The sequence below is a fragment of the Pseudomonas sp. NPDC085632 genome, from assembly GCF_044541255.1.
Taxonomy (GTDB): Bacteria; Pseudomonadota; Gammaproteobacteria; order Pseudomonadales; family Pseudomonadaceae; genus Aquipseudomonas.
This window is the reverse complement of record NZ_JBITSX010000056.1, coordinates 1-43839: the sequence shown is the minus strand read 5'-3', so window position 1 is coordinate 43839 and position 43839 is coordinate 1. Positions and strand designations below refer to the sequence as shown.

Sequence of the window (43839 nt, the reverse complement as noted above, 5' to 3'; positions counted from 1 at the left end):
GTCGGTTAGAATACCGGCCTGTCACGCCGGGGGTCGCGGGTTCGAGTCCCGTCCGCTGCGCCATATTCGGTAACCTGGACCACTGAACGCCAGGTCACCACGGAAAAACCCGCCAAGGCGGGTTTTTTTCTGCTCCAAGGTTGTACCCGCGGGATGTGTCGTTTTACCGGTTTTCGGATTTATTTGAAAAAAACTTCAATTAAATCAACACTTTACGAAAACTTGTGGCATAATGCGTCCCGTAACGAAGCGAAGGGTGATTAGCTCAGCTGGGAGAGCGTCTGCCTTACAAGCAGAATGTCGGCGGTTCGATCCCGTCATCACCCACCATTCGTTTCAAGCGTTTCGCGCAGCGGTAGTTCAGTCGGTTAGAATACCGGCCTGTCACGCCGGGGGTCGCGGGTTCGAGTCCCGTCCGCTGCGCCATATTCGGAATCTGGAACACTGAACGCCAGATTCCACAGAAAGCCCGCCCAGTGCGGGCTTTTTGCTGTCTGGCGTTTGAGTATTTTTTCGCTGCATATATCTATGTAGTGCCTGCCAGCCAAGTCGCTTTCGGAGAATAGCAACGTTGTTCATGACTCATTTCGCGTCATGAACCCGTTCAATTGCTTACCGAGAGACTGAATTCATGAGTGATTCCCTTCCAGCAAAACCTGCCGAAAACTCGGTGGACTTAGCGTTTCTGTCCCGTAAACCGCCATTCCTCGAATGTGATGACGCCGCCGCCTTTCTCCATGGCTTGAAGTTCGAGGCAAACACCGAGGTTCTCTGGTTTATCCTGAAAAATAGTCAGGGACGGTATGTTTGTGCCGAGTTCTTGAAATCAGACGCACCGCAATTGAGTAACGACAGCGCCTCACTCGAAGATTCACTCTTCGTGTCCAAGTGTGCGAGGGGGCAATTGTGCGTTCCTGTCGGATATACCGTCGCCGCGAGTTTCCATTTACATCCACGCGCAGAGGGGGGCATAAATGAAATCCCGGTGGAGTTGTCTTATCGCAATCGCTTTTTTTCGTGGGCCGATCTGTGGAGCGTAATGAATCCACGGCGCCAATACTCCAGGTGCTATCTGTCCACAGGTAAGGACGGTCTTGTTTCATACACTTCAAACGCATCAGACTTTGAATCTGAATTGGCCCGACAGATTGCGAAAAATACAGACAAAAGCGCCAGTTTGTTTCAGCGCTTGTATGAAAGAGGCGCTTTTCCGGCCAGCATCTGGATCCTGCTGGCTATCGGGGCCGGTGAACTCAAGATGGTGGTCAAAGGCGTTGTCGAAGATGCGATGTGGTCGCGCCGAGGCGCACTGAAAGCCAGTTGGAAATGGGATATTGACCCGAATAACAAGACAAGGAATACGTCGGTTGAACTGATGCCGGTTTTCAGTCCCGTTTTCCATGACGTTGCGAGCGTTGCGTCTTATTGGCGTATCAGGCAACGCAATTCACTGGCCGGGCAATATGTCGGCATTGTTCTCAAACATACAGCCCGTGATGAGTTTATTACCACTGCTGCCGAATACAGCGAGTACGTCAACTTTGACTTGCCTAAGGTGTTCCCCAAGGATCGGCATGGCAACCTCCAGTATCCCGAGGGGTTCCGGGTCTATGGTTTCTATCATTCGAGCAAGCCGTCGCTTCCAGACCTTTTGCCCGCCGCAGACGTCGAACGCTTCAAGAACTTTTTTTCCCCCGCCGATATGACGGTCGGTCTGAATCGGCTGGTCGCCGCCCCTCAGCACCACTTGTTCATGATCACACCTGATGGGGCAGTCTTGAGCTTTTCGCAACCCGATATTCCAGTCAGATCGTTGATTGTTGAGTTGACGACGGACTTTGAACGGAAGTTGGTCTCGGGTGAAATCACCACACAAATGTATGTCGACAAAGTAGCGGCCGCCGGAAACCTGAGCGTGATCGTGCCGAGCAAGACATGGCCGGATGCCGGCCGGTTCAGGCCGTCTACCGAGATAGTAGCGGTGATGGCCGATCCGGCGGAGTGATCATTCGTCATTACGCTGGTGACGATAATCACTGACAGCCTCGTACACCGCCTTGCGCAGTCGGTTGATCCCACCGATGGGGCGGTGGGCTTCAATGCCAAACCATGGGTTGAACGACAGGTTGTCGCATTGCAGATTCAACGCCGGGGTATCGAAATCCTGCGGCGGCAGGGTGATCCGCGCGACCGTTTCGAAGGGCGAGTCCTGCTCGCGCCATTCGATGCTGGTGTCCTCGATCGGCATGTATTTGTGGGCATCCTGGCGCTGGATCTGCAGCACGAAACAGGCCGGCACCCGATCCGTCGACAGCTGCTGGTTCAACGCGCTGCGCAGGAAATTTGGCAGGTCATGGTTCTGTTTAGGCAATGTGTATGCAGGGCAATTGTCCGGATCTGGTGCTACCCGGAACTTTGCATTGGTTTCACCGAATTTGTAGGGCGAAACCGAAAAGTATGTAGTCGTCGTCGGGCTATCCGGCGGCGGCGCCAAGGTTGCCAGCGCAATAAACAAATGGCGGATCTGCCAGCTGCGCGGATCCCAGCCGGGGAAAAACGCCATGACCTTTTTGCCGTCAGCCTGGGCTGCCACATTCTGACGGTATTCGGCGACATCGCTGACAAAGAAGTTCGGATGGCTGAACATCACGAAATCCTGTTCCTGCTGTGCCTGACGGTTGCCGAGCAGCTGTTTTCCCGAAACGTCCAGCAGTTTGATCGCCATGCCCCGGGCGTCGCGGATGCTGTCGAACTGTGGGTAGGCATTGCCGTTGGACAGGCGGATCATCGCTTGCCAGGTTTTGCCAGGCTCACTGAAAACGCCCTGTCGCAGCGACTGCGCGAGGTCCGGCAGAACCTGCACCTGCGCCTTCACGCAGCCATGGGCCTTGGCATGTGCGTCACGTAGATACCGTGTGCTTTCACGGTGTTGATCGACAATGCGTACGGCGGTCTGGATCACGTCTTGAGTCATCGCGGCTTCGCCGGGTGGAATCTGCTCCAGCGCTGACACCGGGCCACGGTGTTGCCAGGCAAACCACGCCGTGGATATGGCCCAGCCGAGCAGGCCGATGGCGAGCACTATCAGCACAGTCTTGCCAAACAAACGTCCAAGCCATAACCAGATTCTGGCCAACAACGACTGTTCTTTCTTGAAGGTCGAGATCATGGCAATTGCGCCTCCAGTGGGCCGCCGAGTACTTTCAGGTATTCCAGCAGTGCCCAGCGTTCTTCCGGCTGCAACAACCGGCCAATCACGCCGTTACCACGTTCACCGGCACGGAATTCATGGCCGCTGTTGTGGTTGCCGGTGATCCGCGTGTCGAACAGGAAGCCATTGGTAAACGCTTCGGTGCGATAACCCAGATGTCGCGGATCGTATTCAAAGGTGCCTTTGAAGAAGGTCGTGGCGCGCTCATCCTGCGGCGACAGCAACTGATAAATGCTCGGCACTGAACCGTTGTGCAAAAACGGCGCGGTGGCCCAGACACCGGTCAGCGGGCGGGCCTTGTAAGCGACTTTTTCGCGCACACCGATGGGTAGGCCGAAGCCGTCCAGGCGTGGTTTCTCTGGCGGGGTGACGTTGGCTTCGCGGTAGGCGCGGTCTTCGACGAAGGCGGTGACGTAAGCCAGGCCTTTGGCCACCGACAACTGGCTCAGATCCAGAGGTTCCTTGGGCGTCGGGTGCAGTTTGACGTCCATGGTTTCGAGTTCCTTCAGGTCCCATTGCAGGGCGGTCAGGTCGAAACGGTGGGTGGCGATATTGTTGGCGGCGGTCGGGTCGGTGCCGATGACATCGACTGGCAGCATATGCAAATGCTGCACCCAGCGCTCACCTTCTTGAGTTTGACGCGGGACGTGGCAACTGCCGCAATTCTCGGCAAACAGCGCGCGTCCCTTGGCTGCCAAGGGTTTGTCGATGGCGCCAAACAGCTCCTCTGGCCAAGCGGGCGGCTTGAGCTTTTGCAGGGTTTCTTCGATCTTGTTCAGATCACGCACGCGCACGCTGGAGGCATAGCGTGCTTCGCCTTGCAGCGGCTGCCCGTTGGTATCAAAAAAATTCAGGGTAGCGCCGACGCCCAATGCCTCGCCGATATTGCGCGCCATCGGCTGCTGCGCCGAGCCGTTCCACTGCACCCAATCGAACGTCCACATGTCCCAGAGCTGCGGGTAATCCACCGGAGCATTGGCCACGCGGTAGTTGGCGGAAGAAATCGCATCGCCAAACGTCGCATTGGCAATCCGGCCGAAAGCATCGGCGCGGCCGGGACCTTCCTCGGTCGGGTAGAGGCCGCGATGGGTATCGTTCCAGGCGACTTTGAGGAATGTGTTCAGTGACGTTTTGAAGTCTTTGCGCAGTTGCTCGTGGCGGGCGTCGTATTCGTCGCCAAGCACGGTTCTGGCAAAGCGTTCGAATTTCCATGGGTTGTAGTAAGTCGAGGTCAGACTTGCCACCAGAGCCTGTCCGAAACTGCCGCCGCGCAAAGTAGGAACACTTGAGGGCAGCACATGTTGCGCGGTACCGCCGTCAATCCGCACGGCCTGGCCTTTGAAGCGCAATTCGCCGGTGTGGCAAGCGGCGCAAGTGATGTCCAGATATTGCTCGGAGCTGCCGGGATTCTGATGTCGGGCAAACCCGACAGGGAGGTTGCCGGGGTTGTTCGCGGTGGCTTTCTGCTGCGGATCCATCAGAAAACCGAAGCGCGCGAGGTAATCGGAGGACGCAAAACGCTGCTCAGAAAAAGGCAGTTCCAGGGCCTGGAACCACTCATAGCGCAGGCCTTTGACCTGCGTGCCCTGAGGCGTGAAATAGTAGGTTTGCCGGTCTTCATCACTCCACTGATCGAGGTAATGCACCTGCTCGGCGGGGCTGTAGAAGGGCAATTTCGGGTTGGCGACGTAATACAGGACCACAGCAAGAACCAGTCCCAGCAGCACGACGATCAGGGTCAGCACACGGAATAAGAGGCGCAAGATAAACATCCTTGTCGATTTGTTCCGCTGTTATGCCTGAGCACGGCCCCATGCGGCAAGTGGCCATTACGCCAGATGATGCAAGAAGGAACGACGCTGATTGTCGGGACAAGATGACAGAAGCTTCATCGTCGCTTCGCCTCAATGCGTTTTAATCCCTGAACTTATCGGAAGATTCCTGCTCTCATGCCGGTAGCCATTGGTCGTGGCGGCCTGATAAGCTCGCGGCTTTACTCGATTGCCCTTTCGGCGCATGAACAAGGAAATAGCATGAAACAGCATCGGTTGGCGGCGGCGGTTGCCCTGGTTAGCCTGGTCCTCGCGGGTTGTGATTCGCAGACAGCGTAGAGCTGAAAACCCCGGCGCAAAAAGCTTCCTACGGTCTGGGCCTGAACCTGGGCCAGCGCCTGGCTCAGGAAGGCCTGGCTGATCTGGACTCCAAAGCGGTAGCCCAGGGCATCGAAGATGCCGGCGGCAAGAAAGAACAGAAGCTGAAAGACGAAGAACTGGTCGAAGCCTTCGCCGCGCTGCAAAAGCGTGCTGAAGAGCGCATGGCCAAGATGAGCGAAGAGTCGGCAGCCGCCGGCAAGAAATTCCTCGAAGAAAACGGCAAGAAGGCGGGTGTAACAACCACTGCTTCGGGCCTGCAGTACGAAGTGGTCAAGAAAGCCGACGGCCCACAGCCTAAGCCGACTGACGTAGTGACTGTTCACTACACCGGCAAGCTGACCAACGGCACCGTGTTCGACAGCTCCGTCGAGCGCGGCAGCCCGATCGATCTGCCAGTGAGCGGCGTGATTCCGGGTTGGGTTGAAGGTCTGCAACTGATGCACGTTGGCGAGAAGTACAAACTGTACATCCCTAGCGATCTGGCTTACGGCGCCCAGTCGCCAAGCCCGGCAATCCCGGCCAACTCGGTTCTGGTCTTCGACCTGGAACTGCTGGCCATCAAGGATCCAGCCAAAGAAGCTGCTGCTGCCAAGTAATCGGTAACGGCTCTGCCAACAACGCCTCGCTTATGCGGGGCGTTGTTGCATCTGGAGTCTGGCAAGGGTAAACAGAGCGAACCGATGGCGGTCGGGAGAGTCATACCCAGTGAGGCTGCCCGCGCTAGCCGCCCTGAGCAGCCAAGTCAATGAAATATTGGGCTTTTTTATGTGAGTAAAAAACGCCCGATCTGAGCGCAGCCCTTATGAAACGGGGCTTCCAGCGCCGAAATGCAGCTCTGTTCACAAGGTTATCCACAATTTGTGTGGATAACATTTCAATGGGAGGAATAGATGAAAGCTCCGTGGGATTTCGCTCGATTCCTGCCCTTGGCCGGCCGCCTGCTGGCGCGTGGACGTTTGCCGACCTTATTGTTTGCGGTCGCCAGCAAAGGCGCCGCGCAAGGCAATCGCCTTGGTAAACTCAAGGACGATTTACGTTTGCTCCAGGCACTGTGCCTGGCCTATTGGCGCGGCGAGTATCGGGCCATCAGCGGCAAGGCACTGGTTTCAGTCGTGGCGGGTTTGATGTACTTCCTCAGTCCGGTGGATGCGATTCCGGATTTTATTCCCGTGTTCGGCATGCTCGACGACATCGCGGTTCTCGCCTGGCTGATGAAAACCCTCGACGATGAGCTCAATGCTTTTCGCTTGTGGCGCAATCGTCAGCAGCCGGAAAAACTGGCAGTCGTCGAACGCCTGCCGGATACCCCCGAGCAACTGCAACTGCAGGGGCCGAAAAAGCCCTGATTCATTAAGTCTTCCTGTAGATAGATACCCCCCGCGACCTTGGCCGCTGTTAGGATTACACTTCTAGGGAAAAGTGCCGACTCGCTAAGTGTTGTTGTCCTACGGGGTAGTCATGGATATTCAGATAATTGCACGCGATGGCGAACCCGAATACGCGGTTCTGCCGTGGGCTCAGTATCAGGCTCTACTAAAAGCAGCAGGCATCAATGAAACACCGTCGCGTCCGGCACCTACGCTGCTCGCGGCCTCACCAGACACGATTCTTCCAGGTCTGGATCAACTACGCAGTTTGCGCGAAGGGAAGGGCATCGCCATTGAGGCGCTGGCCCGCACGGTAGGCATCAGCCCGTCATACTTGGCCATGATCGAAAGTGGCGAGCGTCAGCCCGACGCCGCGATTCGCCGCAGCCTGGCCTGGGAACTGACGGTGCCAGGGTGGAGGGATGAATCGTGAGCGTACGCATCAGTCGTCAACATTGGGACGGATTGCTGGGAGAACTGGATCAGGCGCGCCGGCAGCGCCATCTGCTGACTTATCGGGCTTTGCTCGAACGGTTGCAATTGCCGACACCGGCCATGCAAACCTTGACCGCCGCGCTTGAGCATCTGGCCGCGCTGGATGCCAAGGCCGAACAACCGTTGCGCAGTTCGCTGGTGATCAGCCAGGGGGCGAGTCGCCTGCCACGCACCGGTTTCTTTGAATGTGTTGAACGCCTGGGGCGTTTTTCCGGGCCGTCCGATGGCGTTGCTGCGGCCTCTTGGCATGCCTCGGAAGTCGTTCGTGTTTTTGAATACGAGTACCCGGAATCGGCGGAGGCCTGAGTGTTTTTACGACTCAAGGCGCGGGCCTGTTACTGGCTGGCCCGCAGGCTGTTTCACTGGTCATGGTTCGTTCGACAACCGCGTGGCTGGCGCTGGCTTGAAGGTCAGTTTGCGCGCATGGCCAACCTTGGCGATGTCGGTGCGCAGAGCTTCTATGGGCACATCCTGACCTTTCGCGGTGTCGGCCTGGGCGCGCGTGAAGAAGGTGTGCGCCTGTTGCGGTTGGCGGCACTTGCGGGTGATGGCAAAGCGGCTTATCAGGTCGGTGTGATCAGCCTGGCCGGGACTACGAGCAAACCGCCGGATCCTGGCGAAGCCGCGCGCTGGTGGGGGATGGCTGCCAAGGCCGGGCACCCGTTGGCTGAGCTCAAATTGCAAGAGCTGAGCGCTCGCGGCTCAACACTGTAAATCCATTTATGTCTGCTCATATAAACGCGGCGTGAGGTTTTCCTCATGCCGCGTTTGCTTTTCCGCGCACTCGTTTATCCGCCTGTTGTTTTTTGCAGACAAGTCCTACAGGCATCGCCTACTTGCCTGACTTCTTTCCTGATTGATACCCCGCACAGTTCCCGCGCCTAATTTTTTGCGCGAGGGAACGCTCATGTTTGATCCGCTTATTCAGTCCACTTCGCACACCCGCGTGCGCTGATGGAGGCCGTCACCCGTATCGAGCAAGCACTCGACAGCTTTCCCGCCACCCTCAGTATTTACCGCGAACAGCTCAGGCATTGGGCCAGTCGAGCGACGGATAAATTCAGTCACGCGGCGGATCTGCCTTCGTTGATGGGCATGGAGCGGATCATTCGCTTTGGCTCCGCTAGCACTGCCGTCAGTAGCAGCGACAGCGAATTTTTCTCCGGTGTCGTTCAGTGCCCGAAGGGCGGGTTGATGCAGATCGAGAGCAAGTTCGAGTCGGTCTACGATATTCCGCTGGGCAACATCGTGGTCGATGTGATCGCCATGGACGGTGGCGAAACCATCCCCATCACCCTTGATGCGCAAGGCAAGGGCTCATTCAAAGGAATACCAGGCAAGTTCTACCGGGTGCAGGTGCACAGCGATGTCACTGCGGATCAGGTCGAGGACCTGTTCAAAGCCTATGACGGCCTGACCACTGAGCTGGATGGCTGGCTGCGCAGTGAATGGAAGGGGTTCAAGCCGCAGTGGTCGCAGTCGGTGGCGACGGCGGCAGGCAACGGCATGCTCGCCGGGAGCTGGGCGGCGATCGAGGGCGTGTGGGACAGCATCGGCATGCTCTCGGACATTCTCAAGGATCCCGGGGCGTACGCCGAGCGGTTGGGGGAGGGGGCCACGCAGTTGATGGCGTTGGCGGCGACTGCCCCCGACGTCATGGAAAAGCTGCAACTGCTGGTCAGTGACGAAGCAGCACTGTGTTTATTGCTGCGCACTGCCAGCCTTTGGCTGGAGATGCTCCCGCCCAGTGAAATCGCCGGCAAAACCGCTGAAGCGGCGTCGATGATGATGGTGCAGTTGCTCATCGATGTGCTGATCAGCGTGGTTTTGACGTTCGTCAGTGGTGGTGCAGGCATCGCCTATTTGACCCTGCGCCTGGCGGATCGCGCCGTTCAATTGCTGTCGGCGGTGAAGCGTTTGGTGAAGGCGATGTTCGGCATCGTCGAGGGGTTCATCAAATACGTCGATCAATACAAAGCCGTTGCCGCCCGTGGCATCGCCGCCGGGGTGAAAAAGGGCCGGATGCAATTGCGCTGGAATGCGCAGCGCAACACGTTGCTGAAGAAAGACGAGCATCACGACGACTCGCCGGATCAGGCGAAAAATCCCAACGGCGACAGCGCTGATTGCGTGCCCTTCACCTGTACCAACGGTTGTCCGGTGTCGATGGTCACCGGTGAAGAACTGCTGACTCTGACCGATGCGGTGCTCGATGGCGTGTTGCCGTTTGAGTTCAGCCGGTTGTATCGCTCCAGTGCCGCCGAAATCGATGTTGGGTTGGGCTTTGGCTGGAGCCATTCGCTGGCGCATCGGCTGGAGTTTTTCGCTGATGAGGTTGTTTGGGTCGATCACGAAAACCGTCGAACACAGTTTCCGTTGCCGAGTAGCGAGCGACCGGCGATTCACAACAGCCTGTCGCGGGCGGCGATTTTTCTGGGTGATGAGCCGGAGGAACTGATCCTCGCGCTGGCCGGGGACACGGCGCGGTTTTATCACTTTCGTGCAGGACGGCTGACGGCAATCAGCGATGCCTACGGCAATCGTCTGACGGTGCAGCGCGATCGCTCTGACCGGGTGCAGCGCCTGGACAACGGCGCCGGGCGTTCGCTGCTGTTGCGCTATGACCGGGCGCAGTTGTTGGGTGTCGATTATCAGGTGTTTCGCGACGGTGCCTGGAGCACTGAACAGGCGCTGGTCAGCTATCGCTATGACGCCTATCAGCACCTGATCGAAGCCAGCAACGCCGTCGGCGACAGCGAGCGCTACGACTACGACGACGCCCACGTGATTCTGCAGCGGCAACTGGCGGGCGGCGCGAGTTTTTTCTGGGAGTGGGAGCGGTCGGGGAAAGCTGCCCGTTGCGTCAGGCACTGGGCTTCGTTTTCGCAGATGAACACGCGTTACGTCTGGGCGGACGACGGCAGTGTCGCGGTGCATTACGTCGATGGCACCGAAGAGACTTACGTGCACGACGAGCGTGCGCGGCTGGTGCGCAAGGTCGAGGCCGATGGCGGCGAACAGCTCAAGGCTTATGACTCATCGGGCCGTTTGATCGCCGAGCAGGATGCCTTGGGCACGGTCACCGAATACCGCTACGACGAGGTCGGACGGCTGATCGCGTTGATTCCGCCGGATGACGCGCCCACGTCCTACGAGTATCGCAACGGTTTCCTGCACAAACGCACTCGCGGCGACGCGGTGTGGATCTATCGGCGCAATGCCGAGGGCGATGTCACCGAAGCGGTCGATCCTGACGGTCAGGTCACCCATTACTACTACGACACCCGGGGTCAGTTGCTGTCGATTCGTTACCCGGACAGCAGCCGGCATCGGCTGGTCTGGAATGCCCTCGGCCAGTTGACCGAAGAAACGCTGCCCGATGGCGGCGTGCGGCGTTTTTCCTACGATGCGCTGGGGCGGCGGACCACCACCGCCGACGAACATGGCGCAGTCACCCGTCAGCATTGGGACGCCGTTGGCCGACTGATCCAGACGACGTTTCCTACCGGTAGCACCCGCGCCTACAGCTACGGCGCCTACGGTCAGGTCACCGCCGAGCGCGATGAACTCGGGCGCATTACCCGTTATGAATACGACGATGACCTGCACCTGGTTTCGCGGCGGATCAACCCCGACGGCACGCAGGTGCAGTACCGCTACGACCATGCGCAACTGCTGCTCACCGAGATTGAAAACGAGTCCGGGGAAAAATATCGGCTGGACTACACGCCGACCGGGCTGATTCGTCAGGAAAGCGGTTTTGACGGCCGCCGTACCGCGTACGCCTATGACCTCAACGGCCATCTGCTGGAGAAGACCGAGTTCGGGGATGACGGCTCGCAATTAGTCACTGCCTATGCACGCGATGCTGCCGGGCGCCTGTTAATCAAGACCCTGCCCGACGGCATCAAGGTCACTTACCAATACGACCGCCTAGGTCGTTTGATTGGGGTCGATGACGGCCAGCAACACCCGCTGGCCTTCGAGTACGACCGTCAGGACCGCTTGATCACCGAACATCAGGGCTGGGGCACCCTGCGTTACCGCTACGACGCCTGCGGTCAGCTCAAGCGCCTGCGTCTGCCGGACAACAGCGTGCTCGACTACCGCCACGCCAAGGGTGGCGCGCTGACCGACATCGACCTCAACGGCACGCCGCTGACCCGTCACGTCTACCAGTCCGGACGCGAACGGCAACGCCAGCAGGGCCTGCTGCTCAGCGAATATACCTACGACGATCAAGGACGATTACTCGCCCACGCCGTAGGCCATCAGCGCGATTCGCTGTACCGCCGCGATTATGCCTACAGCGCCAACGGCAATCTCGCCCACATCGCCGACAGCCGCCACGGCCAGCGCACCTACGGCTACGACACCCTCGACCGCCTCATTCGCGTACGCCATTCCCGCGACGAACTGCCGGAAAGCTTCGCCCACGACCCGGCCGGCAACCTGCTGATGCAGGACCGCCCCGGCCCCAGCCAGATAAAAGGCAATCGCCTGCTGATGCAAGGCGATCGCCACTACGACTACGACGCCTTCGGCAACCTGATCCGCGAACGCCGCGGCCGCGCGCAGACCCTCGTCACCGAATACCGCTACGACAGTCAGCACCGCCTGATCGGCTTGACCCGCCCGGACGGCCAAACCGCGTCCTACCAATACGACGCCTTTGGCCGGCGCATCCGCAAAACCGTCGGCGACGCCACCACCGAGTTCTTCTGGCAAGGCGACCACCTCGTCGCCGAAAGCAGCGAACACGAATACCGCAGCTACGTCTACGAACCCGGCACCTTCCGCCCCCTCGCGCTGCTCGACGGCAAAGGCCCGAAAAAAGCCTGCCCGTTCTACTACCAACTCGACCACCTCGGCACCCCGCAGGAACTCACCGACTACAGCGGCGACATCGTCTGGTCCGCGCAATACGACGCCTACGGCAAAGTCGCCGCGTTGACCCTGGCCGGCGACGACTACCTGAACCAGCCGCTGCGCTTTCAGGGGCAGTACTTCGACGGCGAAAGCGGCCTGCATTACAACCGCCACCGATACTACGACCCGAGGCTGGGGCGGTACCTGACGCCGGATCCGATCAAATTGGCCGGTGGCTTGAATCAGTATCAGTACGTGCCGAATCCAACGGGGTGGGTGGATCCGTTGGGGTTGAGCTCTAACTGCCCGCCGCCGAAGAAACCAGGATGTGAGGTGCCGGGTGGGATTGGTGGGGCTAAGGTTGATGAGGGGGAGCCAGCGCTGCCGAAGGTGACGGCGGAGCAGCGTAGGGCGAGGATTGATAAACTAGCCGAGGGAAATGCAAAGCGGCGTGTTAGTGAGTATGAAAAAATTTATGACATGCACACTGTGAAAAAACATAGTTCGGAAATTTCTGATCCTGCTCTAAAACAGCGAGCGATCAATGGAGCGGATCCTCATACCGGTGAGGTCCCGAAAGGTGCCAAAGGTAATCCAAGCTCTCAGTTTCATAGTTGGCGCATGCATTTGGGGGCATTGAATAAAGCGATGACGAAGGATACAAATGGATTGATTAGACATACAGGTCAGGATCAGAAGAAAAATCCAATAGTTAGATTGGAGCTTCCTGGAGCTGGGCGCGGTTACAGACCCAATAAAAAAGATGCACAAAACCCGGGGCTTAATGAGGATATGAATTGGTTTGAGGTTAAATTCGACAAAGTGAATACACAGGAGCCTTTCACGGGCTTCCCCGCGGAGGGAAAATGATGCTGAAAGACCCATTTTTAAATGAACGGTTTGAACCTGACTTAATGTGGTTCGTTGGGATATTTGATGTTTATGATAGAGAGGAGTCTAAGGGTGTAGAACTCGAGGCTTATGATCCGAATGATCAAGCTGATAGAAGTATGCTAATAAAGAAATATTGCTTGAATCAGCCTTATCTCTCATATAGGCATAAATTGGCTCTCGTTGAAAATCTCGAGGCGGTACTTAAGGATCCAAACTTCGATTTTCAAGCGATATTTGAAATAGATGAATGCGAGACAAACAGTTGGCCGCGTGAGGAGTGGTATTTGTTAGAAAGTCCACGTAGGTTTTTTCAAGATGTCTATCAACTAGCGACAGAAATCTGGAAAGAGGATCTGTTGGTGGCTGCTAGTGAGGATAAGTCGACTTGGTAAACTAAAAATCAAGTCAACGTTGTACGCTAAGCTGCAATCGATGTAGCTCGGCAGCGGCCAGACTATCAATCACATGCACGCTATACCCCGGAACACTCTTCGCATGATGCTTCGCCTGCGATGCCATCTCAGCAAGCCGACTGGCATCAAGCTGTGCGCAGGCTTCGGGATGTAGATGCACGACGCCGATGGACAGTGACAACAACGGAAACTCCTGTCGCACTCCTTGGCGATTCGGTGCGATGAAGCAGCCGGCGTCGAGGTGTTCAGTGCGATAGAAGCGTCGGCATTGGCTCTGGAAGTCATCAAGTAATTGATTAAGTCGTTTGCGCCAGTCTTCGGGGCCGAGGACCAGGAGAAAGTCGTCGCCACCAATGTGGCCAACGAAGTCGCGGGTAGGGTCGACGCGTTCGTTGAGGCATTGCGCCAGACACAGCAACACTTCGTCACCACGCCCGTAGCCGTAGATATCGTTGAAGGGTTTAAAGCTGTCGATGTCGACGTAGCAAATGACCGACTCGCGCCCCTGCTGCAGCAGCCGCGTCAGGCATTGCTGAATCGGCACATTACCCGGCAACAAAGTCAGCGGGTTGGCATAACGAGCCTGCTGGATCTTCAGCTCGGTGATCAGCTTGAGCACGTCGATCACCCGGCCAAGACCGAGGTAGCCGCTGTTAAGAGTAATGATGAAATCTTCTTCGATGCGTTGCCGGGCACGGCTGGTGATCAGGCGGCTGACCTGTTGCAGCGACTGACTCATTTCCACGGCGAGAAAATCATCGTTCATCAGGCGGCTGATCGGTTTGCGTGCGAACAGGTCGGTGGCGAACGGTTTCAGCAGGGCATCCGACAAGGAATGGCGGTGGACGATACCGCAGGGTTGGCCTTGTTCGTCGAGTACTGCCAGTGAGTTGAGGTTGGCCTGGCGGCGAAAGGCTTCCAGTACGGTGGCGGTCGGTGTGTCGCGATGCACGGCGGGTTGGTCGTTGAGCAGGGCGCTGAGGTCGCTGCCTTCGTCGTTCAGCGCAACGCTGCTGCTGTCGTGTTTGGGCATCAAGGCGCGGGCATCGCGCGGTGGGTGTTCCTGAGGACGACCGAGCAAATATCCCTGCACCAGATCGACGCCCATTTCAGTCAGCACCGCGAGTTCTTCCGGCAACTCGATGCCTTCGGCGATGACTTGCGCGCGAGAGGCTTTGGCGATTTGCAGGATCGAGCCGACGAACTCGCGCTTCAGCGCGTCCTGATGAATGCCATCGATGAAGTGCCGATCGATCTTCACGTAATCCGGACGCAGTTCCGACCATAGACGCAGGCTCGAATACCCGGCCCCGAGATCATCCAGTGCAATGGAAAATCCCATCGCCCGATAGTGATGCAAGGCCGTTTGCAGCAACTGAAAATCGTCGATGGGTGTCTGTTCGGTCAGCTCGATGACCACCTGACACGGAGGAATGCCGAAATCCTGCAGCAATTGCAACGTGCGCCCCGGTTGATGTGCGGCTTCAAGCAAGGATTCCGGCGAGACGTTGAGAAACAGTTTGCCCGGTAACTGCTGCTCGTTGAAACGGCGGCAAGCGCTTTGCCGGCAGGCGATTTCCAGTTCGCTCAAACGTCCCGCCTGACGTGCTACGGCGAAGAGTGCGATCGGCGAGTGAAGAGGGCTGTTGGACGGGCCACGGGTGAGGGCTTCGTAGCCGAGAATGCGGCGTTCCGAGAGAGAGATGATCGGTTGGAACAGGCTGTGTAAACCGCTTTGAGTCAGGATCGAGCTCAAGGCACTCAGCTGTTCGGTCGTGGTCATGGCAATCTCTGGCGATAAAAAAAGGACTGGGAGCGCTCTCGATGAAGAGAGTGGCTCCCAGTCCTTTATTGCACGACAGAATGATGACTGTTTGATGACGATCCGGGGATCGTCAGCACTAAATTGCCATCATCTTACTTCTTGGCCACCTGATTGCTCAGCTTCAGGTAATCCAGCAATACGCGCCCGGTTTCGCTCAGGTAGGCGTCGTCTTCTGGTTTGACCTTGTCCGGGTCGGCAGCCGCGAGGGCGTCGTCGTCTTCTTTCTTCAGCTCTTTGAGCGGTTCTTCGCCTTTGGCCTTGCGACGGATGTTTTCCATCGCCAGTTGCTTGGCGTCGATGTCGTTGTGCTGGGCACGGCGTTCGGCTTCGTTGAGGCTGACGGTTTTTTCTTCCATCAGTTTCTGCGCCAGGGCCAGTTTGTCCCGGATGAACACGAACTCGGCATCCTTGGCGGTGCGGGTGTCATGTTCGGACTTGAGCTGGGCCAGGAACGGCTTGAACGGATCGGCCGCCGGTTTGATGGCCGCGCGGATGGTGTCCCACGGCATGGCTTCCGGCAGGGCGCTCTCGCCGATTTCCTTGGTGTCGATCAGCGACGGGTAGTCGATGTCCGGCAACACGCCCTGATGCTGGGTGCTCTGACCGGAAACCCGGTAGAACTTGGCCAGAGTCAGTTTCAGTTCGCCATGGTTCAGCGGCTGGATGGTCTGCACGGTGCCTTTACCGAAGGTCTGGCCACCGATGATCAGCGCGCGGTGATAGTCCTGCATGGCGCCGGCGAAAATCTCCGAGGCCGAGGCGGACAAGCGGTTGACCAAGAGTGCCATCGGACCTTTGTAGAACGCGCCCGGGTTTTCATCTTCGAGCACGTCGACACGGCCATCGGCATTACGTACGAGTACGGTCGGGCCTTTGTCGATGAACAGGCTGGTCAGCTCGGTGGCTTCCTGCAGGGAACCGCCGCCGTTGTTGCGCAGGTCGATGACCACGCCATCAACTTTGTCTTTTTGCAGCTCGGTGAGCAGCTTCTTGACGTCGCGTGTGGTGCTCTTGTAGTCCGGATCACCGGCACGGAACGCCTTGAAGTCGAGGTAGAAGGCTGGAATCTCGATCACGCCGAGCTTGTAGTCCTTGCCGTCCTGTTTCAGGTTCAGGATGGATTTTTTCACGGCCTGATCTTCGAGCTTCACCGCTTCACGGGTGATCGGCACGATCTTGGTGGTCTGGTCGTTCGGGGCATTGCTGGCCGGAATCACTTCCAGACGCACCACGGTGCCCTTCGGACCACGGATCAGTTTGACCACTTCGTCCAGACGCCAGCCGACCACGTCGACCATCTCTTTATTGCCTTGGGCAACGCCGATGATCTTGTCAGCCGGGGCAACTTGTTTGGTCTTGTCGGCCGGGCCTGCCGGCACCAGACGCACGACTTTCACCTGGTCGTTGTCGCTCTGCAACACGGCACCGATGCCCTCGAGGGACAGGCTCATGTTGATGTCGAAGTTTTCCGCGTTATCCGGCGACAGGTAGTTGGTGTGCGGATCGTACGACATGGCGAAGGTGTTGATGTACGCCTGGAAGATGTCTTCCGGACGGGTCTGGTCCAGGCGCGCCAACTGGTTCTTGTAGCGCTTGGTCAGGGTTTCCTGGATCTGCTTCGGCTCTTTGCCGGCGATCTTCATCCGCAGCACTTCGTCCTTGACGCGTTTGCGCCACAGGTCGTCGAGTTCAGCAGTGGATTTGAGCCAAGGGGCGTCCTTGCGATCGATCAGCAAGGTTTCCTTGGTGGTGAAGTCCATCTTGTCGACGCCTTTGCTCAGCTCGGCAAGGGCGAAGTCCAGACGCGACTTGACGCGGTCCAGATAGCGCTTGTAGATGGTGAACCCGGCGTTGAGGTCGCCGCTTTTGAGGAAGTCGTCGAACTGGGTCTTCCACTTGTCGAATTCGGTGATGTCGCTGGCCATGAAGTAGCTGCGCGACGGATCCAGCAGCTTGAGATAGCTGTCGTAGATGATTACCGAGCGCGCATCGTCGAGCGGCGGCTTGCTGTAGTGGTGACGCTTGAGCAACTCGACGACGTTCAGGCTGGCGATGACTTCATCGCGATCAGGCTGCAATTTGTCCCAGCTGTTGGCTGCGAATGTATTGCCCGACACCGGCAACAAACCGATACCGATGAAAAGAGCGAGGGCGGTGCTGGGGAGCAAATGCTTCATGCTGATTCGACGCGGGGACAATTGATAACGCATATTAGGCCGTCTTTGAAGTCGCCGGTTCTACGAGAGCCGGTCGCATAATGCAAAAAGCCCGGCGCTACAGCTTCGGGCTCAGTCCAGACTCACTATGGAGGCACTGTGAAGGCATTGCAAGGCGTTGACGGTCAAGTGGCATGGGTTGAAGAGCCGAGTCCTACGTGCGATGTAGGACAAGTCCGCATCCGAGTGGCGGCGGCGGGCCTCAATCGCGCCGATTTATTACAGAAAGCAGGGCTCTATCCGCCACCGCCAGGGGCCAGCCAAGTGCTCGGTCTTGAGTGTTCCGGGGTGATCAGTGAGGTCGGCGCGGGCAGTGCGTGGCAGGTCGGCGATCGGGTTTGCGCCTTGCTGGCCGGGGGTGGCATGGCCGAAGAGGTGGTCGTCGACGGGCGGCACGTGCTGCCGGTTCCCGAAGGCGTCTCGCTGATTGAGGCCGCGGCATTGCCCGAGGTTTATGCAACAGTCTGGCTGAATGTGTTTCAACTTGCGGCGCTCAAACCGGGTGAGAAAGTTCTCTTGCACGCCGGCGCAAGTGGAATTGGTTCAGCCGCCATTCAGTTGTGCAAGGCGTTCGGCAATCCCTGCTGGGTCAGCGTCGGTTCGGCCGAGCGTTTGGCCTACTGTGAGGCGCTGGGCGCGCAGGGCGGGGTGGTGCGCACCGATGATCTGGAGAGCCTGCGCGATTTTGGGCCGTTCGATGTGATTCTCGACCCGGTCGGCGGCAATTATTCGGTGTTGAACCTCAAGCTGATGGCGCTGGACGGGCGTTGGGTGTTGATCGGTTTGATGGGGGGCCGTGAGGCGAAGCTGGATCTGGCGCAGGTGTTGGCCAAGCGTGTGCAGTTGCTCGGCTCGACGTTGCGCAGTCGTGACGATCAGTTCAAGGCCGATCTGTTGAGTGATCTGGGCCAGCAGGTGTGGCCGCTGTTTGCCGAGGGGCGGTTGAGTCCGCAGTTGGCCAAGGCGTTTGCGGTGAAGGATGCCGAGGCGGCGTTTGCGGAGCTGGCGAGTAATACGGTTTCCGGGAAACTGGTGTTGGTGATCGACGATAGCCTGAACTGACTTGTAGGCAGAAGAAGCCCCTCACCCTAACCCTCTCCCAAAGGGAGAGGGGACTGACGGAGTTGTTCTGTCGAGGTACATCGACCTGACACATGGTGTCGAACTCAGGTTCGGGATGTCAGCCTGCAACTCCAGATTAAATCTTTGTCATTTCCAGAGGTGGATTGGCCATCCGGACTTTTCGGCGTGCTCCAGTAGCACCGTGTCCGGGTTGACCACGTGCGGGAAATCCACCTTCAACAGCAATGGCAGATCATTGCGCGAGTCGGAATAAAAACTCGCGCCTTCGAGGTTTTCTTCTTCTGCATCCAACCACTCCAGCAAGCGAGTGATCTTGCCTTCGCGGTAGGTCAGGGTGCCGACGGTGTGGCCGCTGTAAACACCATGCGCGACTTCAAGTTCGATGCCGAGAATTTCATCGATGCCCAGTCGATCGGCAATCGGTTTGACCAGGTGCGTGCCTGACGCCGAGATCACCAGAATCCGGTCTCCCGCCTTGCGATGGGCTGCGATGGTCTTGGTGGCATCGCTGAAGATGATCGGTTCGATAAAGTCTTCCACCCACGGCCCGACCAAGTGCTCGACTTCTTCCGGCGTGCGGCCGATCAGCGGTTCGAGGCTGAACTCCATATACTCTTCCATGCGCAATTTGCCGTGGCTGTAGGCGTCCATCAGTTCGTTGTTCTTGCGCATGAACGACTCGGGATCGACCCAGCCGAGGCGCCCCATCTGCTCGCTCCAGAGGGTGGCGCAGTCGCCGTGGATCAAGGTTTCGTCCAGATCAAAAATTGCCAGGGCCATCAGTGCAGTTCTCTCTTCAACGTCAGCAAAGTCATCAGGCTACCTCACACAGGGCCGTCGGATCGATTGAAAGCGCCAGACGCTGACCGTCGGGATGCAGGTCGGCGGCCGAGCGGTTGAGCACATCCACCACCAGTTCCACGCCGCGCGCTTCGATCCGGTAGCGGATGACGTTGCCGAGCAGGCTGTGGCTGCGGATCTGCGCGTCGAGTTCGCCTTCCAGGCTCAGCTCGATGGCTTCCGGGCGAATGGCGATGCGGTGGTTGATCGGGCGCTGCAACAGCTTCGATGCGTCGTCGGCATCGAGCAGGTTGTAGTTGCCGATGAAGCCGGCGGCGAACACATCGACCGGCGCAGTGTAGAGGGTTTCGGCATCGCCGCTTTGTACGATCTTTCCCTGATTCATCAGGAAAATCCGGTCAGACATGGTCAGCGCTTCTTCCTGATCGTGGGTGACGAAAATCGTCGTCAGGCCAAGTTCGCGCTGAATCTGCCGAATCTGTTCGCGCAGGTGTTTACGAATCCGTGCATCAAGTGCCGACAGCGGTTCATCCAGCAGCAACAAGCGCGGGCGGGTCACCAGCGAACGGGCGAGGGCAACACGTTGGCATTGGCCACCAGAAAGCTGATGCGGATAGCGGCTGGCGAAGTCGTTCAGTTCAACCAGTTTCAACACTTGCGAAACGCGTTTGTGGCTGTCGTCGGCATTGACCTTTTGCATGCGCAAACCAAACGCGACGTTTTGCTCGACGGTCATGTTGGGGAACAGTGCATAGCTCTGAAACACCATGCCGATCCCGCGTTTTTGTGGACTCAGCGGCACGATATCGACGCCATCGAGCAGGATCTTGCCGCCATCCACCGGTGTCAGGCCGGCGATGCAACGCAACAGCGTGGATTTACCGCAACCGGACGGGCCGAGCAGGGTGACGAACTCGCCCTTGTTAATTTCGCAATCGATGTCGCTGAACACGGTCGTGCCGGCGTAGCTTTTCTGCAGGTGTTGGACGCTGACATAGCTCATTCGCTTTTGTCCTTGTTCAAAATGTTGGCGATCCAGGTCAGGACCAGCACAAAAAAGAAATACGAGATGACCAGCGCACTGGTGAAGTGGCCGCTGCTGTTGCGCATGTTGTTCAGGTACACCTGCAGGGTTTCGTAGCGTGTGCCGACGAGGATATTGGCGAACACGAACTCACCGAACAGGAACGAGAACGACAGCAGCAACGCGACCATCAGGCCTTTGCGCAGGTTGGGCAGCACCACCAGAAACGCTGCCTGAAAGGTGCTGGCGCCGAGCAGTTGCGCAGCGTCCATCAGGTCGCGCAGGTTGATCGCTTGCAGGTTGTTGGTGATCGCCCGGTACATGAACGGCAGCGCCACGGTGAAGTAGCAACCGATCAGGATCCACGGTGTGCCGACCATCGCCATCGGCCCGGAACCGTAGAGCTGCAACAGGCCCACCGAGGACACCACCGGCGGCACCGCGAAGGGCAGCAGGATCAGGATGTTCATCAGCGCATCGAGCTTCGGGAAGTGGTAATGCACCACGAACAGCAGCGGCAAAATCAGCACCACCGACAGCACCAGCGCACCGACGCACACCAGCAATGACTGACCAAAGGCGTGAAGGAAGCGCGGGTCGCTCCACAACTGGATGTACCACTTGAAGGTGAAACCGCTGGGCAGGATGGTCGCCGACCAACTGCTGGCGATCGAGTAGATCAGGGTGCCCGCCAACGGCAGCAAGAGGATCGCGAACAACAGGTAAACCACGACGCGGTGGTAGAGGCCGGCCGGGCCGGATTCAGCGCGAGACATGGTAGCTCCTCTTCAACAGCAGTTGATGCACGACGGTGACGATGGTCATCAGCGCCACCAGCACCACGGCAAGGGCGCTGGCCAGATTCGGGTCGAGGGAAATGTCGCCGGAGACCATTGCTGCAATACGGATCGGTAGCACGTTGAAATTGCCGGTGGTCAGCGCATAGACCGTGGCGTAGGCGCCTAGGGCGTTGGCCAGCAGAATCACGAACGTCCCTAGCAATGCAGGCGTCAACACTGGCAAACCAATATGCCGCCAGAACTGCCAGCCGTTGGCACCGAGCAGCGCGGCGGACTCGCGCCAGTCTTCACGCAACGCGTCGAAGGCTGGGTACAGCAGCAACACGCCAAGCGGAATCTGGAAGTAGGTGTAGAGGATAATCAGCCCGGTTTTCGAGTACAGGTTGAAGTCCTGAATGATCCCCGACTGTTTGAGCATGATGGTAATGCTGCCGTTGAAACCGAGCAGGATGATGAACGCGAAGGCCAGAGGCACACCGGCGAAGTTGCTGGTCATGTTGGCGAAAGCGTTCACAAAGTTGCGCAGTTTCGAATCGACGCGGCGCAGGGAATAGGCACCGAGTACGGCGATGATGATGCCGAATACGCTGGACCAGAAACTGATCTCCAGGCTGTACTGGATTGCCTGCAAATAGAATTTCGAGCTGAAGATTTTCGTGAAGTTTTCGACCCCCCAACCAAACTCTTCCGATTGCAGGCTGTTGATCATCACCCAGACCAGCGGGGCGATTTCGAAGATGATAAAGAACAGTGCGAAGGGCACAAGGCACAGGGCTGCCAGCCATTTGCCGCGAGTCATTGAGTTCACTTGAGCAACTCCCGGCACACAGGTTTGTCATGGGGCACGCCGAGCAGTTCGCAGACAGTGCCGCAGATTTCCGTCTGCTTCGGTGTGGCATCGGTGTTGAGGCTGAACGCATCGCCGAGGACGAACAGCGGCACCTGACGCTCTTCCGGCAACAAGCCATTGTGCGAGCGGTCGTTGTTCATGCCGTGGTCGGCGGTCACCAATACCTGATAGCCCGCGTCGAGCCAGTTCTGCAAATAGTCGGCGAGAATAATGTCGGCGAAGCGCGCGCTGTTGCGGTATTGCGAAGAGTCGAGGCCGTGTTTGTGCCCGGCATCGTCGATGTTCATCGGGTGGATCAGCAGGAAGTTCGGATCGTGGCGCAGACGCAGGTTTTCGGCGTCGGCGAACAGATGCGAATCCGGATAGTGATCGCTCCAGTAGAAATGCCCGTGCTGGATCGGCAGCGACAGATTGTCGGTGTGGCGGTCGCGCGCGGCTACGAACGGTGAGCGGTTGTACAACTCGCTGACCCAGTGATACGCCGCAGCGGCGGTTTTCAATCCGGCATCGCGGGCGTAGTGATAAATGCTGCGCTGGTTGGATAGGCGCGAGACGTTGTTGTGGACGATGCCGCTGTCGATCGGCGGCACGCCGGTGAGGATGCATTCGTAAAGCGGTCGCGACAGGGCCGGCAGTTCACACTCCAACTGGTAGAGCGCGGCGCGTCCTGCGCCAACATAAGCCAGCAGATGCCCCATGGCGTGACGCGCGACCTCGTAATTGAGGCCGTCGAGCACGACAAGGATGACGTTGTGCTTCATAGGGGCAAATACTCCGAAAACAAAACTGGAACCAACCCCTGTAGGAGCTGCCGCAGGCTGCGATCTTTTGATGTTGCTTTTAAAGGGCAAGATCAAAAGATCGCAGCCTGCGGCAGCTCCTACAGATGAAGGATTACTTCATCTCTACGATGACTTCTTCGTTCCATGCCTGTGGCAGGGCTTTGGAGGTTTTTTCCCACGCATCGGCGTCTTTGATCGGGGTGACCTTCTTGTACTGCTCGTTCGGCAGCAGTTTGGCCTTCACGTCTTCCGGCAGTTGCAGGTGCTCGGCGCGGATCGGACGGGCGTTGCCGCGAGCGAGGTTGGTCTGGCCGGCGTCGCTGAAGATGTATTCGCGGGTCAGCTTGGCAGCGTTAGGGTTTTTTGCGTACTTGTTGATGATCGTGGTGTAGCCGGAAATCACCGAACCGTCGGACGGGATCAGCACGACGTAGTCATCCGGGTTGGCCATCTTGGCCTTGTAGCTGAGGCCGTTGAAGTCCCAGACCACGCCGACTTCGATCTCGCCTTTTTCCATGGTGGCGATGGTCGGGTTGGCCATCGACAGGCGACCTTGCTTGGCGATGTCTGCAAACAGCAGCAGGGCGGGTTTGATGTTTTTCTCATCGCCGCCGTTGGCCAGTGCCGCAGCGAGAACGCCGTTGGCCGCTTGAGCGGCGGTGCTCACGTCGCCGATCGAGACCTTGTATTTGCCGCCCTTGAGGTCAGCCCATTTGGTCGGCACTTCGGAACCGTGCAGCAGCTTTTTATTGACGATGAACGCGATGGTGCCGGTGTAGGCCAGCGCCCAGTTGCCGTCCTTGTCCTTGGCCCAGTCCGGAACCTGATCCCAGGTGCTTGGCTTGTACGGTTGCACCACGCCTTGTTTGACCGCGATCGGGCCAAACGCAGCACCAACGTCGCCGATGTCGGCAGTGGCGTTGTCTTTTTCGGCGGCGAACTTGGCGATTTCCTGGGCCGAACTCATGTCGGTGTCGATGTGCTTCAGGCCGTAGGTCTTGGCCAGGTCTTCCCAGGTGCCTTTCCAGTTGGCCCAGTCATCGGGCATGCCGACGCTGTTGACGGCGCCTTCCGCTTTCGCAGCGGCTTCGAGGGTTTTCAGATCGGTGCCGGCCGCCATGGCGGAGGTGCACATTGCAATGGTCGAGCCTAACAGTGTTGCCAGGAAAAGCTGTTTCATTCCGAAGCTCCTTGGTCGTGTTCAACGCTGCGATTGCGGTGTGTGTTGGTCTAGGTCAGCAATACCTGAGCCAATTTAAGTGGGCTGGATGACACTTTGATGTCGGCGACCTCGTTTCAGGCCTTTTATTTGCCCGGTATTGGCGGCTGCCAGTTAAGCGTAGACCATGCTCAAAGGCCCGGAGAGCAAGGGACTTGGCCGATGTATTGCAAGTCGTGAAGACGACCGTTCGGTAGTTTTGTCATCTCTCGGTCATCTGCACTGCCTAGGCTTGCGACATCAGGAAACGGCGCGATTGCCGTGTGGTTTTGCTCCGAAACAGTGCTGGTCTAGTCCAGATAGGTAACGTTGATGCGCGATGAGGCAACGAAAGCGGTGACAGCGATTGGCCAGGTGCTGCAGGAGCAGCTCGATCACGGGTTGCTGGCGGCGGGCAGCAAATTGCCGGCCGAGCGCAAGCTCAGTGAGTTATTTGGTACTACGCGGATTACCGTGCGGGAGGCGTTGTTGCAATTGGAGGCGCAGGGGCAGATTTATCGCGAGGAGCGGCGCGGCTGGTTCGTCTCGCCACCGCGTCTGGCCTACAACCTGATGCAGCGCAGTCACTTTCACGCGATGGTCAGTGCGCAGGGGCGGGTGCCGTCGACCGAGGTGATTTCGGCGCGGTTGCAGCCGGCTTCGGCGGCGGTGTGTGCCTGGCTGCAACTGCCGGCTTTGTCGAGCGTGATTCAGATTTGCCGGTCGCGGCGCATTGATGGGCGGTTGGTGTTGTATGTGGAGCACTATTTGAATCCGCAGTTTTTTCCGGGGATTCTTGAGTTTGATTTGAATAAGTCGATGACCGAGTTGTATGCGCGGCATTACGATTTGCGTTATGGGCGGGTGCGCTTTGAGATTGTGCCTACCTCGTTGTCGGTGGATGCGGCGGCGGCTTTACGGGTGTCGGTGGGGAGTCCGGGGTTGCGGATTGCTCGGGTTAATTATGATCAGCATGAGCGGTTGATTGATTGTGATCTGGAGTTTTGGCGGCATGATGCAATTCACGTCGGGGTTGATGTGGTTTGAGCTTTGACCTTGGCGGCCTGTGGGCCGACCAGGTTTTTTTTGGGGGGGGGTGTATATCCGTTGCTTCGGGTGCTGCCGCTGACGGTTTCGCTCTTACAGCGACTCACTTTTCCAGACGCCGAAAAGTAAGCAAAAGGCTGGGCCCCGGCGTTCGGCCCGCTCGCTGGGGCTCGGGGTTCCTTCGTTACGGGATCGATCCGAGGGCATCGCTTCCGGTTTGCTTCGCTGCACCTCCTTTCGATGTGTTCGACTTCGTCGAACGGCGCTGCGCGCCCACCCCCGGATAGACCCCTCCACTCAGCCTGCCGAAGGGGCCGGCACGGCAAGATCAAGAGCGGTACTCGAGCTTGCGCTCATTGTGTTGAGTGGTGAAAAGCAGAAGCGATACGAATATCTAACGGTGAATTCAATCCCTGTGGGAGCTGGCTTGCCAGCGATGGCGGCTTCAGAGGTGAACATTTGCTAACTGAATGCACTCAATCCAAATGTGGGGCGGGCCTGCTCGCGAAAGCGCCCCCACAGTCACCTCATCCCTATTTGCCCGCCCCTGCATTGGCATACAAATAATCCGTCGCCAACGACGCCAATGTCCTCACGCCCACCACCAGCGCCGACTCATCCACAAAGAACCCCGGATTGTGATTCGGCGCCGCTTTGCTCATGTCTTGATCCCTCGGTGTCACGCCGAGAAACACAAACAGGCCCGGCACTTCCTTGGCATAGAACGAAAAATCTTCCGCGCCCCCCACCAGCGGTGCATTAACCACATCATCCTTGGCGGCCCACTTCAGCGTCGGCAGCATCTTTTCCGTCAGCGCCGGGTTGTTAATCGTCGGGTCGTATTTTTCGATGATGGTGACATCCGCTTTCGCACCGCCGCTCTCGGCGATTTTTTCCACGGTCTGGCGGACGTCGGCATGCAGTTTCTGGCGGATGCCATAGTCGTAGGAGCGGATCGTGCCGGTCATGTCGACCGATTCGGGGATGATGTTGTAGCGCGTGCCGCCGTTGATGGTGCCGATGCTGACCACTGACGGATAAGACGAGATGTCGGTGCGGCGGCTGACCACGGTTTGCAGGCCGACGATGGTTTGTGCGCCGACGGTGATCGGGTCGATGCCGTCCCAGGGGCGGCCGGCGTGGGTCTGTTTGCCGAGGATTTTGATGCGCAGGTCGTCGGAGCTGGCGAGGGTGGCGCCGGGGCGGTAGGCGATCTGGCCGGCGGGGACGCCGGCCCAGACGTGCAGGCCAAAGACCGCGTCGGGTTTTGGTGATTTCATCACGCCTTCCTCGACCATCATTTTCGCACCCCAGGTGTTTTTGCCGTCGGGGATGAAGTCGCTCGGGCCTTCTTCGGCGGGCTGGAAGTAGAACACCACGGTGCCGGGTAATGTGTCGCGCATGCCTGTGAGAATTTTCGCCGTGCTGAGCAGGATGGCGGTGTGGGCGTCGTGGCCGCAGGCGTGCATGACGTCGACTTCTTTGTCGAGGTAAGTGCCTTTGGCTTTTGAGGCAAACGGCAGATTCGAGACTTCCTTGACCGGCAGTGCGTCCATGTCGGCGCGCAAGGCCACGGTCGGGCCGGGCAGGGCGCCTTTGAGGATGGCGACCACACCGGTGCGGGCGACGCCGGTTTTGACGTCCAGACCCATGGCCTTGAGTTGTTTGGCGACCAGCTCGGCGGTGCGTTTTTCCGTATTGCCGAGTTCCGGGTGGGCGTGGATGTCGCGGCGGGTTTCCAGCAGTTCCGGTTCAAGTTGTTTGGCTTGTGCGGCGATTTGTTCGCGGGTGCTGTCCAGCGTGGCAGCACCGGCGTGACCAGCGAGCAGGGTAATGAAAACGGCTTGGGCAATGCGTGTCAGCTGCATCGGGATTCTCCTTGTTTATTGTTCTTGGCTTCCCTGTCTGTGACAAACGCCCAGCAGGTAAGTGCTCTTGGGTGATTGAAGCGCTGCGCTACCTTCCAAAGTTGCTGAAGAAAAAGAGTAGTAGAGAAACTTCCTACTGCTTTATCAGTTCCGTCCGGCGTGACAGAAAAAACCGCGCACGATAAATATGTACCGCACTGCGCAGCATTTATTTCCATAAATTTCTCTAGGTACCGGTCACGTTATTGGCTGTTTGAAGGTGACCGGCCAGCGCGACAAAACTATTGTCCATGGAGGATTTATAAATGCAGCGTAATGGAATAACGCTTCCGCCGAGTGTGGTGCGTCCGGATAAACAAGACGAATATTTACATTATTTAGGGGCAGGAGACGGCTCGGGACCAAACATCAACTTTGCGCCTTTGGGTGAAATACTCGATATGGAAAGTATCTATAAAGATACTTCCAGGAATATTGCTCAGGTCATTGAACATGAACTGGCAGAAGTGCGGGCAGCAGGTGATCAAAGTGTATTGCCTCCTTTGGATGCGCTGGCGCGGGAGATGCGATTCAGGGAATCGCTGACGACACGAAAATTCAATGCGTTTTTCGTGGCGAGAGACGTTGCCATTCAACGTTTCAGTCATGCCCAAATTGAAACTTTTTTTAACGGTGGCCGGTTACCACAGGTAAATCGGCGAGGCAGCGGTGTCAGCGTTCGGCAGGCCTATAGCGCCTTGTTCAATGCCAAGTTGCTGGTCGAAGGCATCAACTTGTTGAACAGCCAGTCGGCCACGGTCAAAGGCATGATTGCTGTGGTGCAAGCGCAGGAAGCCGAGCGGATCGCCCAGGAGCAGGCGCGGTTGGCGGCGGAACATGCCAGGCAGGTTGCACAGGAACAGGCCCGCGTCGCTCAAGAGCATGCTCGACGGCTGGCGGAAGAACTGGCGCGGCAGGCCGCCGCCAATGAACTCAGGCGACTTGAAGAAGAACAGGTCCGCCTGGCGGCTGAGGCACTGGAGCGCAAGCGTTCCGAGGAACAGGCGGCGCTTGAGGCTGAAGCCCAAGCACACAGGGCCGCTGAGGAGCAGCGTCGGCGGGAGGCCATCGAAGAGGCCAATCGCCTGCTTGAGGAGCAGCAACGTAGCCGCGGTCATGGCAGCCTTCTACGCCTTCAGGGCAATGTCAGCCACGCCCAACTGGTATTTGCGACATCCGGCGGTGCGGTTGCGATTGCGGACAATCTGATGGCGGGGGTAGCTGCCGTCATTCGCTCGGCGGTTGCCGGCCTGTCGGGTCTCGCGGCAGGCACGGCGTCGGGTCTGATGGTGGGTGTGAGTGCATTCATCTACTCACCGACGCTGGGCAATGGTGAGTTGCCCCAGCGCTTCGTGCTCAGCCATCCGTTGTCGGACCTGCTTCCCGGGCCGTTGCCGGATCTGCACAGGCTGGCAAGCGAAAGGGCGTTGCTGGATTTACCCGTACGTTTAAGTCCCCGGCCATTGACAGGCAATCTTGCAGAACTGCTCGTTGTTCCGGTAGGCGGCAAAAGACTCCCTTCCGGCGTGCGAGTGATTGCAGCTGGCTATAACCCCGGGGATAACACCTACGCCACCACGCTTACTGACCTTCCCCCAACAACCGTGGTCTGGACGCCCTCAGTAACGCCGACTGACAGTTCAACGCAGTTGCCCGTCGAAGAATCAGCTCCACCGCGATACTTCGGCGGCAATCTCGTCCCGATTGAAGGACGGATCGATACCTATCCTGTCCCGGGCAACATTCACTTCGACGACTTCATTCTGGTTTTCCCGCCGGAATCGGGACTGCCACCGCAGTACGTCATGTTCCGGGACCGTCGGAATGATCCGGGGGTTGCCAGCGGCTATGGAGAGCCGGTTGTGGGTCGATGGCTGGAGGGGGCTGCGCAAGGTGAGGGGGCGGCGATTCCTTCGCAGATTGCTGATCAGTTGAGGGGGAAGGAGTTCAAGAGTTTCAGGGTTTTTAGAGAGACGTTTTGGAAGACTTTGGTTGCTGATACCGAACTAGCGATCTGGTTTGATCCAGGTAGCTTAAAAGAAATGAGCAACGGGCGATCGCCGTTTGTAAAAAGAGATAATCGTGTTGGAAAAAGAGTGAAATTTGAGTTGCATCACAACGTTGCGTTGTCAAATGATGGGGGGTTGTATGATATGGAAAATTTGCTCGTACTGACTCCAAGGCAACATGTTGAAGTTCATAAAGGAGGTGTGTAGTGGCTAATTCGATTAGTGATATGTCCGAGAAGGAATTCTTGGATTTTGTATGGAAAATATATCAGTCCGAATATGCGACTGAGAAACAGCAAATTGCAGCTGTGATGGAGTATGAGAGGCTGAGCGAACATCCTGCGGGGTCTGATTTGCTTTACTACCCCGAGCCAGGAAAAGAAGGCCCGGAGCGTGTGGTCTTGGAAATAAAGAATTGGCGCAAAGCCAATGGAAAATCTGGTTTCAAAGATCAATAAAACTCTATTTTCTAAAGCACACGTCGAAGTTCATAAAGGAGTTTGATATGAAATCGATACGTGAAATGAGTGAGGAGAGTTTTCTTGAATTTGTCAGAAAAATCTATAACGCAGAATTTCGTACAGAGAGACAGCAAATTGCTGCCATTCTTGAGTTTCAGCAGCTAGCTGAGCATCCTTCTGGCTCAGATTTGATCTACTACCCGAAAGAAGGTAAGGATGGGCCTGAGAAAGTTGTAATCGAGGTGAAAAAATGGCGCTCCGCTAACGGTAAGCCTGGTTTCAAAGATCAGTAGAAGTAACCCCCTATTGGCGTTTTCTGCCATAGGGGGCACCCTTCGGTTCAGTTGTCCTTTTTATACTCCGCGCCCGGTGTGATCACCTGCACGCTCATGCGCGGCGTTGCCAAGTCGAGTCCTGCTTCGTCCAGGTGACGTTTGAGCGACAGGTTGAAGGCCCGCGAAACTTCCCACTGTTTGATCGGCGCGGTCTTGAACCGTGCGCGCAGAATCGCGCTGCCGGACTCGAAACTCTCGACACCCTGAATCTCCAGCGGCGACCAGATATTGCGCCGCTGCAGCGGGTCGGTGCGCATCTTCTGGCCGACTTCGCGCATCAGTTTGATCGCGTCATCGATCTCCATGTTGTACGGCACCGCCACACGGAAGATCGCGTAGCCGAACTCCCGTGAGTAGTTCTTGATGCTTTTGATTTCGCTGAACGGGATGGTGTGAACGATGCCGTCGATGTCGCGCAGGCGCACGGTGCGGATGGTCAAGCCTTCGACGGTGCCGAGGTGGCCGCCGACGTCGACGTAGTCATCGATGGCCAGCGAGTCTTCGATGATGATGAACAGGCCGGTGATCAGGTCAGCGACCAGCGACTGCGCACCGAAACCGATGGCCAGACCGATCACACCGGCACCGGCCAGCAGTGGCGTGACGTTCATGCCCATGTTCGCCAGCGCGACGATCAACGCGATGATGAAAATCGCCACGAACAGCACGTTGCGGATCAGCGGCATCATCGTTTGTGCGCGGGCATTCGCCAGGCCTTTGCGAGAACGGGTGAGGGCGTGGTGCACGGCGGTGTCGGCGAGGATCCAGATCAACCAGGAGAAAATCAGTGTGCCGATCAGGCTGAACAGTTTGACGCTGACATCGTGCCCTTCGCCCTCGGCGAAACCGATCAGCGACTGGCCCCAGACGCGCAGGCCGAGTTCGATAAAGACCAGCCAGACCACCAGGTGCGCGAGAGTGTAGAAAAAGCTTTTCAGGCGTTCGGAGTAGAGCGCATGGCGTTTCGGCCCGCGTTGCGGTTTGAGTGAATGACGGCGCACGAGGCCGTTGATCACCATGCACAACACCAGCAATACGGTGCAGATCAGCGACTGGCGCAAGGCGGTGCTGGTGTCGCCGGCGGAAACGAAGGTGGCGAACAGCGAGATACCGACCAGCACCAGCGCCGGCACGTACCAGAAGGTGCCAAGGATTTCGATGGTGTCGCTGAGGGCGCGGCGGGTCAGGCGTCGGGACAGCGGCTGGTTGCGGATCAGATGCGCGATCGGTCGACGGAAACGCAGGATGAACAGACCGGTCGACAATGCCGCGAGGACGTTGGCGATAGTCGCGGCGGTGTGGGCCAGATGCACGCCCAGGCTCTCGATCAGGCGCGGATCATTCAGCGCTTCACCGAACGCGGCGAAGCTGCCGATCAGCCACAGCGGCCGGAACGCCTGATGACGCAGGATGTACAGCGCTCGATGGCGGTGCGGGCCATCGAGCAGGGAAAACGCGATCACGCAGATCGCCGAGAAACAGGTGCCGACCACCAGCGCATAGGCCAGCACCATCGCCAGGCTTTTACCCAGTGACGACGGCAGCGCGTAGCTCATGTAAACGGTCATCACCAAAGCAATCAGCCACGGCCCGAGCTTGCGTAATGCAAAGCGCAGCATGTCGAGGGCCTTGGGGTGTTGCGGCAGTTCTTCGGTGAGGCCGAAGCGCATGCGCACCCGATGGCCGAGCCAGATCAGCGCGGCAGCGAGCAGGCTCCACACCGCGAGGATCATGGCGAAGCCGAAGATGATCGGCAGCCACTCGTTGGCCGGCAGCATCATCGCGCTCAGTTCGTCCTTGGCCAGATCGAACTCACTGCCCCAGCGGTTGAGCGGACTGTCGGCGCCGGTGAATTGTTTTTCGAAATTGGCGAGGGTCCCGCCGATCAGGCCGAGCACGCCTTCTTCGGGGCTGGCCTGAGCCTTTTTGGTGGCGTCGCGCAGCTTCTTCAGGTCGGTCAGCAACTGTGCGCGTTGCTTGTCGTTTTCCAGCGACTTGATGACTTCGTCGAGGGACTGGCCGAGCGGCTCCTGCGCCTCGGGCTGCGCTTTGTTGGTGTTGAGCAGACCGGGCAAACCGACCGCGTGGGCGGGGGCCAGCGGCAGCAGCGTCATCAGGCAGACGAGGAACAGACTGGGCAAAGCAAAAAGACGAGCGAACACTAGGCGGTCAACCTCGCAAGGGGCGGATTCGCTGGAGTGTACGAGGCCCACCCATTCAATGCGAGCCGGGCGCGGATTTATTCGTTGAGTTTGGCGAGGATCTTGTAGACCACGGTAGCGAGGATCATCAGCATGCCGACCCACATGGCAAACACACCGGCGTTCTTGTCACGGAAGTTGAAACCGATCGCCAGCAGGAGCATTCCGCACAGGATGGGAATGAGCATGGCGTGGAACGAAGACATCGAGATCATGGAGACTGCCTTGTCGAAATGAATGATGTAAGTCTAGGTCGGTTTCTGCCGGCCGGTATTGATCTGAGTAGGAGCTGCCGAAGGCTGCGAACTTTTGATTTTGTTTTTAAGATCAAAAGATCGCAGCCTTCGGCAGCTCCTACATGGAACAAGTGGTCCCGAATGGTTACGGCAACTCGCGGCAGGCGTAGAACGCGCTCAGCACTTTGACCAGATGCGCCAGGTCATGGCTGCCGCACAGTTCGCGGATCGAGTGCATGGCGAAAGTCGGCAGGCCGATATCGACAGTACGCACACCGAGGTGGCTGGCGGTGATCGGGCCGATGGTCGAGCCACAGCCCATATCGCTGCGCACCACGAAACTTTGCACTGGCACTTCTTCGGCCATGCACAGATGGCGGAAGAACCCAGCGGTTTCGCTGTTGGTGGCGTAGCGCTGGTTGCTGTTGACCTTGATCACCGGGCCGGCATTGAGTTTCGGGCCGTGGTTGGCGTCGTGCTTTTCTGCGTAGTTGGGGTGCACGCCGTGGGCGTTGTCGGCCGAGACCAGCAGGGATTTCTGGATGGTGCGGACGAACTCGTCACCTTCCGGCAGCAGGCGGCGCAGGGTCTGTTCGAGCATCGGGCCATCGGCGCCGCAGGCCGAGCAGGAGCCGACTTCTTCGTGATCGTTGCACACCAGCACGCAGGTTTCGTCGGTTTCGGCGGTGAGCAAGGCTTGCAGGCCGGCGTAGCACGACAACAGGTTGTCGAGGCGCGCGCCAGCGATGAAGTCACCGTTCAGGCCGATGACCGCAGCACTTTGCGTGTCGTAGAAACTCAGCTCGTAATCGAGCACGACGTCGGCGTTCAAGCCGTGTTCGCGGGCCAGTTGATCAGTCAGCACGGCGCGGAAGTCGACGCGCTCGTCACCGGCAAATTGCGCGAGGATCGGCGGCAGCTCGGTCTGCGCGTTGATCGCCCAGCCCTGATTGGCTTCACGGTTGAGGTGAATGGCCAGGTTGGGAATGATCGCGATCGGTGCCTTGAAGTCGATCAATTGGCTTTCGACTTTGCCGTCGCGGCGGAAGGTCACGCGGCCGGCCAGCGACAGGTCGCGGTCGAACCACGGTGCGAGCAGCGCGCCGCCGTAAACTTCAACGCCCAGTTGCCAGAAGCCCTGACGCTGCAGTTCCGGTTGCGGCTTGACCCGCAGGCACGGGCTGTCGGTGTGCGCGCCGACCAGGCGAATGCCGCCGTGCAGTGGCGAAGTGCGGCCCATTTTGATCGCGACGATCGAGGAGTCGTTACGGGTGACGTAATAGCGGCCGTTCGGCTCGGTGGTCCATGGCTCGCGCTCGTCGAGGCGCACGTAACCGGCGGCCTCCAGACGCTGAACCAGACTGGCAGTAGCGTGGAACGGGGTAGGGGAGGCCTTGAGGAAGTCGATCAGGCCTTGGTTCAACTCTTCGCGCATAAGAAACTCCAGACAGCAATGGGCGGGAGTTTAACGCATCGGCCGGGGAATTGAATCTGCACCCGAACCCTTGTGGGAGCGAGCCTGCTCGCGAAAGCGGTTTCACATTCAGCATTGATGTTGACTGATCAATCGCTTTCGCGAGCAGGCTCGCTCCCACAGGGGGGCAGTGTGGTCTGTCAGAACGGCGCAGGGCACTCGAAGCGCAGGCGTTCGCCGGTTTGCGGGTGGGTGAAGCTGAGCATGCTCGCGTGCAGGCACAGGCGTGGCCATGCTGCCAGCGCCTGTTCGTGGGCGTAGAGCCCGTCGCCGAGCAGCGGATGCCCGATCGACAGCATGTGCACGCGCAACTGGTGCGAACGACCAGTGATCGGTGTCAGCTCAACGCGACACCAGTCGCCACAACGCTCCAGCACGCGCCAGAAGGTCAGCGCGTGCTTGCCGAATTCATGGTCGACCACGTGGCGCGGTTTGGTCGGCGGGTCATAACGCAATGGCAAGTCGATGCTGCCGCTGTCGAGTTCCGGCTGACCCCAGGCCAACGCGGTGTAGGCCTTTTCGGTTTCGCGGTCGTGAAACTGCCGCGACAGTTCGCGATGCGTGTCGGCGTCACGGGCGAGCAAAATGATGCCGGAGGTTTCCCAGTCCAGGCGATGGACGATGCGCGCTTCCGGGTAGCCGTTTTCCTGCAAACGGGTAATCAGGCAATCCTTGTTGTCGTCAGCGCGACCGGGCACCGAGAGCAGCAACGTCGGTTTGTTCACCACCAGTACGGCGGCGTCCTGATGGATGATGTGGATGTTGGACAGCGGCATTAAAACAGCCTCGTAACAAATGCCAACGGCGGTTCAGGGCCATTCCCGCATGGGGATGGCCCTGAACCGCCGTCGTTCCTGCCGGATCGACTCAGCGATCAGGCAGGGTGATGTTGAGTTCCAGAATCGAGCAACTGCCCTGGCTTTCCAGTGCAACATGTACGTCGTCGTTGCCGATGTTGACGTACTTGCGGATCACGTCGACCAGTTCCTTCTGCAAGGCTGGCAGGTAATCCGGCGTGCTGCGCTGGCCGCGCTCATGCGCCACGATGATCTGTAGACGCTCTTTCGCTACCGAGGCGGTACTTGGCTTTTTGTTGGCACGAAAGAAGTCAAAAAGGTTCATTACCTACCTCCAAACAGGCGCTCGAAGAATCCCTTCTTCTCGACATCGAGGAAACGGTGGGCTTTTTCTTTGCCCAGCAAACGGTCGACGGTATCGCTGTAAGCCTGACCGGCATCGCTCTGGTCGTCGAGAATCACCGGGACGCCCTGGTTGGAGGCTTTAAGCACCGCCTGGGATTCCGGGATCACGCCGAGCAGGGTGACCGAGAGGATTTCCTTGACGTCTTCAACGCCAAGCATCTCGCCCTTTTCAACACGCTCTGGATGGTAGCGAGTGATCAGCAAGTGTTCCTTGATCGGGTCTTCGCCACGTTCGGCGCGACGCGATTTGCTCGCCAGCAGGCCGAGCATGCGGTCCGAATCTCGTACCGAAGACACTTCCGGGTTGGTCACGACGATCGCTTCGTCAGCGAAGTACATGGCCAGGTGTGCACCTTTCTCGATGCCGGCCGGGGAGTCGCAGACGACGAACTCGAATTGTTCCTTGAGCTCCATCAGCACTTTTTCCACGCCTTCGACAGTCAGCGCGTCTTTGTCGCGGGTTTGACTGGCGGCCAGTACGTAGAGGTTTTCCAGACGCTTGTCTTTGATCAATGCCTGTTGCAGGTTGGCTTCGCCGTTGACCACGTTGACGAAGTCATACACCACGCGGCGCTCGCAACCCATGATCAGGTCAAGGTTACGCAAGCCCACGTCGAAGTCGACGATCACTGTTTTGTGGCCGCGCAGAGCGAGGCCGGTACCGATAGCGGCGCTGGTGGTGGTCTTACCCACACCACCCTTGCCGGATGTAACCACGAGAATCTTGGCCAAGGTGTTTCACCCCTAAGGAAGAAGGACTTTTTAGCCCCTGAAAAACATCTCTTGAAAACTACTGCAGTCGGACAGCCTTGGCTGGAATTCGGCGTTGAGCCTTTTTCCTACTTCGTTTGAGCCGTTTTCGCTACGTTTTAGAGATGCTTGGAAAATGCGGCAGTATCCGTTAAAGCCGAATGATGTTCAACACGTCGCCCGACAGGCTGACCTGTACGCCCGAGCCCCACATTGGGTCGCGGCGCAAATCTTCGGAAACCTTGTAATGACCGGCGATGGAGATCAGTTCAGCGCTCAATTGCTGACAGAAAATCCGTGCCTTGGTATCACCCTTCACGCCGGCCAGCGCCCGACCGCGCATCGGGCCGTATACATGGATGTTGCCATCGGCGAGAAGTTCCGCCCCCGGACTGACCGAAGACACCACGACCAGATCGCCACCCTGGGCGTATATCTGTTGGCCACCACGTACTGGCGTGGTGATGACACGGGTCGGTTTGACGGTGGGCTCAGGTGGCTTTTCCGGCTTCTTTTTGACTTCGGCTTCCGGCGTTTCCAGCGGTCGCTCACGGGCGCCCGACGGCGGCAACACCGGAATGTCGATGGCGATGGCGGCGGCGATGTCTTCGATGCGGCTGGCGCGAATCGCCAGGGTGCGCAGCCCATGTTGGCGGCAGACGCGCATCAGCCCCGGCAGATCGACGGCGCCTTCGCTCGGCGGCAGTTTGTCCAGCGCCAGAACCAGCGGCGCGTTGCTGAAGAAGTTCGGCGCCTGGGCGACTTTGGCGGCCAATTGCCGATCGAGGCTTTCGAGGTCGTTACGGGCCAGTTCCAGCACAGTAATGGCCAGCATGCTGCCCTTGAGCTGGAATACGGGATCTTGGTCTAACGGTTCGGTTTGGCTCATGTCGGCATACAACGGCTTGTCACTAAAAGTGCCGAGACTTATAACGAGAACGCCCGCGGGCCGCAAGCCGGGTCGAACGATGTAGAATGCGCGGCCACTGTATTTACGGAAGCTTTAATGGATCGCCCGCGTTTTCGAAAAGCATTTTTATCGCCACGCTTCTGGCCGCTCTGGTGCGGTCTGGGGCTTTTGTGGCTGATCGTGCAGTTGCCGTACCCGGCCTTGCTGACCATCGGTCGAGTTTTGGGCGCCTTGATGTATCGCGTGGCCGGCGACCGGCGGCGCATCGCCAAGCGCAATCTTGAACTGTGCTTCCCGGAAAAGTCCGCGGCCGAGCGCAAACGTCTGCTCAAGGAAAACTTTGCCTCCACCGGCATCGCTTTTTTTGAAATGGCCATGAGCTGGTGGTGGTCGCGCGAGCGTCTGGCCAGGCTGGCACACGTTGAAGGCCTGGAGCATTTGCAAAAGGCCCGGCGCGAAGGCAAAGGCGTGATTCTGATGGCGGCGCATTTCACCACGCTGGAAATCGGCGCGGCGTTGCTCGGTCAGCAGCACACCATCGACGGCATGTACCGCGAACACAAAAATCCGCTGTTCGACTTCGTTCAACGCCAGGGCCGTGAGCGGCACAACCTCGACTCGCTGGCGGTGGAGCGTGACGACGTGCGCGGCATGCTCAAGTTGCTGCGTTCCGGTCGTGCGATCTGGTACGCACCGGATCAGGATTATGGCGCCAAGCAGAGCATCTTTGTGCCGTTGTTCGGCATTCAGGCGGCGACCGTGACGGCGACGACCAAATTCGCCCGTCTCGGCAAGGCGTTGGTGGTGCCGTTTACCCAAGAACGTCTGGCCGACGGCAGCGGTTATCGCTTGGTGATTCACCCGCCGCTGGAAGATTTCCCCGGCGAAACCGAAGAAGCCGACTGCATCCGCATCAATCAGTGGGTCGAGAGCGCCTTGCGTGCCTGCCCCGAGCAGTATCTGTGGGCGCACCGTCGCTTCAAGAGTCGCCCACCGGGCGAGCCGAAGCTGTACGCCAAACGCGGTTGATTCACCCATCCTTTCAAGCACCATGGAGTGTTGCGATGAGCCCAGCTGAACCGGTCACAGGTTTGATTCTTTCCGGCGGCGGGGCTCGGGCGGCGTATCAGGTGGGGGTGCTGGCGGCGATTGCCGAGTTGCTGCCGTTGGGCGCGGACAATCCGTTTCCGGTGATCGTCGGCACCTCGGCCGGGGCGATCAACGCGGTCAGCCTCGCCAGTGGCGCTACGGACTTTCGCGCCGCCATCGAACGTCTCACCTTGTTCTGGCAGGGCTTTCGCAGCCATCGCGTGCTGCGCAGTGACTGGCCCGGGGTTATCCGTCAGGCCAGCCGCTTTGTCAGCCACAGCTTGCTCGGCGTGGGGCGACAATTGCCGGTGGCGCTGCTCAACAGTTCGCCGCTGCGCGATCTGCTCAATGAAAAACTGCACATGCCCGGCATCGCCGAATCCATCGCGCGCAAGCAATTGCATGCGGTGGCGGTGACCGCGTTCGGCTACGAATCAGGACAAGCGGTGACGTTCTATCAGGGCGGCGGCACCATTGATTCGTGGTTGCGGCATCGGCGCATCGGGGTGCCGACGCAATTGTCGGTGGATCACTTGCTGGCCAGTTCGGCGATTCCGTTGCTGTTCGCGCCGGTGAAAATCGGCGATGAATATTTTGGCGACGGTGCGGTGCGGCAATCAGCGCCGATCAGTCCGGCGTTGCACCTGGGCGCCAGTCGGGTGCTGGTGGTCGGTGTCAGCGGCAACCCGCGCGGCATTGATCCGCAGCAGCCGCTGGAGCGCGCTTACACGGGGCAGCAGCCGACACTCGCGCAGATCGGCGGGCACATGCTCAACAGCACGTTTATTGACAGCCTGGAAAGCGACATCGAGTTGCTGCAGCGTCTCAACCAGTTCAGCCACTTGATGCCTGCCGGAACGCCGACCCGTGAGTTAGGAGTGGCGCCGGTGGAGGTGCTGGTGATTTCGCCGAGTCAGCCGATCGATGAGATCGCGGCGCGGCATCGCCAGGAATTGCCGGCGGCGTTGCGCTTGTTTCTGCGTGGGCCGGGAGCGACGAAGACGAGTGGGGCGGGGGTGTTGAGTTATCTGCTGTTCGAGGCGGGGTATTGCAGCGAGTTGATTGATTTGGGGCGGCGCGATGCGTTGGCCAAGCGAGAGGAGCTGTGCCGGTTTTTGGGATTGCCATTTTAAAACAAAAGATCGCAGCCTTCGGCAGCTCCTGCATTGGAATGCGCTATCCCTGTAGGAGCTGGCGAAGCCTGCGATCTTTTGATTGTTATCAGAAGTGGAACTTCACCAGGAAGCTCGTGGTGCTCTGATTGGTCTTGAACGCACCAGTGTCGTCGATGCCGTACTTGTCTTTCCAGTAGTCGTATTCCACACCGACATACAACTGCTTCTCGCCAAAACTCAGCGCCTTGCCCAAGTCATATTTGATCTGTGGGTTGAAGTGCAGGTTGGCGTGGTAATCGCCTTTTGAGTTGGAGTCGTTGTCGGTGACCCAGTCCATGAAGCCGTCGATCAGGATGTCCGACTTGCCAACCGGGATGGTGTAGGACCAGACCGGGGTGATCTGCCAGACGTTGTCACCGGCGCGAGCGCCCTGGGTGTGACGCTGGTAGAAGTTCAACTGGAAGTAGTCGAAGCCCGGAATCGCCAGGTCGAAGCCTGGGCCGATCAGGTACGACTCGGTGTCGCCTTCGCCGAATTCGTAAGTCATCGCCACCAGGACGTCTTTGATCGGGCCGAACTCTATCTTCTGGTCGAGCACCTTGCCCAGCGAGATGCGCGGGCTGAACTCACCGTAGTAGGTGTTCGGACCGTTGCTGAAGTCCTTGCCACCGTTGTAGAAAATCTTGTCGAGGAAGAAGAAGTTGTCGCCGTACGTCCACGCATCGGCGTGCTCGAAGGTGACGGTCTGCTGGATGCGCGGGTTGACCTGGAAGTCCTTGCCATACAGATAGGTCAGGCTGTTGTTCTGCCACTGCAGCAGGCCCTCGGCCATGGCCTGGCCGCCGGCCAACATCGATCCCGCGAGCATCAGGCTGGTGCACATACGTTTCATTCGGTTGCTCCCAAAGTAGGTGTTCCACGTTTATTTTTTTAAGATCGGCGCTCTGGTGTGGCGCCTTTTTTCGTTGTTGCAAAAGTCATCCAAACGGTCAGCTTTGCTGCTTGTGGCAAGCGATATAGCAAGAGCTGGGCCAAGGCTTTCGAAAAGCCAAAAAACGCCCTCTCGGCTGCTGAAAAACAGTCGATTGAGCGTGTTTTCGGGATGCCTCGGTACTGACCGGGGCCGGGATAAGTTGGCCCGTCGGTCAGGAATTAAATCCGGGCTTTTTTTTAGACCGAATTCAGGTGGCCGCGGAGAATACTGACTCAACGGCCAGGTCTCAAGTGCCCCGCAACAGAGCACCGACGACAGGCATGGGGCACGGTTGCGGGCCATCTTAAAAGTGCACCTTGACCAGCAGGCTGGCGGTGTTTTGATTGGTGTCGAAGTTGTGCGTGTTTTCGACGCCGTATTTATTTTTCCAATAGCTGTATTCGGTGCCGACATACAGTTGCTTGTGGCTCCAGCCCAAGGCTTTGCCCAAGTCATATTTGATCTGCGGATTGATGTGCAGGTTGGCGTGGTAGGTGCCGCGTGAGTTCTCATCGTTGTCGACCACCCAATCGAGGTAGCCGTCGATCAGCACATCGGAGTTGCCCAGGGGAAAGCTGTAGGACCAGCCGGGGGTGATCTGCCAGACGCCGTCGCCGGGGCGCGGGCCTTCGGTCTGGCGGCGGAAGATGTTCAGCGTGACGTAGTTGAAGCCGGGCACCTTGAGGTCGAAACCGGGGCCGATCAGATAGGCCTCGCTGTCGCCTTCGCCGTATTCGTACGTCATCGCCAGCAACACGTCCTTGATCGGGCCAAATTCGAGCTTCTGGTCGAAGATCTTGCCGAACGAGAAGCGCGGGGTGAATTCACCGTAGAAGGCGTGGGGGCCTTTGTTCGCGTCTTCTTTGCCGTTGTAGAAGATCTTGTCGACGAACAGGAAGTTGTCGCCGTACTTCCATTTGTCGGCGTGCTCGAAGGTCAGCGTTTGCTGGATCGACGGGTTGATCGCGAAGTTCTTGCCGTACAGATAGCTGAGGCTGTTGGTCTGCCATAGCAGTAGATCGCCGGCCATGGCCTGACTCGCGGCCAGCAGGCCGCCACTCAACAGAACGTTGGTTTGCGTGCGAATCATCTGTTGCTCCCTCTTGTTTTTATTGTTGAGGCGCAGAGCTGTTGCTTGCCCCTGTGGGAGCGAGCCTGCTCGCGAAGGGGGGTGTCAGTCGCCATCACTGTTGAATGACACACCGCTTTCGCGAGCAGGCTCGCTCCCACAGGGTTTTGTGGTGACTCCATCAGTGCTGGTGCGCGTGGCAGTCGTTGATCGCTGCGCGCTCTTTACCGCCGAGAATGTTGAACAGCAGGTTCAGCGTCAGCGCGCTGAGGGTCGCCATGGCGATGCCGCTGTGGGTAATCGGGCTCATCCACAGCGGCAGGTGCGCGAAGAACTCGGGGCGTACCACCGGGATCAGGCCCATGCCGATGCTCACCGCCACCAGCAACTGATTGCGACGGTCACCGATGTCGGCTTCCTGGAGAATCTTGATGCCGGTGGCCGCGACCATGCCGAACATCGCAATCGCTGCACCGCCCAATACGGCTGGCGGAATCGAGGCGACGAGGAATGCGGCTTTCGGCAACAGGCTCAACACGATCAGCAAGCCACCGGCAACGATGGTCACCGAGCGGCAGCGCACGCCGGTCATCTGCACCAGACCGATGTTCTGCGCGAAAGAGGAGTGAGTAAACGTGTTGAAGAAACCCGCCACGAACGAGGCGCCGGCATCACACAGCAAGCCGCGACGCAGCATGCGTGGGCAGACTTCCTGGCCGGTGATTTTGCCCAGCGCGAGGAACATCCCGGTGGATTCTACAAAGATGATCACCACTACCAGGCACATCGACAGGATGGGTGCCAGTTCGAATTTCGGCATACCGAAATGCAGCGGGGTGACGAACTGAACCCACGGCGCGTTGGCCATGCCGCTCAGGTCGACCATGCCGATCGCGCCGCACAGGATGTAGCCGAAGCACATGCCGATCAACACGGAAATATTCACCCAGAAACCGCGCATGAATCGGTGGATCAGCAGGATGGTGCCCAACACCAGAGCGGCGATGGCCAGATAAATCGGTGAGCCGAATTGCGCAGCGGCGGCGCCGCCACCGGCCCAATTCACGGCCACGGGGAACAGCGATAAACCGATCGAGGTGATGACCGTGCCGGTCACCAGAGGCGGGAAGAAGCGTACGACCTTGGACATGAACGGCGCGATGAGCATGCCGAAGAACCCGGCGGCGATCGTTGCGCCGAAGATGCCTTGCAGGCCGATACCGGGCATGCCGGCCATGGCGACCATGCTGCCGACCGCAGCGAAACTGGCGCCCATCATCACCGGCATGCGAATGCCCATCGGGCCGATGCCTAAGGATTGCACAATGGTGGCGATACCGGCGACCAGCAGGTCGGCGTTGATCAGGAAGGCAATTTCTTCACGACTCAGGCCAGCGGCCTGTCCAATGATCAGCGGCACCGCGATGGCACCACCGTACATCAGCAGAACATGTTGCAAACCGACCAGGATCAGTTGCAAAAGGGGCAATCGCTGAATGGCGGGTGCGTCGGGGATGCGCGCTTTGGACAGCTCGGACATGCAACACCTCGGATCTTTTTATTCTTGTGATTAACAGCTGCCGGGTTGCTCACAGCTGTTTCTTTGCATCAGGTAAAACGCGTTGCGGCCAATCGCTGGCAAGCCAGCTCCCACACAGGCAGTGCAAAACCCTGTGGGAGCTGGCTTGCCAGCGATGCTTTTAACGATTAGTTGGTCTGTGCTCCCTGGGCGATCCATGCACCGATCAGGTCACGTTCCTGCTGGGTCATCTGAGTGATGTTGCCCAGTGGCATGATCTGCGTGGTGATGGCTTGCGCCTGGATGCGTGCCGCGTTCTGGCGGATCTGCTCAGGGGTGTCGAACATCACACCGGCAGGCGCCGCACTGAACAGCGGGCTGGTTGGCTTGGCCGAGTGGCAAACCGCGCAGCGTTCCTGGATCACTGTGTGCACTTTGTCGAAACCCGGGCCGGCATTCGACGCCTGTGCCGGTGCTGCGGGTGCTTCTGCGGGTGCAGCAGGGGCCGCCGCTTCAGCCGGTTTCGCGCCACCGCCCAGTGCCGTTTCCGGCAACGGTTGGTACTCGATTTTGGCGGGTGCCTTGGCCACTTCCGGCGCGGTCGACATCGGTGCAGGACCGGTGACGTACGCCAGGGTGATCATGCCCACGGCTGCAACCGGCAGAGTCCAGGCAAACTTGTGGCTGTCGTGACGGGTGTTGAAGTAGTGACGCACCAACACCGCCAACACGGCGATCCCGGCCAGGATCAACCAGTTGTACTGGCTGCCATAGGTGCTCGGGAAGTGGTTGCTGATCATGATGAACAGCACCGGCAGGGTGAAGTAGTTGTTGTGACGCGAACGCAGCAAGCCTTTGGCCGGCAGCGCCGGGTCCGGCGTGCGGTTTTCGGCAATCGCCGCCACCAGTGCCCGTTGCGCCGGCATGATGATGCGGAACACGTTACCGACCATGATGGTGCCGATGATCGCGCCGACGTGCAGGTACGCACCACGACCGCTGAACACTTTGCTGAAGCCATACGCCGCGCCGATGATCAGCACGAACAGGATGAAGCCGAGCAGAGCAGGGCGTTTGCCCAGGGCCGAGTCGCACAGGAAGGAGTAGATGAACCAGCCGAGGAACAGCGAGCCGATACCGATGGCCACGCCTTCAGGGCCGCTCAGGGTGCTGCCCGGAGCCAGCAGGTAGAGCGTTGGATTGGAGTAGAACACCACGCACAGCAGCGCGATCCCCGACATCCAGGTGAAGTAGGCTTCCCACTTGAACCAATGCAGGTTGTCCGGCATTGCCGGCGGGGCCAGTTTGTATTTTTCCAGGTGATAGATACCGCCACCGTGGATCGCCCACAGGTCACCGGCCAGGCCGGTTTTCGGGTTGACGCGGTTGAGGTTGTTCTCCAGCCAGACGAAGTAGAACGACGCGCCGATCCAGGCCACGCCAGTAATCATGTGAACCCAGCGCACGCTCAGGTTCAGCCATTCCAACAGATGTGCTTCCACAGTCTTTACCTCTCGCCTGTCACTCTTGTTGTCTAGTGATCAGACCTTCTATTTTTGTT

At 58.5% G+C, this 43839-nt stretch carries 36 protein-coding genes, 2 tRNA genes and 1 pseudogene; 17 read left to right on the top strand and 22 right to left on the bottom strand.

Annotated elements, in window-relative coordinates:
• The first annotated feature begins 254 nt into the window (after positions 1-254).
• The 3 genes from ACIF4X_RS25630 (at position 255) to ACIF4X_RS25620 (ending at position 2005) form a co-directional block, all read left to right on the top strand.
• A tRNA-Val gene (locus ACIF4X_RS25630) sits at positions 255-330 on the top strand.
• A gap of 19 nt (positions 331-349) precedes the next feature.
• A tRNA-Asp gene (locus ACIF4X_RS25625) sits at positions 350-426 on the top strand.
• Between the two features lie 205 nt (positions 427-631).
• Positions 632-2005, top strand: coding sequence for a hypothetical protein (locus ACIF4X_RS25620; protein ID WP_397484220.1), 1374 nt, complete (start codon positions 632-634; stop codon positions 2003-2005).
• Here the strand turns inward: ACIF4X_RS25620 and ACIF4X_RS25615 are convergent, their stop codons facing one another.
• Entirely contained in the window at positions 2006-3139 is a 1134-nt protein-coding gene (locus ACIF4X_RS25615; protein WP_397484222.1) for a catalase family protein, read from the bottom strand.
• A gap of 26 nt (positions 3140-3165) precedes the next feature.
• Positions 3166-4974, bottom strand: coding sequence for a di-heme-cytochrome C peroxidase (locus ACIF4X_RS25610; RefSeq protein WP_397484219.1), 1809 nt, complete (start codon positions 4972-4974; stop codon positions 3166-3168).
• Between the two features lie 270 nt (positions 4975-5244).
• Here ACIF4X_RS25610 and ACIF4X_RS25605 point away from each other — a divergent pair.
• From ACIF4X_RS25605 to ACIF4X_RS25575, 7 genes and pseudogenes are all read left to right on the top strand, one after another.
• Positions 5245-5960 (top strand): annotated as a pseudogene (locus ACIF4X_RS25605) (FKBP-type peptidyl-prolyl cis-trans isomerase).
• 294 nt (positions 5961-6254) lie between these two features.
• Entirely contained in the window at positions 6255-6710 is a 456-nt protein-coding gene (locus ACIF4X_RS25600) for a YkvA family protein (RefSeq protein ID WP_397484218.1), read from the top strand.
• A 112-nt stretch (positions 6711-6822) separates the two neighbouring features.
• Positions 6823-7164, top strand: coding sequence for a helix-turn-helix domain-containing protein (locus ACIF4X_RS25595; RefSeq protein ID WP_397484217.1), 342 nt, complete (start codon positions 6823-6825; stop codon positions 7162-7164).
• Positions 7161-7532, top strand: a complete 372-nt coding sequence (locus ACIF4X_RS25590; RefSeq protein ID WP_003223109.1) for a hypothetical protein — start codon at positions 7161-7163, stop codon at positions 7530-7532. The genes ACIF4X_RS25595 and ACIF4X_RS25590 overlap by 4 nt, the downstream gene beginning before the upstream one ends.
• Positions 7533-7940, top strand: a complete 408-nt coding sequence (locus ACIF4X_RS25585; protein WP_397484216.1) for a tetratricopeptide repeat protein — start codon at positions 7533-7535, stop codon at positions 7938-7940.
• Between the two features lie 240 nt (positions 7941-8180).
• A complete protein-coding gene (locus ACIF4X_RS25580) occupies positions 8181-12965 on the top strand; it encodes an RHS repeat-associated core domain-containing protein (RefSeq protein WP_397484215.1) in 4785 nt (1594 codons plus the stop codon).
• Entirely contained in the window at positions 12962-13381 is a 420-nt protein-coding gene (locus ACIF4X_RS25575; protein WP_397484214.1) for a hypothetical protein, read from the top strand. The genes ACIF4X_RS25580 and ACIF4X_RS25575 overlap by 4 nt, the downstream gene beginning before the upstream one ends.
• 13 nt (positions 13382-13394) lie before the next feature.
• Here the strand turns inward: ACIF4X_RS25575 and ACIF4X_RS25570 are convergent, their stop codons facing one another.
• Both ACIF4X_RS25570 and ACIF4X_RS25565 read right to left on the bottom strand, forming a co-directional pair.
• Entirely contained in the window at positions 13395-15185 is a 1791-nt protein-coding gene (locus tag ACIF4X_RS25570) for a bifunctional diguanylate cyclase/phosphodiesterase (RefSeq protein ID WP_397484213.1), read from the bottom strand.
• Positions 15186-15319: 134 nt separating this feature from the next.
• A complete protein-coding gene (locus tag ACIF4X_RS25565) occupies positions 15320-17404 on the bottom strand; it encodes a carboxy terminal-processing peptidase (protein WP_397484212.1) in 2085 nt (694 codons plus the stop codon).
• A 138-nt stretch (positions 17405-17542) separates the two neighbouring features.
• Between ACIF4X_RS25565 and ACIF4X_RS25560 the strand changes: the two genes are divergently transcribed.
• Complete coding sequence (locus ACIF4X_RS25560; RefSeq protein ID WP_397484210.1) at positions 17543-18505, top strand: zinc-binding dehydrogenase; 963 nt, start codon at positions 17543-17545, stop codon at positions 18503-18505.
• Positions 18506-18652: 147 nt separating this feature from the next.
• Here the strand turns inward: ACIF4X_RS25560 and ACIF4X_RS25555 are convergent, their stop codons facing one another.
• The 6 genes from ACIF4X_RS25555 to ACIF4X_RS25530 all read right to left on the bottom strand — a co-directional run bounded on the left by ACIF4X_RS25555 (position 18653) and on the right by ACIF4X_RS25530 (position 23963).
• Positions 18653-19306 carry an HAD family hydrolase gene (locus ACIF4X_RS25555; RefSeq protein WP_397484209.1) on the bottom strand — a complete coding sequence of 218 codons (654 nt, stop codon included), beginning with the start codon at positions 19304-19306 and terminating at the stop codon, positions 18653-18655.
• A 34-nt stretch (positions 19307-19340) separates the two neighbouring features.
• Complete coding sequence (locus tag ACIF4X_RS25550; protein WP_397484208.1) at positions 19341-20330, bottom strand: ABC transporter ATP-binding protein; 990 nt, start codon at positions 20328-20330, stop codon at positions 19341-19343.
• Entirely contained in the window at positions 20327-21127 is an 801-nt protein-coding gene (locus ACIF4X_RS25545) for an ABC transporter permease (RefSeq protein WP_064121014.1), read from the bottom strand. The genes ACIF4X_RS25550 and ACIF4X_RS25545 overlap by 4 nt, the downstream gene beginning before the upstream one ends.
• Positions 21114-21950: an ABC transporter permease gene (locus tag ACIF4X_RS25540; RefSeq protein ID WP_397484221.1), complete on the bottom strand. Its 837-nt coding sequence runs from the start codon at positions 21948-21950 to the stop codon at positions 21114-21116. Before ACIF4X_RS25540 ends, ACIF4X_RS25545 begins: the two co-directional genes overlap by 14 nt.
• A gap of 5 nt (positions 21951-21955) precedes the next feature.
• Positions 21956-22762 (bottom strand): alkaline phosphatase family protein, encoded by an 807-nt coding sequence (locus ACIF4X_RS25535; RefSeq protein ID WP_397484207.1) that lies wholly within the window; start codon positions 22760-22762, stop codon positions 21956-21958.
• Between the two features lie 133 nt (positions 22763-22895).
• A complete protein-coding gene (locus ACIF4X_RS25530; RefSeq protein WP_093441622.1) occupies positions 22896-23963 on the bottom strand; it encodes an ABC transporter substrate-binding protein in 1068 nt (355 codons plus the stop codon).
• A 351-nt stretch (positions 23964-24314) separates the two neighbouring features.
• Between ACIF4X_RS25530 and ACIF4X_RS25525 the strand changes: the two genes are divergently transcribed.
• Positions 24315-25028, top strand: a complete 714-nt coding sequence (locus ACIF4X_RS25525; RefSeq protein ID WP_397484206.1) for a UTRA domain-containing protein — start codon at positions 24315-24317, stop codon at positions 25026-25028.
• A gap of 533 nt (positions 25029-25561) precedes the next feature.
• Here ACIF4X_RS25525 and ACIF4X_RS25520 read toward each other — a convergent pair.
• Positions 25562-26896: an amidohydrolase gene (locus ACIF4X_RS25520; RefSeq protein ID WP_397484205.1), complete on the bottom strand. Its 1335-nt coding sequence runs from the start codon at positions 26894-26896 to the stop codon at positions 25562-25564.
• A 305-nt stretch (positions 26897-27201) separates the two neighbouring features.
• On the opposite strand from ACIF4X_RS25520, the gene ACIF4X_RS25515 reads away from it, so the two are divergent.
• The 3 genes from ACIF4X_RS25515 to ACIF4X_RS25505 are packed head-to-tail and all read left to right on the top strand — an operon-like array spanning position 27202 to position 29698.
• A complete protein-coding gene (locus ACIF4X_RS25515; RefSeq protein WP_397484204.1) occupies positions 27202-29151 on the top strand; it encodes an S-type pyocin domain-containing protein in 1950 nt (649 codons plus the stop codon).
• Positions 29151-29402, top strand: a complete 252-nt coding sequence (locus tag ACIF4X_RS25510) for a bacteriocin immunity protein (RefSeq protein ID WP_249384290.1) — start codon at positions 29151-29153, stop codon at positions 29400-29402. Before ACIF4X_RS25515 ends, ACIF4X_RS25510 begins: the two co-directional genes overlap by 1 nt.
• Before the next feature lie 47 nt (positions 29403-29449).
• Positions 29450-29698 carry a bacteriocin immunity protein gene (locus tag ACIF4X_RS25505; RefSeq protein WP_397484203.1) on the top strand — a complete coding sequence of 83 codons (249 nt, stop codon included), beginning with the start codon at positions 29450-29452 and terminating at the stop codon, positions 29696-29698.
• Positions 29699-29745: 47 nt separating this feature from the next.
• Here ACIF4X_RS25505 and ACIF4X_RS25500 read toward each other — a convergent pair whose 3' ends face one another.
• From ACIF4X_RS25500 to minC, 7 genes are all read right to left on the bottom strand, one after another.
• The gene (locus tag ACIF4X_RS25500) at positions 29746-31902 is read right to left on the bottom strand and encodes a mechanosensitive ion channel domain-containing protein (protein ID WP_397484202.1); all 2157 of its coding nucleotides are present in this window, start codon (positions 31900-31902) and stop codon (positions 29746-29748) included.
• Positions 31903-31979: 77 nt separating this feature from the next.
• Positions 31980-32156, bottom strand: a complete 177-nt coding sequence (locus ACIF4X_RS25495; protein WP_397484201.1) for a hypothetical protein — start codon at positions 32154-32156, stop codon at positions 31980-31982.
• Between the two features lie 166 nt (positions 32157-32322).
• Positions 32323-33612, bottom strand: a complete 1290-nt coding sequence (locus ACIF4X_RS25490; RefSeq protein WP_034151767.1) for a M18 family aminopeptidase — start codon at positions 33610-33612, stop codon at positions 32323-32325.
• A 179-nt stretch (positions 33613-33791) separates the two neighbouring features.
• On the bottom strand, positions 33792-34427 hold the full coding sequence (locus ACIF4X_RS25485) for an RluA family pseudouridine synthase (RefSeq protein ID WP_034151766.1): 636 nt from the start codon (positions 34425-34427) through the stop codon (positions 33792-33794).
• A 91-nt stretch (positions 34428-34518) separates the two neighbouring features.
• The gene (gene minE, locus ACIF4X_RS25480; RefSeq protein ID WP_003223146.1) at positions 34519-34773 is read right to left on the bottom strand and encodes a cell division topological specificity factor MinE; all 255 of its coding nucleotides are present in this window, start codon (positions 34771-34773) and stop codon (positions 34519-34521) included.
• The gene (gene minD / locus ACIF4X_RS25475; RefSeq protein WP_007913953.1) at positions 34773-35585 is read right to left on the bottom strand and encodes a septum site-determining protein MinD; all 813 of its coding nucleotides are present in this window, start codon (positions 35583-35585) and stop codon (positions 34773-34775) included. Before minD ends, minE begins: the two co-directional genes overlap by 1 nt.
• Before the next feature lie 169 nt (positions 35586-35754).
• A complete protein-coding gene (gene minC / locus ACIF4X_RS25470; RefSeq protein ID WP_026000431.1) occupies positions 35755-36492 on the bottom strand; it encodes a septum site-determining protein MinC in 738 nt (245 codons plus the stop codon).
• A 117-nt stretch (positions 36493-36609) separates the two neighbouring features.
• On the opposite strand from minC, the gene ACIF4X_RS25465 reads away from it, so the two are divergent.
• Entirely contained in the window at positions 36610-37542 is a 933-nt protein-coding gene (locus tag ACIF4X_RS25465) for a lipid A biosynthesis lauroyl acyltransferase (protein WP_397484200.1), read from the top strand.
• 35 nt (positions 37543-37577) lie between these two features.
• Positions 37578-38735: a patatin-like phospholipase family protein gene (locus ACIF4X_RS25460; protein ID WP_397484199.1), complete on the top strand. Its 1158-nt coding sequence runs from the start codon at positions 37578-37580 to the stop codon at positions 38733-38735.
• A gap of 88 nt (positions 38736-38823) precedes the next feature.
• On the opposite strand, the gene ACIF4X_RS25455 is transcribed toward ACIF4X_RS25460, so the two are convergent.
• The 4 genes from ACIF4X_RS25455 to ACIF4X_RS25440 form a co-directional block, all read right to left on the bottom strand.
• Complete coding sequence (locus ACIF4X_RS25455) at positions 38824-39609, bottom strand: outer membrane protein OmpK (RefSeq protein ID WP_397484198.1); 786 nt, start codon at positions 39607-39609, stop codon at positions 38824-38826.
• 385 nt (positions 39610-39994) lie between these two features.
• Positions 39995-40780, bottom strand: a complete 786-nt coding sequence (locus ACIF4X_RS25450) for an outer membrane protein OmpK (protein ID WP_016982869.1) — start codon at positions 40778-40780, stop codon at positions 39995-39997.
• A 160-nt stretch (positions 40781-40940) separates the two neighbouring features.
• Positions 40941-42299, bottom strand: coding sequence for a nucleobase:cation symporter-2 family protein (locus ACIF4X_RS25445; protein ID WP_397484197.1), 1359 nt, complete (start codon positions 42297-42299; stop codon positions 40941-40943).
• A gap of 167 nt (positions 42300-42466) precedes the next feature.
• Positions 42467-43780 carry a urate hydroxylase PuuD gene (locus ACIF4X_RS25440; protein ID WP_397484196.1) on the bottom strand — a complete coding sequence of 438 codons (1314 nt, stop codon included), beginning with the start codon at positions 43778-43780 and terminating at the stop codon, positions 42467-42469.
• Positions 43781-43839 lie beyond the last annotated feature (59 nt).

Coding starts and splice junctions, on each gene's coding strand:
- minC (WP_026000431.1), bottom strand. CDS start 36,492: ATGAGCCAAACCGAACCGTTAGACCAAGATCCCGTATTCCAGCTCAAG.
- ACIF4X_RS25455 (WP_397484198.1), bottom strand. CDS start 39,609: ATGAAACGTATGTGCACCAGCCTGATGCTCGCGGGATCGATGTTGGCC.
- ACIF4X_RS25490 (WP_034151767.1), bottom strand. CDS start 33,612: ATGCGCGAAGAGTTGAACCAAGGCCTGATCGACTTCCTCAAGGCCTCC.
- ACIF4X_RS25520 (WP_397484205.1), bottom strand. CDS start 26,896: ATGCAGCTGACACGCATTGCCCAAGCCGTTTTCATTACCCTGCTCGCT.
- ACIF4X_RS25570 (WP_397484213.1), bottom strand. CDS start 15,185: ATGACCACGACCGAACAGCTGAGTGCCTTGAGCTCGATCCTGACTCAA.
- ACIF4X_RS25525 (WP_397484206.1), top strand. CDS start 24,315: ATGCGCGATGAGGCAACGAAAGCGGTGACAGCGATTGGCCAGGTGCTG.
- ACIF4X_RS25460 (WP_397484199.1), top strand. CDS start 37,578: ATGAGCCCAGCTGAACCGGTCACAGGTTTGATTCTTTCCGGCGGCGGG.
- ACIF4X_RS25600 (WP_397484218.1), top strand. CDS start 6,255: ATGAAAGCTCCGTGGGATTTCGCTCGATTCCTGCCCTTGGCCGGCCGC.
- ACIF4X_RS25530 (WP_093441622.1), bottom strand. CDS start 23,963: ATGAAACAGCTTTTCCTGGCAACACTGTTAGGCTCGACCATTGCAATG.
- ACIF4X_RS25545 (WP_064121014.1), bottom strand. CDS start 21,127: ATGTCTCGCGCTGAATCCGGCCCGGCCGGCCTCTACCACCGCGTCGTG.
- ACIF4X_RS25450 (WP_016982869.1), bottom strand. CDS start 40,780: ATGATTCGCACGCAAACCAACGTTCTGTTGAGTGGCGGCCTGCTGGCC.
- ACIF4X_RS25565 (WP_397484212.1), bottom strand. CDS start 17,404: ATGAAGCATTTGCTCCCCAGCACCGCCCTCGCTCTTTTCATCGGTATC.
- ACIF4X_RS25505 (WP_397484203.1), top strand. CDS start 29,450: ATGAAATCGATACGTGAAATGAGTGAGGAGAGTTTTCTTGAATTTGTC.
- ACIF4X_RS25540 (WP_397484221.1), bottom strand. CDS start 21,950: ATGACTCGCGGCAAATGGCTGGCAGCCCTGTGCCTTGTGCCCTTCGCA.
- ACIF4X_RS25445 (WP_397484197.1), bottom strand. CDS start 42,299: ATGTCCGAGCTGTCCAAAGCGCGCATCCCCGACGCACCCGCCATTCAG.
- ACIF4X_RS25535 (WP_397484207.1), bottom strand. CDS start 22,762: ATGAAGCACAACGTCATCCTTGTCGTGCTCGACGGCCTCAATTACGAG.
- ACIF4X_RS25580 (WP_397484215.1), top strand. CDS start 8,181: ATGGAGGCCGTCACCCGTATCGAGCAAGCACTCGACAGCTTTCCCGCC.
- ACIF4X_RS25575 (WP_397484214.1), top strand. CDS start 12,962: ATGATGCTGAAAGACCCATTTTTAAATGAACGGTTTGAACCTGACTTA.
- ACIF4X_RS25620 (WP_397484220.1), top strand. CDS start 632: ATGAGTGATTCCCTTCCAGCAAAACCTGCCGAAAACTCGGTGGACTTA.
- ACIF4X_RS25465 (WP_397484200.1), top strand. CDS start 36,610: ATGGATCGCCCGCGTTTTCGAAAAGCATTTTTATCGCCACGCTTCTGG.
- ACIF4X_RS25595 (WP_397484217.1), top strand. CDS start 6,823: ATGGATATTCAGATAATTGCACGCGATGGCGAACCCGAATACGCGGTT.
- ACIF4X_RS25485 (WP_034151766.1), bottom strand. CDS start 34,427: ATGCCGCTGTCCAACATCCACATCATCCATCAGGACGCCGCCGTACTG.
- ACIF4X_RS25495 (WP_397484201.1), bottom strand. CDS start 32,156: ATGATCTCGATGTCTTCGTTCCACGCCATGCTCATTCCCATCCTGTGC.
- ACIF4X_RS25515 (WP_397484204.1), top strand. CDS start 27,202: ATGCAGCGTAATGGAATAACGCTTCCGCCGAGTGTGGTGCGTCCGGAT.
- ACIF4X_RS25555 (WP_397484209.1), bottom strand. CDS start 19,306: ATGGCCCTGGCAATTTTTGATCTGGACGAAACCTTGATCCACGGCGAC.
- minE (WP_003223146.1), bottom strand. CDS start 34,773: ATGAACCTTTTTGACTTCTTTCGTGCCAACAAAAAGCCAAGTACCGCC.
- ACIF4X_RS25550 (WP_397484208.1), bottom strand. CDS start 20,330: ATGAGCTATGTCAGCGTCCAACACCTGCAGAAAAGCTACGCCGGCACG.